General features: G+C 36.9%; 39 protein-coding genes and 1 tRNA gene. 23 read left to right on the top strand and 17 right to left on the bottom strand.

Annotation, left to right across the window (positions count from 1 at the left end; genetic code table 11):
- Nucleotides 1–411: 411 nt before the first annotated feature.
- Both ABIZ51_04525 and ABIZ51_04530 read right to left on the bottom strand, forming a co-directional pair.
- Complete coding sequence (locus ABIZ51_04525) at nt 412–2679, bottom strand: PBP1A family penicillin-binding protein (protein MEO7088041.1); 2268 nt, start codon at nt 2677–2679, stop codon at nt 412–414.
- Between the two features lie 137 nt (nt 2680–2816).
- Nucleotides 2817–3152, bottom strand: a complete 336-nt coding sequence (locus ABIZ51_04530; protein MEO7088042.1) for a hypothetical protein — start codon at nt 3150–3152, stop codon at nt 2817–2819.
- Nucleotides 3153–3276: 124 nt separating this feature from the next.
- Here ABIZ51_04530 and ABIZ51_04535 point away from each other — a divergent pair, with 124 nt between their 5' ends.
- From ABIZ51_04535 to ABIZ51_04555, 5 genes are all read left to right on the top strand, one after another.
- Complete coding sequence (locus ABIZ51_04535) at nt 3277–3774, top strand: CvpA family protein (GenBank protein MEO7088043.1); 498 nt, start codon at nt 3277–3279, stop codon at nt 3772–3774.
- Between the two features lie 208 nt (nt 3775–3982).
- Complete coding sequence (locus ABIZ51_04540; GenBank protein ID MEO7088044.1) at nt 3983–7255, top strand: SusC/RagA family TonB-linked outer membrane protein; 3273 nt, start codon at nt 3983–3985, stop codon at nt 7253–7255.
- A 24-nt stretch (nt 7256–7279) separates the two neighbouring features.
- Complete coding sequence (locus ABIZ51_04545) at nt 7280–8644, top strand: SusD/RagB family nutrient-binding outer membrane lipoprotein (GenBank protein MEO7088045.1); 1365 nt, start codon at nt 7280–7282, stop codon at nt 8642–8644.
- Nucleotides 8645–8792: 148 nt separating this feature from the next.
- Nucleotides 8793–10685: a T9SS type A sorting domain-containing protein gene (locus ABIZ51_04550; protein MEO7088046.1), complete on the top strand. Its 1893-nt coding sequence runs from the start codon at nt 8793–8795 to the stop codon at nt 10683–10685.
- Between the two features lies 1 nt (nt 10686).
- Nucleotides 10687–11058, top strand: a complete 372-nt coding sequence (locus tag ABIZ51_04555; GenBank protein MEO7088047.1) for a hypothetical protein — start codon at nt 10687–10689, stop codon at nt 11056–11058.
- A 32-nt stretch (nt 11059–11090) separates the two neighbouring features.
- Here ABIZ51_04555 and ABIZ51_04560 read toward each other — a convergent pair whose 3' ends face one another.
- The 10 genes from ABIZ51_04560 to ABIZ51_04605 form a co-directional block, all read right to left on the bottom strand.
- Entirely contained in the window at nt 11091–11654 is a 564-nt protein-coding gene (locus tag ABIZ51_04560; GenBank protein ID MEO7088048.1) for a DUF1697 domain-containing protein, read from the bottom strand.
- Between the two features lie 25 nt (nt 11655–11679).
- Nucleotides 11680–12768: a GDP-mannose 4,6-dehydratase gene (gene gmd, locus ABIZ51_04565; GenBank protein ID MEO7088049.1), complete on the bottom strand. Its 1089-nt coding sequence runs from the start codon at nt 12766–12768 to the stop codon at nt 11680–11682.
- Between the two features lie 457 nt (nt 12769–13225).
- Nucleotides 13226–13447, bottom strand: coding sequence for an AtpZ/AtpI family protein (locus ABIZ51_04570; protein MEO7088050.1), 222 nt, complete (start codon nt 13445–13447; stop codon nt 13226–13228).
- A complete protein-coding gene (locus ABIZ51_04575; GenBank protein MEO7088051.1) occupies nt 13404–13970 on the bottom strand; it encodes a polymer-forming cytoskeletal protein in 567 nt (188 codons plus the stop codon). Before ABIZ51_04575 ends, ABIZ51_04570 begins: the two co-directional genes overlap by 44 nt.
- A tRNA-Ile gene (locus tag ABIZ51_04580) sits at nt 13943–14016 on the bottom strand. The genes ABIZ51_04575 and ABIZ51_04580 overlap by 28 nt, the downstream gene beginning before the upstream one ends.
- A 93-nt stretch (nt 14017–14109) precedes the next feature.
- On the bottom strand, nt 14110–15480 hold the full coding sequence (gene radA / locus ABIZ51_04585; protein ID MEO7088052.1) for a DNA repair protein RadA: 1371 nt from the start codon (nt 15478–15480) through the stop codon (nt 14110–14112).
- Between the two features lie 56 nt (nt 15481–15536).
- Nucleotides 15537–16703 carry a serine hydrolase gene (locus ABIZ51_04590; GenBank protein ID MEO7088053.1) on the bottom strand — a complete coding sequence of 389 codons (1167 nt, stop codon included), beginning with the start codon at nt 16701–16703 and terminating at the stop codon, nt 15537–15539.
- A gap of 18 nt (nt 16704–16721) precedes the next feature.
- Nucleotides 16722–17450: a lipoyl(octanoyl) transferase LipB gene (gene lipB / locus ABIZ51_04595; protein MEO7088054.1), complete on the bottom strand. Its 729-nt coding sequence runs from the start codon at nt 17448–17450 to the stop codon at nt 16722–16724.
- Between the two features lie 7 nt (nt 17451–17457).
- Complete coding sequence (locus ABIZ51_04600; GenBank protein ID MEO7088055.1) at nt 17458–18441, bottom strand: bifunctional phosphoglucose/phosphomannose isomerase; 984 nt, start codon at nt 18439–18441, stop codon at nt 17458–17460.
- Between the two features lie 58 nt (nt 18442–18499).
- Entirely contained in the window at nt 18500–19183 is a 684-nt protein-coding gene (locus ABIZ51_04605; protein ID MEO7088056.1) for a ComF family protein, read from the bottom strand.
- 108 nt (nt 19184–19291) lie between these two features.
- Here ABIZ51_04605 and ABIZ51_04610 point away from each other — a divergent pair, with 108 nt between their 5' ends.
- On the top strand, nt 19292–20230 hold the full coding sequence (locus tag ABIZ51_04610) for a hypothetical protein (protein MEO7088057.1): 939 nt from the start codon (nt 19292–19294) through the stop codon (nt 20228–20230).
- A 33-nt stretch (nt 20231–20263) separates the two neighbouring features.
- On the opposite strand, the gene ABIZ51_04615 is transcribed toward ABIZ51_04610, so the two are convergent.
- Nucleotides 20264–21466 carry an amidohydrolase family protein gene (locus ABIZ51_04615; GenBank protein MEO7088058.1) on the bottom strand — a complete coding sequence of 401 codons (1203 nt, stop codon included), beginning with the start codon at nt 21464–21466 and terminating at the stop codon, nt 20264–20266.
- A gap of 63 nt (nt 21467–21529) precedes the next feature.
- On the opposite strand from ABIZ51_04615, the gene rlmN reads away from it, so the two are divergent.
- The 11 genes from rlmN to ABIZ51_04670 all read left to right on the top strand — a co-directional run bounded on the left by rlmN (nt 21530) and on the right by ABIZ51_04670 (nt 37459).
- On the top strand, nt 21530–22582 hold the full coding sequence (rlmN, locus tag ABIZ51_04620; protein ID MEO7088059.1) for a 23S rRNA (adenine(2503)-C(2))-methyltransferase RlmN: 1053 nt from the start codon (nt 21530–21532) through the stop codon (nt 22580–22582).
- Between the two features lie 122 nt (nt 22583–22704).
- Complete coding sequence (locus ABIZ51_04625; GenBank protein ID MEO7088060.1) at nt 22705–23844, top strand: cystathionine gamma-synthase; 1140 nt, start codon at nt 22705–22707, stop codon at nt 23842–23844.
- A 107-nt stretch (nt 23845–23951) separates the two neighbouring features.
- Nucleotides 23952–25760: an ABC transporter ATP-binding protein gene (locus ABIZ51_04630; protein ID MEO7088061.1), complete on the top strand. Its 1809-nt coding sequence runs from the start codon at nt 23952–23954 to the stop codon at nt 25758–25760.
- 350 nt (nt 25761–26110) lie between these two features.
- Nucleotides 26111–27379, top strand: coding sequence for a c-type cytochrome (locus ABIZ51_04635; GenBank protein MEO7088062.1), 1269 nt, complete (start codon nt 26111–26113; stop codon nt 27377–27379).
- Between the two features lie 52 nt (nt 27380–27431).
- Nucleotides 27432–30626, top strand: coding sequence for a TAT-variant-translocated molybdopterin oxidoreductase (locus tag ABIZ51_04640; GenBank protein MEO7088063.1), 3195 nt, complete (start codon nt 27432–27434; stop codon nt 30624–30626).
- Nucleotides 30627–30692: 66 nt separating this feature from the next.
- A complete protein-coding gene (gene nrfD / locus ABIZ51_04645) occupies nt 30693–32075 on the top strand; it encodes an NrfD/PsrC family molybdoenzyme membrane anchor subunit (protein ID MEO7088064.1) in 1383 nt (460 codons plus the stop codon).
- 28 nt (nt 32076–32103) lie between these two features.
- Nucleotides 32104–32628 carry a DUF3341 domain-containing protein gene (locus ABIZ51_04650; protein ID MEO7088065.1) on the top strand — a complete coding sequence of 175 codons (525 nt, stop codon included), beginning with the start codon at nt 32104–32106 and terminating at the stop codon, nt 32626–32628.
- 14 nt (nt 32629–32642) lie between these two features.
- Complete coding sequence (locus ABIZ51_04655; protein ID MEO7088066.1) at nt 32643–33302, top strand: cytochrome c; 660 nt, start codon at nt 32643–32645, stop codon at nt 33300–33302.
- A 50-nt stretch (nt 33303–33352) separates the two neighbouring features.
- Nucleotides 33353–34549: a quinol:cytochrome C oxidoreductase gene (locus tag ABIZ51_04660; GenBank protein ID MEO7088067.1), complete on the top strand. Its 1197-nt coding sequence runs from the start codon at nt 33353–33355 to the stop codon at nt 34547–34549.
- A gap of 39 nt (nt 34550–34588) precedes the next feature.
- On the top strand, nt 34589–35620 hold the full coding sequence (locus ABIZ51_04665; GenBank protein ID MEO7088068.1) for a cytochrome c oxidase subunit II: 1032 nt from the start codon (nt 34589–34591) through the stop codon (nt 35618–35620).
- A 36-nt stretch (nt 35621–35656) separates the two neighbouring features.
- A complete protein-coding gene (locus tag ABIZ51_04670; protein ID MEO7088069.1) occupies nt 35657–37459 on the top strand; it encodes a cbb3-type cytochrome c oxidase subunit I in 1803 nt (600 codons plus the stop codon).
- An 87-nt stretch (nt 37460–37546) separates the two neighbouring features.
- Here the strand turns inward: ABIZ51_04670 and ABIZ51_04675 are convergent, their stop codons facing one another.
- Nucleotides 37547–37909, bottom strand: a complete 363-nt coding sequence (locus tag ABIZ51_04675) for a nuclear transport factor 2 family protein (GenBank protein MEO7088070.1) — start codon at nt 37907–37909, stop codon at nt 37547–37549.
- Between the two features lie 79 nt (nt 37910–37988).
- On the bottom strand, nt 37989–38462 hold the full coding sequence (locus ABIZ51_04680) for a hypothetical protein (protein MEO7088071.1): 474 nt from the start codon (nt 38460–38462) through the stop codon (nt 37989–37991).
- A 228-nt stretch (nt 38463–38690) separates the two neighbouring features.
- Here ABIZ51_04680 and ABIZ51_04685 point away from each other — a divergent pair, with 228 nt between their 5' ends.
- From ABIZ51_04685 to ABIZ51_04710, 6 genes are all read left to right on the top strand, one after another.
- Nucleotides 38691–38933: a DUF6364 family protein gene (locus ABIZ51_04685; GenBank protein MEO7088072.1), complete on the top strand. Its 243-nt coding sequence runs from the start codon at nt 38691–38693 to the stop codon at nt 38931–38933.
- The gene (locus ABIZ51_04690; protein MEO7088073.1) at nt 38930–39343 is read left to right on the top strand and encodes a PIN domain-containing protein; all 414 of its coding nucleotides are present in this window, start codon (nt 38930–38932) and stop codon (nt 39341–39343) included. Before ABIZ51_04685 ends, ABIZ51_04690 begins: the two co-directional genes overlap by 4 nt.
- Nucleotides 39344–39514: 171 nt before the next feature.
- Nucleotides 39515–40090 (top strand): peptide-methionine (S)-S-oxide reductase MsrA, encoded by a 576-nt coding sequence (gene msrA, locus ABIZ51_04695; GenBank protein MEO7088074.1) that lies wholly within the window; start codon nt 39515–39517, stop codon nt 40088–40090.
- 1 nt (nt 40091) lies between these two features.
- Nucleotides 40092–40532, top strand: coding sequence for a DinB superfamily protein (locus tag ABIZ51_04700; GenBank protein MEO7088075.1), 441 nt, complete (start codon nt 40092–40094; stop codon nt 40530–40532).
- A gap of 79 nt (nt 40533–40611) precedes the next feature.
- Nucleotides 40612–41328 carry a polyprenol monophosphomannose synthase gene (locus ABIZ51_04705; protein ID MEO7088076.1) on the top strand — a complete coding sequence of 239 codons (717 nt, stop codon included), beginning with the start codon at nt 40612–40614 and terminating at the stop codon, nt 41326–41328.
- A 1-nt stretch (nt 41329) separates the two neighbouring features.
- Complete coding sequence (locus ABIZ51_04710) at nt 41330–42667, top strand: dihydroorotase (GenBank protein MEO7088077.1); 1338 nt, start codon at nt 41330–41332, stop codon at nt 42665–42667.
- A gap of 47 nt (nt 42668–42714) precedes the next feature.
- Here the strand turns inward: ABIZ51_04710 and ABIZ51_04715 are convergent, their stop codons facing one another.
- Both ABIZ51_04715 and ABIZ51_04720 read right to left on the bottom strand, forming a co-directional pair.
- On the bottom strand, nt 42715–43233 hold the full coding sequence (locus ABIZ51_04715) for a gamma carbonic anhydrase family protein (protein MEO7088078.1): 519 nt from the start codon (nt 43231–43233) through the stop codon (nt 42715–42717).
- Nucleotides 43234–43355: 122 nt separating this feature from the next.
- A partial coding sequence (locus tag ABIZ51_04720; protein MEO7088079.1) for a T9SS type A sorting domain-containing protein occupies nt 43356–44342 on the bottom strand: 987 nt, incomplete at its 5' end.

A 44342-nucleotide genomic window follows, 5' to 3' on the forward strand; every position in this document is an offset into this window, starting at 1 on the left:
GAGCGTATGCGAGGAAATCACCCGATGAATAGCTTTCGGGAAGCTAAAATGAAATGAGAAATCCAAGCCTTGAATTTTTCTTTGCTTCTTTCTTTTGTTTGTAAGACAAAAGTAAAGAAGGAGTAAAAATAATACTAAGTGATATTTCCTTTTACGTTCTTTTTTCAAATCAAAAGAACATAAGAGAAATTTATGTTTTATTATCTTTTTGGCTTAACCCAAAAAGAAACAAAAAACTCAAAAAAAAGTTATCGGCTCACGCACAAGCTGGCTCAGCCCCCGCTACTTTTTCTGGCTTACGCTCCGCTTTGAAGTTTCTTTTTCCTTGAAAACTAAAGAAACCAATAAAATGTCATTTTACAATTCTAAATTCTTAATTTCTAATTCTTCATTTTTTTATGGCATTCGAAATCAATTGCCAGCTGGATCGTTCGAATCGAAATTAGCAGGATTATCGCTTCGATGTTGTTTTTCGTATTGATCGCAATCCAAATCCACGCTTATTTTTTTAGCAGGCTTCGCAAAATCCCCTTGCGACAGATGGATGGTTTTATCGGCATATACATTTTGCATGTAATACGCCCAAATCGGAAGTGCTTCGCTGGCACCTTGTCCCCATTGCATAGAGCTGAAATGTACACCACGGTCTTCCCAACCTACCCAACATCCAGAAACTAAATCGGGAGTGATACCCATAAACCAACCGTCGGAATTATTTTGTGTGGTTCCTGTTTTTCCGGCAATCGGATTCATCAATTTATATTTATAACGCAAACGTACTCCTGTTCCGTATTGTACCACGCCTTTCAATAAATCCAACATAATGTAGGCTTTTTCTTCGCTCATGACTTCTTGTGTTTTTGGAGCAAAATCTTGCAACACCTTTCCGTTTTTATCTTCGATGCGTGTAACAAAAATAGGCTCTGTCCAAGTGCCTTTGTTCGCAAACGTGCTGTACGCGCCAACCATATCGTAAACGGATATTTCGGGCGTTCCCAGACAAATGGAAGGTACGGCGTCCATCTCACTGGTGATTCCCATTCGTTTGGCTAAATCTACCACAGCTTGCGGACCAAATTGTTTGATAAGAAAAGCAGCAATTCTGTTGACGGATTTTGCGAGCGCTTCTTTCAAGGTCATCATTTTTCCGTCGTCATCGTTATCAGCATTCTCTGGCGACCAATCTTTTCCGTCGTAATGAATGGTTATAGGCACATTCGGAACTTCGTAGCAAGGCGAATATCCTTCTTGAATCGCCAACGCATACACAAAAGATTTAAACGTAGAACCGACCTGACGTTTTCCTTCTTTTACGTGATCGTATTTAAAATATTTATGATTGATACCGCCCACCCAAGCTTTGATATAACCCGTTTGTGGATCCATCGACATAAAACCAGCTTGCTGAAAACATTTACTATAACGGATGGAATCCATAGGACTCAGCGTGGTATCAATATCGCCATTCCACGAAAAAACAGTCATGTCAATAGGCGTATTAAAATTCTGGCGAATGGAATCATCCGAAACGCCCGCTTCCTTTAGCGAACGATACCGGTCGCTGCGCCTCATGGCATCGTTCATAATGTTTTCAATTTCTGTTTTGCTTACACGATAATCGAAAGGTGCATTGCGTTTGTGTTTGCATTCTTCAAAAAATCGCGCTTGTAAATCTTTGCAATTTTTTTCAACCGCTTCTTCCCCGTAAAGCTGCATACGCGAATCAATCGTAGTATAAATTTTTAATCCATCTTTGTAAATATCGTATTTCGTGCCGTCTGGTTTCGGATGTTCTTCGCACCATTTCCGTAAAAAATTATCGCGTAAATATTCTCTGAAATAAGTCGCCAACCCTTCGTTGTGATTTTCTGGTTGAAAGTGCAATTCCAAAGGTATTGCAGCGGTCGAATCCTTTTGCGCTTTGCGAATGTATTTGTATTTAAACATTTGTTCAAGCACCACATCTCTGCGGCCTTGCGTGGCTTTTGGTCGGCGCACAGGATTAAACAAAGCCGGATTTTTTTCCATGCCTACGAGCATTGCGGATTCGCCGAGGGTGAGCTGATCTGGACTGGTATTAAAATAAATTTTAGCAGCAGATTTAATGCCCACCGCGTTATTCATAAAATCAAATTTATTGAGATACATGGTTAGGATTTCATCCTTCGTGTATTGTCTTTCTAAGCGCGTAGCGATCACCCATTCTTTTATTTTACGAATGGCGAGGTGTAACTTGGAAGAATGTTCTTCGCGTGGAAAAAGCATTTTTGCCAATTGTTGCGTCAGCGTACTGCCGCCGCCTGAACTTTCTTTTCCGCCCAAAATGGTTTTAAACATCACACGAAAAAGTCCACGTACATCCACGCCGGAATGTTCGTAAAAACGAGCATCTTCAGTGGCAACCAAGGCGTGTACCAAATTCGGATTGAGTTCTTTAAATTGTACATCCGAACGATTTTCTACATAATATTTGCCGAGCACTTGCATATCACTGGAATATACTTCGGTGGCTAAATTATTTTTAGGATTTTCGAGTTGCTCGAAAGTGGGTAATTTTCCCATCCAACCCATTGAAACAATGGTTACCAATAAAGTCAAAAAAACAATGGGAGCAATAACGATAATCCAAAATATACGAATGTATTTTCGGAAAGAATCGGGTTTTTCTGCGCCTGTCATAAAGGAATGATGAAATTTCTTCGTAAAAGTAAGAAAATTAATTTCACGGAAAGGAGAGGAATGTCGTCTTCAAAAAAATAATTTTTCAAAAGCAAAAAGAGGAGAAAATCTTTTACTGATTTTCTCCTCTTCCAAAATTAATTTTCTGTATTGAAATAATCAATAACGGCGCGCTTAATCAATGCTAATTGTTCGCCGGGTTTTAGTGGAGGCAATTGCTCATTAAATTTCCAATGTGGCCAATCGTCGGCATCTCTGCCTTCAAATTCATAATATCCGTAAGGCGCTAAAAGTGTACAAATAGCGATGTGTAACAGGTCCAATTTCTTGTCTTTCGAAAAAGTTTTTTTGCCTTTGCCGAGTTCTTGTACACCAATTAAAAATAAAATTCCCTGCATGTCCAAATCCTCTCCGAAAGCGGGCGACAGCAATTTCACAACTTTTTTCCATTCAATTTCCAAGTCCTTGTCCATGCGCCAAAGATACTGATTCTTCCAGTTCACATTTTGAGAAATTCACAATGGATTCTGAATATCTTCTCGAAAAAATATTTTTTTGAAGGAGCAAAAAGAGTAGTTTCAAAAAATATTTTTTCAGATGAATACGCTCGACATTATTATAGTGATTCTCATTTTGTGGGGATTTTACAAAGGTTTCCGCAAAGGATTGATTATCGAATTAGCTTCGTTGATGGCACTTTGGGCTGGCGTTTATGGTGGAATTAAATTTTCGGATTTCGCAGCTCGTTTTCTGGAAAAAACATTTTCATGGCATTCTTCCCATGTTCGAATTATTGCTTTCGCAATTTTATTTTTAGGGATTTTGGCATTCGTATTTTTTATCGCAAAAATAACGGAACGTTTTGTAAAAATAATTTTATTGAATTGGATGAATCGTTTATTAGGCGCACTTTTCGGCGGATTAAAATTTGCTTTATTTATTAGTGTACTCTTCTTTATTTTACATTCCTTCGAACAAAAATTGAATTTCGTTCCGCAAAACACAAAAACGAGTTCCGTCTTGTATTCGCCAGTTTCTAAATTGGCGCCTGCTATAATTCCTGTGTTAAAACCGCTTGTGATCCATCGCTCATAAAGAGTCTTCGAAAAAATAATTTTTCAAACGACAAAAAATGATTCTATTTAGGATTACACTATTTTTAGAAAAAGAATTTGTTTTTTTAATAAAAATGAATTAATGTTGCACTGCTTTAATTTAGATTTTTAATAGATATAAAAAGCTAAGTCATCAGCAAAATTGCACGATTCGTATATTTATTTAACTAAAATTTAACACAATTTCTATGAAAAAGATGCTACGCGCTTCCGCCATTTTACTTTTTGTGATGTGTTGCGGATTTTTGAACGCTCAAACCCGTATTGTTTCGGGAACGGTAAAAGGAACGGACGGAAAACCTATTCCTTACGTAGTGGTACAAGTAAAGGGGACTACCATTGCTACCAGCACGGATACATCCGGAAAATTTTCTTTAGGTGTGAATACAGGCGAAACAACTTTGGTTTTTTCTTCCATTGGAGTAAAAAAGCAAGAAGTTGCTATTAGCGATAATATGAATGTAACCATGCAATCGGATTTATTCGGATTGGATGAATTTGTAGTTACTGCAATCGGTATTAGTGCCGAGAAAAAAAGTTTGGGATATGCTACACAGGTTGTTAATGGCGATGAGTTAAATAACTCTGGTACTGGCAACATGATGTCTGAATTGGACGGAAAAGTAGCTGGTTTAACTGTAATTAATAGTGCAGGAGACCCAGGTGCAGGAACGTATATGACTTTAAGAGGTGTAACTTCCTTAACTGGAAATAATCAACCGCTAATGGTGGTGGATGGTATCCCAATTGATAATTCAATTAACAATTATGACCCAACCAATGCAGGATTTGCAGCAGGTGGTGCTAGTGGAGGTTTAACAGGAGGCGCGCAACCCACCAACCGTGGTTTGGACATTAATCCAAGTGATATAGAATCCATTACTGTTTTGAAAGGACCAGCAGCAGCAGCTTTGTACGGTATTCAAGCAGCCAGTGGTGCGATTGTTATTACTACTAAAAAAGGAAGTGCTGTAGGCGGACCGAAAATTGAGTTTAACTCCTCCGAATCTTGGAGCTCACCGGATAAATTACCAGAGCTTCAGAACCAATGGGCACAGGGAAATAACGGGATTTATCAAGGACCTGATTCCAGTGGATCGGATAAAAAATTCTCTTGGGGTCCTGCAATCAGCACACTTAAACGTACAGGGGTAGCTAATCAATGGGATCGTAACGGAGATATTTCTCCTACAGGTACTGTTCCTGTTACGCCTTACAATCAATACAATTTCTTTCAAACAGGAGTTACAGCGGATAACAACATCGCTTTTTCAGGTGGAAACAGTAAATCCAATTACCGAATTTCTTTGGGAAATCTTCACCAAACAGGAATTATCCCTGGCACCAAATACAATAAAACTAATTTTAGTATAAACGGAGAAACCGCACTTTCAAAAAAATTAAGTATTACAGCGGGCGTTAATTACATTAACTCATTTAACAATAAAGCACAACAAGGTTCTCAAGTTTCGGGCGTGATGTTAGGTTTATTAAGAACTCCGGCAACTTTCGATAATTCTTATGGACAAAAAAATCCGGTAGATTCCAGTGCATACGTATTGCCAAATGGCAATCAAAGAAGCTACCGAGGCGGTGGTGGATACGACAACCCTTATTGGACTGTAAATCGGGATCCTTATACAGAAGGCTTGAACCGCGTTTTTGGTACTACGCAATTAAATTATCAGGCATTAAGTTGGATGATGGTTACTTACCGTATAGGCGGAGATGTTTATTTTCAAAGTGATAAAGACGCGTATGACATTGGATCGAATCAATTCCCAGCTGGATATTTATATACCTCGGATTATTTTAATAGCCAATTCAATTCCGATTTTATCGTAAATATGAATCATAAATTTTCCGACGATTTATCGGGTAATTTAATTCTCGGACAAAACTTTTTTGATTTAAGAAGTCAAAACCGTTTTGCTACTGGCAGTAATTTTTCCTTACCTAACTTTTTAGATTTATCGAATGCTCAAAATTATCAAGCCAGCGAGAGTGAAGCAGGAAAACGTACTTCGGCATGGTATGGAGAAGGTCAATTGAATTGGAAAAGTCAATTGTTTTTAACCCTTACCGGACGTGATGAAACGACTTCTACTTTAGCTCCAGGACACAATAATTTTTTCTATCCTTCCGTAAGTGCCGCATGGGTATTTACAGATGCGTTGAAACTAACGACCAACAAAATTTTCCCTTACGGGAAATTACGTATGTCGTATGCACAAGTAGGACAAGATGCACCGATAGAAGCACTTCAAACGTATTACAGTCAAGCAAGTATTAAGGATGGTTATACAACAGGAGTTACTTTCCCTTTCAACGGACAAGCTGGATACCAAATTAGCAGCCCTACTTCTGTCATTGGAAATTCAGGATTACTTCCTGAAAACACAAACAGTTATGAAATAGGTACTGATTTAATTTTCTTTCAAAACAGAGTGAGCTTGAGTGCAACGTATTATTATGAGAATACAACGGATGAGATTTTTACTGTTCCCATTCCTTATTCTACCGGATTTGCATCTGCTTTGTTTAACTTAGGTCAGGTAACTAACAAAGGTATTGAGCTTACTTTAAACACGACTCCTGTAAAGTTGAAAAACGGTTTTACTTGGGATTTAGGGTTTAACTGGAGCAAAAACGTGAACGAAGTAGTTGCCTTAGCACCGGGTGTAAATAGCTTATTTTTAGGTGGATTTACTGGTGGTGGCGTATATGCTTTGCCTGGACAACCTTATGGTGTTATTTATGGAACAGATTATGTTCGTGATGGCAGTGGAAACATGATAATTGACGACATCAAAACAGATCCAGGTTATGGTATGCCGATTGTGGGTACTCAAAGCGTTCCGCTCGGAAACATTCAACCAAAATGGATAGGTGGCATCAACAATGCCTTTACTTTCAAAAACATTACATTGGGAATTATATTGAATGTTCGCGAAGGTGGAAGTATGTGGGACGGAACATTGGGAGCCCTCGAATATTTTGGAACGGCTCAGCAAACTGCTAACCGTGGGCAAAATGTTGTATTTTCGGGTAATGCAGGACACTTAGACGCCAACGGAAATATTGCTCACAATAATTCATCAGGGACAGAAGTAACAGGAGAAGGAGCTGCCAATAATGTTACAGCACAATACAACGAATACTACTGGCAAAATATCGGAAGTAGTTTTGGAGGTCCAACTTCTGCAAACGTTTACGATGTTTCTTTTGTACGCGTAGGACAAATGAGTTTAACGTATTCGTTTCCTGAAAAATGGATTAAAAAAGCACATTTCACTAAATTATCGCTTACTGCTTTTGCCAACAACCCATTCCTTTGGACAAAATATCCTGGTGTTGATCCAGAAACAAGTCTTGGTGGACCTGCTAACGGACAAGGCTTGGACTATTTTAACAATCCTGGCATAAAAAGTTATGGTGTTCGTTTAAATGTTGGCTTATAATTTTTAACTGTTAAAAATCTACCTATGAAAACTATAAAAATATCCGTATCCGCAGTAGCTGTAACAGTGTTGTTACTTTCTGCAGCTTCTTGTAAAAAGGATTTCTATACGAAAGTGAATAAAAATCCGAATGCTCCGGCTTCGGTTGTTCCCAGTGTGTTATTGCCAACAGCAGAAACCGCCATTGGTTATTATGTAGGCGGCGAAATGTCGCAATATACCTCGATGTTTACGCAACAAACTTTTGGGCAAAGTCGTCAATCACAAATTTATTATCAATACGTAATGAATACATCGGATTTCGATGATTTGTGGGGCAATATGTACTCTTCTGCAATGGAAAATGACTATACGCTGATGCAACAAGCAACAAGCGGAGGAAACAACGAATACAAAGGAATTTCCGAAGTGTTGATGGCTTATTCTTTACAAACTATGGTAGATTGTTGGGGAAGTATTCCTTATTCCCAATCATTTAAAGGGGTAAGCAATTTACATCCTGCGTATGATAATGATCAAACATTGTATGGAACCATTACCACTTTATTAAATCAAGCCATTGTGGATTTGAACAATCCAAATTCTGGACTTTTAACTCCTTCAACCGATGATTTTATGTATGGCGGAAATGCGGCAAACTGGATTAAATTTGCTCATGCGATTAAAGCACGTTTATTCATCCATCAAACCAAACACAACAATATCGCTATGGCGGATAGCGCTTTAGTAGAAGTGGGAGAATCTTTCCAAAGCAATGCCGACAATGCAACAATTACTTACGGTACTGCTGCAACTGCTGCCGGCGAATGGTATCAATTCAACACTCAAAGAGGCGATATTAGTTTCGCATATTCAAAAATGGATACTGTCCTCAACATGTTAAATGACCCACGTAAAAACATTTTGATTGATAGTACTGCCGAATTAACCCAAGGTCCTGGGTTTGGGGGTTTTTATGGTGGTATCCCAAATGCTCCAGTTGATTTCATTACTTATTCAGAAATGCAATTTGTAGCAGCCGAAGCCACTTTGAGAGCAGGAGGATCTGTTGTTGCTGCACAAACATTTTATATCAACGGAATTACTCAAAATATGGCACGTTTAGGTGTTACTTCCACTAATACAACGGCTTATTTAGCAGGTACACAAGGGCTTTTGCCGGGTACTACTAATGCAGCCATCGCTCAAATAGCGTATCAGGAGTGGATTGCTTTGTACTTGAATCCAGAAGCATGGACATTGTGGAGACGTACCGCCAGCCCAACTTTAATTCCAGTTGCTGGAAGTAATGGAGTAGCGCGTCGGTTTATTTATCCGCAAAGCGAGGTTAATTTAAACAATGCACCTCCTTGTACCATGTGGTCTCCGACTCTTTTTTGGGATAACTAAAATACCTTTCAAAAAAATAATTTTTCAAGTCCTGCTTTTGCAGGACTTTTTTTATGCTTCAAAAAAATAATTTTTCGAAGGTGTTTTTTAATGCAAAATATTTTGAATATTAAAAAGAATAATTTATATTCGTCAAAAAATAATTCACATGAAAAACACTCTACTACTCAGCGCTGCATCTTTGATAGCAGGCTCTTTGTTTTCGCAAACCGTTATTCGCCATCCAGATGGATCGTATTACAAGCAATGTACGAGTTTTTCCATCAGCAGACCTTTGCGCGAAATAGCGAAAGAATATCCGGTTACCGGAAGAAAAGACGGCGTATATAAACAAGCTGCGGACAATGATGCACATAGAAGATTTCCGTATCAAATTCTGAAACACCGCGACGGCGCTGAAAAAACAATCACCGATTCTATTGTACAAAAAGCACAAGGAACAACCGCTACGGAAGGTACCATTGTGAGTGTAGATGGGCAATCCAGTTCGCAAGGGTACGTTCCTTATGATCCAAACGGAATGGTAGGTCCGAATAATTATGTACAAGCCATTAACAGCGATTATCAGGTATTCGACAAAAGTGGAACTGCACTTACTCCTTCCTTTGCTTTGAGCCATCTTTTTCCAGGAAGTACTGATGATGGCGATCCCGTTGTGATGTACGATAAATTTGCAGACCGTTGGGTAATAGAAGAATTTCAATCAGATAATAACGGAAACGAAACTGAAATGCAGTTTGCCGTTTCTACAACACCCGATCCAACTGGAACATATTATATTTATGATTTTACTCCAGATGCAAATGATTTTGCCGATTACCCAAAATTTTCTATTTGGTCAGACGGTTATTATGAAACATGTAATTGCCAAAATCAAAAAGTAGTTGTTTATCAACGTGCAAAAATGATTACAGGCGACCCTACTGCAGGTTTCATCGTTATTCCTTCTATTTATATGCCTGCCGGAAGTGGTGGTGGATTTTGGTGCCCGCAAACGCTTTATGCGGACGGAACATTGCCTCCTTATGGCTCACCGGAATATTTATTTGATTTTACCAGCGCCAGTTGGGGAGGAAATTTCACTGATAAAATCAGGATTTACAAAATAACTACCGATTGGACGAATAAAACAGGAGCCATTGCTCTTTCGGATTCCTTAACCACGCAACCTTCCAATTGTATTTTTACAGGTGGACAACAAGATATTGATCAGCCTGGGAACCCAAACAGTTTAGATGCACTTGATGGATTTTTCTCTTACCGTATTCCTTATTTAAGATGGGGAACTTACAATGCTGCAGTGATGTGTAACCCAGTAAACGTAGGAACTGGAAGTACAATTGTTTCTGGACTTAGATGGTATGAATTGCGCCAAGATGCTACGAGTAACGTTTGGAGTATTTATCAACAAGGTACGTATGCACCAAACGATGGCGTGAGTCGTTGGAATCCTTCCATTGCGATGGATCAGAATGGCAGTATTGGTTTAGCTTATTCTGTTTCCGATCCCACTTCTGTATATCCGGGAATTCGGTATACTGGTAGAAGAAAATGTGATCCTTTAGGAACAATGTCTTTAACAGAAGGAATTGGTGTTGCTGGGTCTTCTGCCTTTACACAGGCAAGCCGTTGGGGCGATTATGCTAACACAACGGTTGATCCATCTGATGGAGTTACGTTTTGGCATACGAATATGTATGTTGCAGCAGGTGGATATTTGAGTACGCGCATTTTTTCTTTTAAAGTGCCCATTTGCACCAGCGGAACAGGAATTGCTACGTTAACAAACAATCAGGTTACATTGAACGCTTTTCAATCTGGAGATGAATTAAGTATCAAAGCAAAAAATCTTCCAACGAATAGTACAATGATTTTAACCTTGTATGATGTACAAGGAAAATACATCAGCGGAAAAACGGTAATGCCAACTGCGAATGCACTTCAAACAACTATCAGCACCAGCGGTATAGCAAAAGGACTTTATTTTGTGAGATTAGGAAACAACGATTTTCAACGCGTTTTAAAAGTAATAATTCAATAATATGCTGAGAAGTAGGATTGGTAAGAGTTTTGCAGCATCGCTTATGATGATGTTATTGTGTTTGTTTGTTTGCGCCGCTTGTAAATCGAAGAAAGCGGTTGCCTCTATGAATGCAACGATTCAAAGCTCTTCCGCTCCGATAGCCAGCGGAAAAGTTTCTCATCAATACAGCGCAAGTGGTTGCGGAACGGTTATCGTGTGTGATTCTGTATCAGGAAAAAAAAGACTTATTTATATTCCGATTACTGGACTAACTACTTTTGATGTGGATGGATTGGAAATTTCTTTCAATTACCGAATTTTAAAAATCCATAATCCGAAAGGTTGTGTAACAGGAATTCCGATACAGATTTCGAACATTTCCAAAAAATAATTTTTCAGTATCCTCAAAACAGCTTCAAAAAATTATTTTTTTGAAGCTGTTTTTTTGTTCGCCAATTCAACTAGTTTCATTACGGTTTTCCAATTTCTGGTGGTAGCAATTATATTTAACTTTTTTTCAAAAAACGGATTGGATAATTTTGTATTTCCGTAACCATTCGAACAACAAATAAAAATTTCTTTGTTGTTCAGAATAAATTTATCGGGCGAATAATCCAATTTTAAAATTTCCTGAACTTCTGATTTGGCGGGTATTTCCGAAAGGAAAGTAACGTGTAATCTTTCTACATCACTATTTTCTTCATTCAAAAAAGGGTTCTCAAAAATTATTTTTTCGATTTCAGAAACCGTTCTAATAATTACCGGAACTTGAAAATTATATGTTTCAAAAATTATTTTTTCAATCGCTTTTGAAAGCGCTGAATTATTATTTTTCGCGTCTGTTTTAAAAATAACATTTCCGCTTTGTATGTAAGTTACAACGTCTTTGAAATTTAATTTTTCGTACAGCTTTTTTAAATCCAACATCAAAATTTTTCGATGTCCGCCCACATTAATTCCGCGTAAAATGGAAATATAGGTTTGCATTTTACTAATTTTTTGCTCGAAAAAATTATTCGTGGAAATTCATCACATCGTGTCCACCTTCCAGCAAATACTTGTCTTTTCGAAATAATTTCAAATCAGATTCCATCATTTCTTTTACCAATTGTTCTAATTTATATTTGGGTTTCCAACCTAAATTTTTGTGCGCTTTCGAAGCATCTCCCACCAATAAATCTACTTCAGTCGGACGAAAATATTCAGCATCAATTTCGATGAGCGTTTTGCCATTCGCCGTGTTGATGCCTTTTTCTTCGATTCCTTTTCCTTTCCATTCCAATTTAATTTCTACTTCTGCAAAAGCCATTTCTACAAATTTCCGTACGGAAACTTTTTTTCCTGTTGCCAATACATAATCGTCTGCTACTTTTTGTTGAAGCATCATCCACATGCCTTCCACATAATCTTTTGCATGTCCCCAATCGCGCTCTGCATCAAGGTTTCCGAGAAATAATTTTTTCTGTAATCCTAAACTTATTTTTGCGGCAGCGCGCGTAATTTTTCGCGTTACAAAAGTTTCACCTCTCACTGGACTTTCATGATTAAATAAAATTCCGTTGCAAGCGTACAAATTATACGCTTCGCGATAATTTTTTGTAATCCAAAATCCATATAATTTAGCCACTCCGTAAGGGCTGCGTGGATAAAAGGGAGTGGTTTCGCGTTGCGGAATTTCCTGAACCTCGCCATACATCTCGGATGTAGAGGCTTGGTAAAATTTTGTTTTCTTTTCTAATTTTAAAATGCGAATGGCTTCGAGCAAACGCAATGTGCCGATAGCATCCGAATTAGCAGTATATTCAGGTGTTTCGAAAGAAACTTTTACGTGCGATTGTGCTGCCAAATTATATATTTCATCTGGCTGAACTTCTTGCACAATACGAATCAAATTGGTAGAATCCGTTAAATCGCCATAATGCAGAAAAAAATTTACTTTTTGCTCGTGGGTATCTTTGTAAAGATGGTCAATTCTGTCTGTATTAAACGACGAACTTCTACGTTTGATGCCGTGAACAGTGTATCCTTTTTTCAAAAGAAATTCGGCTAAATACGATCCATCCTGACCGGTAATTCCGGTAATCAATGCTACTTTACTCATTTTTTCGATTTCAAATTTATATACAATAATACTAAAACGATTACAATTAATTCCACTTAAACACTTCGCTTTTTGAAAAATTTCAACAAAGAAACGGTTTCAAAAACAGTGTAAAAAATATAAAGGATTAAAAAGAAAATAATAAAAGGTTGCGCATTTTGTTTTCTAAAAAAAAGATAGAAAAAAATCACCATCAGATAAATAAGTAATTTACTTGTAGTGGCTTCCATGAAATAAGAAACGAAGTTTCGAAAATTATTTTCTGAAGATTTTTTTACGACAATAAAATGGGTGAGAATCGTTACAATAAAAAATAAAATATTAAGCAGAAAAAATATTTTTCGAGAGTAGTTTTCTGGCAAAAAAGGAAAAAGGAAAAATCCGGTGGATAGGATAAATAAAGTAAAAATCGACAACTTTATCAAAAATAAACGGAAGTGTGCGTTGTACATTTTAATTACAAAAGATCTCGAATAAAATAATAAATGGCTAAAAAAGCACCAAATAACGCAAATGTTGCAGTAAAAACAGGATAATGAAGTGCAAAATGTTTATCCAACCAAATACCCGAAAAAAGAAATGCGAGCATAATGGCAATCATTTGAAATGCCATGCCCGAATAGCGGGCGTAGTCGTTAAGCCGTTTTTTCTTCTTTTCTAACTCCGGTATTTCCGCCATGCTTGATGTCTTTTATCACGCCACCCATGGTGCAAGAGCCGGAAAAATTGGCGCCCGGTTCAATGGCTAATTTATTGGTAATAATATCTCCGTTTATTTTGGCGGTTGATTTCAGCGAAAGCAATTCGGCAACAGTTAATTTACCAGTAATGGTTCCAAGTATTTCCGCATTTTGACAAATTACATCACCTGAAATATTTCCAGTAGGACCTACTACTAATTTTCCTTTTGCATCAATGGTTCCAGTTAAAAGTCCGTCTATTCTTAAATCTCCGTTTGATTTAATATCTCCATCAATAACCGTTCCTGGTCTGATTTGATTCACCAAAGGTGATTCATCTTGATTGTTTCTTGCCATTTCAGATGTATTTTTAGTAAACATAATTCGTAAAGGTATAAATTTAATTTTCAAAAAAGCAAATTGACTTGATTTCAAATCAAAAACAAAGGCGTTCAAAAAAATATTTTTTTGAACGCCTTTGTTTAGAAGTGCGGTGGGCCCACTTGGAATCGAACCAAGCACCCACAGATTATGAGTCTGTTGCTCTAACCGAATGAGCTATGGGCCCCTTTAAAATTTCTTTTAAAGCGTTGCAAAATTAGATAAATACACCTAACAAGCAATAGCTAAGAAAAAATCGTTTGAAAAATTATTTTTTTGGCTATCCAAATAACAAACTAAATACCTCTTCTATCTTGCCAACAAAGGTGAGTTGGATGTTAAATTTTTTTACGTCCAAGCCTTTTTTATTGTATTTGGAAATGAAAATTTGATCGAAGCCTAATTTTTCGGCTTCCGAAATTCGTTGTTCAATACGATTTACCGGACGAATTTCTCCAGAAAGTCCTACTTCTCCAGCAAAACAAATTTTTGGCGAAATCGGAATGTCTTCATTAGACGAAAGCACTGCGCAAACCAAGGCCAAATCAATTCCCGGATCTTCTACTTTTATGCCACCAGCAATATTTAAAAAAACATCTTTCGCACCCAAGCGAAATCCGCAGCGTTTTTCTAAAACAGCCAATAACATTGCTAATCTGCGTAAATCAAATCCGGTAGAAGAGCGTTGCGGAGTTCCGTACGCAGCGCTACTTACAAGTGCTTGCGTTTCAATTAACATCGGTCGTAATCCTTCCATTGTTGCAGAAATGGCAACTCCACTCACAGGCTCTTCGCGGTTTGTAATCAGTATTTCAGAAGGATTGCTCACTTGTCGCAAACCACTTCCTTGCATTTCGTAAATGCCTAATTCGTTGGTAGAACCAAATCTATTTTTTGCTGTTCGCAACAAACGATACACATGATTTCTGTCGCCTTCAAATTGCAAAACCGTATCCACCATGTGTTCCAACACTTTTGGTCCAGCAATGGAACCATCTTTTGTGATGTGTCCAATAATAAAAACAGGCGTTCCGCTTTCTTTTGCGTAGCGCATTAATTCGGCTGCGCTTTCGCGGATTTGTGAAATACTTCCTGGCGATGATTCAATTCTCGCTGTGTGCAAGGTTTGTATGGAATCCACAATTACTAATTGCGGCTCCAATAATTCAATTTGTTTGAAAATATTTTGGGTAGATGTTTCAGATAAAATATAACACTCCGGATTTGTCATCCCAATTCTGTCGGCACGCATTTTAATTTGTTGTTCGCTTTCTTCGCCGGATACATAAAGCGTTCGGAGGTTTTTTAATTTTACAGCAAGTTGAAGCATCAAAGTAGATTTTCCAATGCCAGGTTCTCCGCCAAATAAAACCAATGAGCCGGGAACAATGCCTCCGCCCAAAACACGACTCAATTCTTCGTCTTCAATAGGAATGCGATGTTGCTCGGAAAGTTCAATTTCAGAAATAAGCAAAGGTTTTGATGCACGTTGCGTACTTTGCGCGATACCAGGCGTTTTTACTTCATCGCCTTTCGAAATAATTTCTTCTACAAACGTATTCCATTCTCCACACGAAACGCATTTACCAACCCATTTAGGGGATTGTGCTCCGCAATTTTGACAGAAAAAAGTACTTTTTGTTTTTGCCATTTCAGTTTAAAATTCGCATTCGAAAAATTATTTTTTGAGAAGGAAAAAAATCGTTTTTAATTTGTTCCGTACATACTTAAAGCAGCATCCAAATATTCATACACATCGTCCGGATGCCCATCTGTTTGTCCTTTGGCACGTGTTTTTCCGAGTCGAACTACCACCATTTTTTCATCTGGAATTGCCAAAATATATTGTCCTAAAATACCGCGTGCATAAAAAACAGCGTGTCCTTTATAGTTTAACAACCACCAATTATAGCCGTATTTTTTATTTGGATTTCCAAAGTCATCTAAAATATTTGCAGGAGCTACAGAAGCTTTTACGTAAGCTTCCGAAACCAATTGCTTGCCGTTCCAATTTCCATTTTGCAAATACAATTCTCCGAAACGCGCGAAATCACGAGCGTTAGAGTTAAAACAACAATAAGCTTTTTCCACTCCATTCGGATGATCCAAACTCCAATACGCTGGATTTTCAGCTCCCATCGGTTGCCATAACTTAACTGATGCGTAAACGGAAAGCGGCATTCCTGTTGACTTTTCAACAATAAAAGAAAGTAAAGAACTATTCCCGCTAAGGTATTTAAAAGCTTTTCCAGGCGTTTCGGTAACTTTATATCCATACGTTAATTTTTGCAAATCCGTTCCGTAATAGGCTTGCGCAGGATAGGCAAACGGACTAACATAATTCTCATCAAAATTAATTCCGGAACTCATAGTCAATAAATCTTTAATAGTTAATTGTGCATTTTCTCCGTCTTTAAATTGTGATAAAAAATCTCCGACAGGCTCGTCCACACTTTTAATTTTTCCTCCGTCAATCGCAATTCCGACTAAAATACTGACAAATGTTTTTGCCATCGAAAAAGAATTGGTTACCGAATTTCTTCCGAAACCATCCCAATATTGCTCGTAACAAATCGAATCATTTTTCACAATAACATACGCGATGGTTTTGTATTTTTCCATGTCTGCCAAATCATTTGCAGGAATAGTTGCTTTGTTGTAATTTACTGCAACAGCCCAAGGTTGCGGCGTTCCAACGTTTACTTCTCGGTTCGAGAAAATTTTATATTCCGTAATCGAAGGACCTTTTCTGCCTTTCAAATACGTGTTAGCAATGCCTTTGTACAAATACGTTCGTCCCGAAATCAAAATCAAAAGATTCAACACAACAAGAATAATCACAATCCATTTTAAAATACTTTTTAGTGTTTTCATGAAATTGGTTTTGAAAAATTATTTTTTTGAGACGAGTTTTCCTACCTCAATAAATGTGGCTTGAAACAGCGTTGAAAAATGTTTTTTTACTTTTCCTTTTACTTCGTTGATGTCTACCTTTTTGCCCAATTCTTTTTCCAGCGAAGTTACAGCCTTGTCGGAAATCCCGCAAGGAATGATGTGATTAAAATACGTTAAATCCGTATTTACGTTAAACGCCAAACCGTGCATTGTAACCCAACGACTGCTGCGAACGCCCATGGCACATATCTTTCGGGCTTTTGCTAAATTATCCACATCCAGCCAAACGCCGGTTAAACCAGAAATTCTTCCAGCAGCAATTCCATATTCTGCGAGCGTCAAAATAATTACATCTTCCAAAAAACGCAGATACTTATGGATGTCCGTAAAAAAAGTATCTAAATCTAAAATCGGATACGCCACCAATTGTCCGGGACCGTGATACGTAATATCTCCGCCACGATTTATTTTATAATACGTTGCATTTTTTTGTTTTAAACTTTCTGCATTCAGCAAAAAATTATTTTCCGAACCACTTTTTCCGAGCGTATAAACATGCGGATGTTCGCAAAACAATAAATAATTTTTAGTCGGAATTTGTTCTGATTCAGGAGGTGTTCGATTTGCAATTTTTTGATTAATCGTTTCCGAAAATAATTTTTCTTGATAGTCCCAACAGACTTTATAGTCTATCAAATCCAAGTCCTGAAAAATAATTTTTTGCATGGGTATTTTACAATTTTCCCAATTCTGATTTTAAGTGATTAATCACATTTACTTCCACCGCGTCCACGCCATTTTGTTCGGCAACGAAATACGAAATCCAATCGCTGAGATGAATTAAATAAACAGCTTTTTCAATCAAAGAATTTCCTTTCGAATAAATTTCGACAATCGTAGAAGTATATTTTTCAAACACTTTTTTATTGATTTCGATGCGAGCTTGGTTGCGCGAAAAATCATCTTTATCTCTAAAAATAATGACTGCTAAATTTTCGTTTTTATGTGTCCAGCCCACCAATTCGTTGTGATTCATTTCGGGAATTACGTGGTGCCAACATAATATTTTTGCATTTTCATTTAATTGCTGGCGCAAGCGAATGGCAATGCCCTCGTTATAGGTGGTGCTGTATATTACTGGTAATTTATTTTTTAATTTCTCTGCGATTTTTTTTGCCTCTTCCAGAATTATTTTTTCATCTACATCAATTAATTTAATGGCATTTTCTAAGTCGTTCAAAAAATTATTTTTCAGAAGCCCGAAAAAATTCAGAATAAAAAATTGTTGTGTAAACGAGTAACCTAAACAAGTGCGTGGCGGCATTCCTCCAGGAATTAGAATACAATCCAATTGTTTTTCTTTCGCGATAGCAGCTATTTTACCGCCAGAAGTAATGCACACAATTTTTGCATTTCGTTGAATAGCCATTTCCAAACAATTCACCGTTTCTTCGGTATTTCCTGAATAAGAAGAGATAATTACAAGCGTATTTTTATTGACGTAAGCCGGAATAAAATAACCTTTGATTACTTCAACTGGGACTTTTATTTCTATCGCTACCAATTCCGAAACAATTGTTCCGCCAATGCCGGAGCCGCCTAAGCCAGAAATTAACACGTTTTTTATTTCGTGCGTGGACGCGCTTAATTTTATTTTTTTCCCAATATTCAGCGCTTCTTGCAATTGTTTTGAGAAGCCCGCAATCATATTTTTCATTCGCTCTTTTTATTTAAGGAAGGTAAAAGTAATAAAAAATCAGAAACCGATTGATTTTCTAAAGCGCCGCAAATGCGATGGCGGCAATGCTCACTGTTGTATTCGGAATTTTAAGCAGCGTTTGTGCGCAGGCTTCTAATGTAGAACCAGTAGTTACCACGTCATCCACAATTAAAATATGCTTCCCTTTTGCCAAAAAATTATTTTTTGTTTCGAAAATAGTTTCCACATTTTGCCAACGTTTATAACGCGATTTACGTGTTTGTGTTTCTGAAAAGGTATTTCGAAAAATTATTTTTTCGGAGCACTCAATTTGCATTGATTTGGCGATGCCTTCCGCGAAAAGCGAACTTTGATTGTAACCTCTTTTTTTTATTTTTTCGAGATGCAAAGGAACGGGAACCACCATATTTATATCTTTAAATAGATCAGTTTGTTTTAATTCATTTCCATAAAAATGGCCGAGTATTTTTCCAATTTCTTTCTGATTTCGATATTTTAATTGATGAATTAAATGTTGAATTTTTCCGCCTTTGCTAAAGGTAAACATCGCGGCTGCAGCAGCAATATCAGCTCTTCCCCAAAAAAGTCGCGCTACGGGATTATCTTGCAAATAATGATAATTTGTTTTTGGTAAACGATACAAACAATGTGTGCAAATTAAATTTTCGTTGTGCATTAAAATACCTTCGCAAGAAGCGCAAACAGGAGGATAAATCAAGGATAAAAAGTCTTTTAACATTTTTTAAGAAATCAGTAAAAAGATGATGGAACTAAAAAATTGTACTTTTGTAATCGCAAACGAAATAAACATCCTAAAAAGTATATTATCTTTTTTTAATTTAAAATTATGGAGAATACGCAAAGTCCAATTGACAAAAAAACGGAAGAACAAAAATCGAAAGACCGTGTTTTTATCATTATTATTATTATTCTCTTATTTCTTTGCGGAATACTTGGATGGCAATATTGGGTGCAAAAAAACAGAGCGGAACAAGAAATTGTTGTTACAAAAACAATAACTGTTGAACGCGATAATGTGAAAGATGATTTGCTGGCTTTGCAATCGCAGTACGGATCTTTAAAAACAAACAATACTGCGTTACAAGCGCAATTGGATAACAAACGAGATACTATTGCAGCTTTGCTGGTACAAGCTGAAAAATACAAAGACGATGCTTATATTATGTCGCGATTACGCAAGGAAACCAATACGTTGCGTGAGATTATGAAAGGATATGTGGTTACGATTGATTCCTTGAACACATTAAATCAACATCTTACGGTGGAACGCGATCAGGCAAAACACGATTTGAAATCTGAGCAAGGAAAAACGGAAACGTTGAACAAGCAAAACGAGGATTTACAAAGTGTAGTTAATACTGGCTCTATCCTCCAAGCCAATCATATTATAGTGGAAGGTGTTCATTTAAAATCTGGCGGAAAACGCGAATCAGAGACAACGCATGCCAAACGTGTGGATAAAATAAAAGTAAGTTTTACCATCGCGCAAAATAATATTTCTCGCACCGGGAACAGAGATATTTATCTTCGGATTATTTCTCCGGATGGAAAGGAATTATCCCAAACAGGTGATGAATCCAGCATGTTTGATTTTCAAGGCGGAAAAGGTTTTTTTGCAGGAAAACAATCCTTTAATTATCAAGATCAGGAAATCAGTTTAACGATGTATGGTTCCAGCAAAGATCCTTTTGTGTCTGGAAAATATATTATTAATATTTATTCTGACAAAGCGGAAATAGGGCAAACGACGCTTACGCTGAAATAAAAATTAAGTTGTGTTTTAAAAATCCGGTAATTATTACCGGATTTTTTTATGCGCTTTTACCAACACTTTTACTTCTGTATTTTTACTAAGCGAGCCATTATTTTTATTGATATTATTGAGAAGTAGCAATCCTGGGAATTTATTTTTTTCGATAGTTCCGAAAAAATCGCTGCAATTTAAAAAATCAGATCCATTTTTTGTTGCCCACGTAAGCAACGTATTTAAAGGAATTTCAGGACGAGCCACAGAAATTATTTTCAATTCTTCCAAAATGCTTAATTGATGATTAGACGCTAAACTGTCCGTCCCGATTGTGATACGTGCATTTTCGGAAATAAAATTTTCAAAATCAGGCAATTTATTTTCTATATACAAATTCGCATTCGGACAAAAACACCAATAAAGATGAGGATGAAAGGCGTTTGCCCATTTAATATCTTCACGCGAAGTAAATGTATTGTGAACCAATAAAAAATTATTTTTTTGTGCGAGTTGTGGCAAGGTAGCGCGCAAAGAATTTTTTTCGGGAGCTTTCCAAAAGTCTGTGTCAATGCCAAAAAGCTGCAATCGCGCTAAAATTTTTCCTTGTTTTTTTTCAAAAAATAAATTTTCATCTTCACATTCTTGGTTGTGAATGGTGGAAATAGAATTATTTTTTTCAGTTTCAAAAAATAATTTTTTCAAGAGGGTTTCTGAAGCCGAATAAGGTGCGTGTGGCGAAATAGAAACGTGATTAGAAACGTGTGAAATATATTTTTCTTTCAACGCCATACTTCGCGCAAAAGCATTTTCCGCTTTATCAGGATGAAATCCAAATACTTCAATAAACGTGTGGTAAAAAATATTTTTTCTACTTTTTTGTGCAAAACTTTTATCTCCATTTGAAATATCGCCAACAGCCACAATTCCGTTTAAAATCATTTCGTTTTCGGCATTTTCAATGGCTTGTGAAATTTCTTCTTCGTCGGCTTTGCGTTGTTTTTCAATTTCGCGAATAAACACATCCAATCCCGTTTTTTCGGGTAATTTATTTTTCAGATGTGAGAGTTCGAGATGGCAATGTGTGTTCACAAAACCCGGACAAATAATTCCTACGTGATTTTCTAATTCTTCTTTATTGACAGTATTTTCAGGAAGTACATCCAAAATTTTTCCGTCATCGGTTACGATGATAATTCCGTTTTTAATCGGAGGATTTTTTATCGAAAAAATAATATCGGCTGTAATTTTACGCATTGCTTATCATTTGATTTTGCAAAAATAGACGATTTTTCTCAGACTAATTTTTACCTTTGCCGCATGTCTGAAACACTTGACAAAAAGGATATTCGCACTTTATCGTTGGAAGAAATCGAAAAATATTTTCTCGAAAACGGAGAAAAAAAATTTCGTGCCAAGCAAGTGTATGAATGGCTTTGGCAAAAATCGGTACACCATTTTTCGGAAATGACCAACCTCTCGAAAACCACACGCGAATGGCTCGAAAATAATTTTTGTATTAACGCCGTGGAAATAGATTCCTCACAAATTAGTCGTGATAGAACCATTAAAAATGCATTTCGTTTATACGATGGAAATATCGTTGAAGGTGTTTTAATTCCTACTAAAACTCGTATGACGGCTTGCATTTCATCGCAAGTAGGTTGCAGCTTAACGTGTAAATTTTGCGCCACCGGACGTATGGAACGTTTGCGAAATTTAAACGCCGATGAAATTTATGATCAGGTAGTTTTGATACGAAACGAAGCACTCGAAAAATACAAAACGCCACTCACCAACATCGTGTACATGGGCATGGGCGAGCCTTTGCTGAATTATAAAAGCGTACTCGAATCGATTGAAAAAATAACTTCGCCGCAAGGCTTAAATATTTCATACCAACGCATTACTGTTTCCACAGCGGGTATCGCTAAAATGATAAAAAAATTAGGCGATGATGGCGTAAAATTTAATTTAGCACTTTCGCTGCACGCCGCGAACGACGAGAAACGCAGCAAAATAATGCCCATCAACGAACAAAATTCTTTGGATGCTTTAACAGAAGCCTTGAATTATTTTTACGAAAAAACCGAAACGCGCATTACTTACGAATACATTATTTTCAAGGATTTTAACGATACTTTGGAAGATGCGCGCGAGTTGGTAGATTTTTGCAAACGTACGCCTTGCAAGGTAAATGTGATTGAATACAATCCGATTGAAAATGGCGAATTTGAACAAACCTCTAACGAACGTTTAGAAGCGTTTACCAATTATTTGGAAAATAATAATGTGATTGTAAATGTGCGCAGAAGTCGCGGAAAAGATATTGATGCGGCTTGCGGACAGCTTGCCAATAAACAGAAAAAATAAATCGCATCAAAAATAACGCTTCGAAAAATTAATTTTTCAAACACTAAAATTCGTAAAATAATTATTTCCGGAAATAGCTAAACGTTTAGTAATTTTGCTTCCGAAAAAATAATTTTTTAACGATGAAATTCGGAACAAAAGCCATCCATGCCGGACAAGAGCCGGATCCAGCTACAGGAGCCATTATGACTCCCATTTATCAAACTTCTACTTACGTGCAAACCTCGCCGGGAAACCACAAAGGCTACGAGTATTCGCGTACGCACAATCCCACGCGCAGAGCCTTAGAAAAAAATTTAGCGGCGCTCGAGAACGGGAAACATGGTTTGTGTTTTGGCAGCGGAATGGCGGCTATTGATACGGTTGCGAAACTTTTAAAACCGGGTGACGAAGTCATTTCTACGAACGATTTATATGGAGGAACGTACCGAATTTTTACAAAAATATTTGCACAATACGGCATCAAATTTCATTTTATCGGAATGCAAAATGTATCCGAAATTGAAAAATACATCACCAAAAATACCAAATTGATTTGGGTGGAAACGCCCACCAATCCGATGCTGAACATCATCGACATCAAAGCGGTTGCGGCGCTTTCGCAGAAAAATAATATTTTGTTAGCGGTGGATAATACCTTCGCTTCGCCGTATTTACAAACGCCTTTGGATTTGGGCGCGGACATTGTGATGCATTCCGTTACAAAATATTTGGGTGGACATTCTGATGTGGTGATGGGTGCTTTGATTTGTAAAGACGACGCTTTGGCGGAACGTTTGGCTTTCATACAAAATAGTTGCGGCGGAGTTCCGGGTCCGCAAGATTGTTTTTTGGTTTTGCGTGGAATAAAAACACTTCATGTTCGGATGGAAAGACATTCCGAGAACGGGAAAAAAATTGCCCATTATTTGAAGAAACATCCGAAAGTAGAAAATGTGTATTGGCCAGGATTTGAAAGTCATCCAAACCATTTGGTTGCTAAAAATCAAATGCGTGATTTTGGCGGAATGATGTCGTTTACACTGAAAGGAAATAAATTGGAAGAGGCGCATAAAATATTATCCAAATTGCATTTGTTTTCCTTGGCAGAATCGCTTGGTGGTGTAGAATCTTTGTGCGGACATCCCGCTACAATGACGCACGCGTCCATTCCGAAAGAAGAACGCGAAAAAACGGGTGTGGTAGATTCCTTAATTCGTTTGAGCGTCGGAATCGAGGATGCAGACGATTTGATAAAAGATTTAGAACAAGCAATTGGATAAAATTATTTTTTCAGCTTCCAAAAAAATAATTTTTCGAAGGCTTTTTAAACATCGTTTGTAAAATAAAAATATATGCTGTACTTTTAGCTCCCTTTTGAAAGGAAAAAATGGAAAAAGAAGCATTATTAGAAGTCCGAAATTTAGTAACGGAATTTAGGACAGAAGACGAGACCGTGAAAGCCGTAAACGACATTACTTTCACACTCAATAAAGGGGAAACCATTGGTATTGTTGGAGAATCTGGTTCTGGAAAATCGGTTACGGCACTTTCCGTGATGCGCTTAATTCCAAATCCGCCCGGACGAATTACCGGCGGAGAAATCATTTTTCACTCGAGGCACAAAGGCACAGTTGATTTAACAAAACTGAGCGAAAAAGAGATGCGCTCTTTCCGTGGAAACGAAATTGCCATGATTTTTCAGGAGCCGATGACTTCCTTGAATCCTGTTTATACTTGTGGAGATCAAGTAATGGAAGCCATTATGCTGCATCAAAAAGTATCGAAGCATGAAGCGAAAGAACGGACAATTGCTTTGTTTAAAGAAGTGCAATTGCCACGTCCAGAAAATATATTTAGCACGTATCCGCATCAAATATCGGGCGGACAAAAACAACGTGTAATGATTGCGATGGCGATGTCTTGCAAACCTTCCATTTTGATTGCAGATGAGCCAACAACCGCCTTAGATGTTACGGTGCAACATACCATTCTTGATTTGATGGAAAAATTGCAGTACGAACACGAAATGGGAATTATGTTTATTACGCACGATTTGGGCGTAATTGCGGAATTGGCGGATAAAGTAGTAGTGATGTACAAAGGAAAAATTGTGGAACAAGGAAAAGTGTGGGATATTTTTTCAAACCCTCAACATCCTTATACCAAAGGACTTTTAGCTTGCCGTCCACCACTTAATAAACGTTTACATCGCTTGCCAACGGTTTCTGATTTTATGAAAATTGGCAACGATGGCTCCATGATAGAAAGCAATCAAAGTGTAACAGAAGTTACTGAAAAATTTCTTATTACGAGAGATGAGCGAGATAAACATCATGCAAAATTATATGCGAAAGAACCTATTCTTCAAATAAAAAATCTCAAAACATATTTTCCGATTAAAAAAGGACTTTTCGGAAAAACAGAAGAATACGTAAAAGCGGTGGACGATGTAAGTTTTGATGTATATCCTGGTGAAACACTCGGATTAGTGGGCGAATCTGGTTGTGGGAAAACAACTTTAGGAAGAACCATTTTGCGATTGATTGAACCAACGGAAGGGCAAATTATTTTTAAAGGGCAAGATATTACACATTTGGGAAGCAAAGAATTGCGCGACCTTCGGAAATACATACAAATTATTTTTCAAGATCCTTATTCTTCGCTAAACCCTCGTATCACTATTGGAGAGGCGATTTTAGAGCCAATGAAAGTACACGGTATTTTAGCCGATGACAAAGCGCGAAAAGCAAAAGTGATTGAATTATTGAATCGGGTAAATATGAATGAAACACATTTTTACCGCTATCCACACGAGTTTTCGGGAGGGCAACGCCAGCGGATTTGCATCGCTCGCGCTTTAGCACTCAATCCTCAATTTATTATTTGTGATGAGTCGGTTTCTGCTTTGGACGTTTCTGTTCAAGCGCAAGTATTGAATTTGCTGAACGAATTACGTGAAGAATTTGATTTTACGTATATTTTTATTTCACATGATTTATCTGTTGTAAAATTTATGTCGGACAGAATGGTGGTGATGAACAAAGGAAAAATAGAAGAAATGGGAGATGCCGATGCGATTTCTTTAAATCCTCAACAAGAATATACTCGGAATTTAATTAATTCAATTCCCAAAGGGCAATTGTCTGATATTCAAGCATCCATTGACCGCAAAAATAAAAAAATGCAATTCGTATAAAGTTAAGAGATAAAACAAGCAAAAAAAGGGTTTGAAAAATTTTTTTTTCAAACCCTTTTTTTAATATCGTAAAAAAGCCTTTCCGAAAATTTTTTTTTCAAAAAAAAGTCTCAAAAAAAGGTGATGAAAAATTATCTTTTGACGGATAGAAACTCGTATTTGCAAGATAAAACGGGCAAAAGAGGAGGACAAATAACAACCAACTTCAGAGTTGCTTATTTAGAATCTATATAAATTACAAAAAAAAACCTGTTTTTTATTTTTATAAATAATGTTTCTTATAATTTTGCCGCTCAAGTTTTAAAAACTAACTATCATTTATTGCGTGCAATTTTAAAGTAGAATCTACTATGGATACAATGTGTACCAAGCTAAAGAAGCCTTATTCGACGCTTTTTTTACTCTTCATTATTACCTTCTTTTTCAACATTAATAAAATTTCAGCAGCAGATATTGACGGAGCAAAGTTGTTCCGCCAAAATTGTGCGGTGTGCCACAGTCTTGGTACAGATAAAATTACTGGTCCAGGATTAGCGGGCGTTACTTCACGTGTTCCGCAACCGTACGAAGACTGGATGTTGAAATGGATTAAAAATAATGCTGCTGTGAGAGCGAGTGGAGATGCTTACGCAACTAAGCTTTTCGCAGATAACAACCAAGCAGCAATGACGGTTTTCGCTTCCCAATTGAGCGATGATCAAATAAAAGGAATTATTGCTTTTTTGAAAAATCCTCCAAAAGTGGAAGATGCAACAACTCCTGTGGTAGCGACAACTTCGAATGCTGCTCCGCAAGAAAGTGGTGTAAATCCTTTATATGTATTAATAGCGATTTTAATATTCCTTATTATCATCGTATCTGTATTAAGAGGCGTAAAACGCTCGCTTAAAAATGTGATCAATCAGAAAAAAGGTCGCCCTGAAGCGCCAGATACATCCTTTGTGCAAGAAACAAGCAAATGGATGCTTTCTCATAAATTAGCGGTAGCACTTATGTGTATTTTCTTGTTAGGTTGGGGTTGTACAGATGCTTGGGAATATCTTTGGAACATTCACGTTTATCCAGGATATGAGCCAACACAACCCATTAAATTTTCTCATAAAATTCACGCTGGAGATAATAACATCAATTGCATTTATTGCCATTCAGGTGCTGAAAAAGGAAAAACTGCTGGAATCCCTTCTGTGAATGTGTGTATGAATTGTCATAAAGGAATTACGAAAGGACCAACTACAGGAACAACCGAAATTGCTAAAATTTATTACGCAGCAGGTTGGGATGTAAAAACGCAGTTGTATGATTTGCCGCAACATCCGATTCATTGGAACAGAGTTCACAATTTACCAGATTTCTCTTATTTCAATCACTCACAACACGTAGTGGTAGGACAGCAAAAATGTCAAACTTGCCACGGCGAAGTACAAACGTTTACCGTAGATCATCAATTTGCGCCACTTACAATGGGCTGGTGCGTTAACTGTCACCGGACAACAGAAGTGAAAATGGCAGGAAATCCTTATTACGATGAATTGCACAAAAAATTAGAAGAAAAATACAAAGGACAAAAAATTACGGTGGATAAAATGGGTGGAATTGAGTGCGGAAAATGCCACTACTAAGTTGAAATTTAAAAAAGATACAAGAACCGAAAATATTAACGGAAAAAAATAAATGGGAACGTCAAAAAAATACTGGAAAGGATTAGATCAACTCAGTGAAAATCCTGAATTTGTTCGTAAAAGTAAAGATGAGTTTGCCGAACCAATCCCTGTAGAGCAATTTCTCGGGAATGAAGGCTTAGCGAATTCATCCACCAGCAGAAGAGATTTTTTGAAATATGTTGGATTTAGTTTAACGGCTGCAACACTTGCTGCTTGCGAAGCTCCAGTCATAAAAACAATTCCGTATGTAATTAAACCGGAAGAAGTAACACCGGGTATTCCTGATTGGTATGCTTCTACTTATTACGATGGAAGCGATTATTGCAGCGTTTTAGTAAAAACCCGCGAAGGTCGTCCGATAAAAATTGAAGGAAATAAATTATCTTCTATTACAAAAGGTGGCACAAATGCAAGAGTTCAAGCATCTGTACTTTCTTTATATGATACTGCTCGAATTACAGCACCTTATAAATCAAAAGCGGCTACTACTTGGGAAAGCGCAGACAAAGAAATTTCATCTAAATTAGCTGATATCGTTGCAAAAGGAGGAAATATTCGCATACTTTCTGCTACCATTATTAGTCCTTCTACGAAACAAGTTATTGCAGATTTTATTACCAAATATCCAACAGCAAAACACGTTACGTACGATGCCGTTTCGTATTCTGGTATTATCAATGCAAATGACACTTCATTTGGTCAGGCAATTATTCCTACCTATAATTTTGACAAAGCACTAACGATTGTGAGTATTGGTGCGGATTTCTTGGCAAATTGGATTTCTCCGATTGAATTTTCTACACAATATGTGAAAAATAGAAAAGTAAGCAAGGAAAAGAAAACCATGTCGAAACACATCCACTTTGAAACAATTATGTCTTTAACTGGGGCAAATGCGGATAAGCGTGTTCCTGTAAAAATATCTCAACAGGGTATTGTTGTGGTAAATTTATACAATGCGGTTGCTAAATTAGCAGGTCAACCAACCTTGAGCTCTTCTTCTTTGCCGTGTGATGATCAAATAACGGCTGCTGCGAAAAAACTTTTTGACACAGCAGGACAATCATTAGTTGTTTGCGGATCGAATGATACCGATGTTCAATTTATTGTGAATGGAATTAATTCCATGCTAAAAAGCTATGGTAATACAATTGATATATCAACTCCATGTTATTTGAGACAAGGTAGTGATGCGGATTTTATGGCACTTGTTAGTGACATGAAATCAGGAAAGGTTGGCGCATTAATTACTTATAATACGAATCCTGTTTATACAGCTCCTGCTTCTATTGGATTTGCAGATGCTTACAAAAAAGTAGATTTAAAAATATCAATGGCAGATCGTTTGGACGAAACAGCGCAATTAGCTGATTATGTTTGTCCAGATAACCATTATTTGGAATCATGGAACGATGCATCTCCAAGAGAAGGTGTTTACAGTTTAGCGCAACCAACTATTGCACCTTTATTTTCAAAACCAAGAAACGAAGGAACAAGATGTGCGCAAGAAAGTTTATTGATGTGGGCAGGAACTACCACTGATTACCACACGTATATTCAAGCTTATTGGGAGAAGAATATTTTTCCAACACAGAAAAAATATACCGATTTCGAATTATTTTGGATTCCAACTTTAAGAGATGGTATTTATGAAGCGACAGGTGTAGCAGATGAATCGAAAAATGCAATGGGGGACCCTGTACTAACTATTACTAATACTAAAACAGGAAAAACAGATAAAGTTACTATTGATTATTCAAAATCAGCGCAAACCATTGCATCTGCTGCTAAAGGTGGAGCTTTTGAAGCGGTATTATATGAAAAAGTAGGAATTGGAAACGGAAATCAAGCGAACAATCCTTGGTTACAAGAATTACCAGATCCTATTTCAAAAGTAACTTGGGACAATTACATTACAATGAATCCATCCGATATGAAGGATGCGAAATACAATTTATTAGAAGAAGATGATCGCCAAGGAAGTGTGGCTACTGTTTCTGCAAATGGTATAACTGTTGAATTGCCGGTGTATCCTCAACCAGGTCAGGCAAAAGGAACCATTGGAATGGCAGTAGGTTACGGAAGAACAGATATTGGTAGAGTAGCAGAAGGAGTGGGGGCAAATGTGTTCCCTTTTTCACAAGTGATAAACGGAACAATACAATATTCTGTTCAAGACGTAGCGATTGCTTCTGTTGCAGGTAAATCACATCTTTTTGCAACTACACAAACGCACAGTACGCTTGTTGGCAGACCGATTGTAAAAGAAACAACATTAGAAGATTATATCAAAGACCCAGCTTCTGGAAACGAAGTGGAAATGGTTTATACGAAAGAAGGCAAAAAAATGCCGACAGAAGTAAACCTTTGGACTAATTTCGAAAGATTGGATCATAAATGGGGCTTATCAATTGATTTGAATTCATGTATCGGTTGTGGAGCTTGCGTAGTAAGTTGTAATGCTGAAAATAATGTGCCTGTTGTAGGAAAAGACGAAGTAAGCAGAAGTCGTGAAATGCACTGGTTACGTATTGATCGTTATTACAGTAGCGATATGACTCAGGAGCGTGCTGAAAAAGAAAATGTAGGAGCATCCAATATGGTGTATGCGATGGAAGTTCCAACTACGGATAATCCAGAAGTTGTTTTCCAACCGATGATGTGTCAGCATTGTAATCACGCACCTTGCGAAACCGTTTGTCCGGTAATGGCTACTAATCACAGTTCTGAAGGCTTAAACCAAATGATTTATAACCGTTGTGTAGGAACTCGTTACTGTGCAAATAACTGTCCTTATAAAGTAAGAAGATTTAACTGGTTTAATTTCAGTGAAAATCCTAAATTCAAAGATGTTAATCCATCACAAGATGAATTGGGAAGAATGGTATTAAATCCAGAAGTAGTAGTACGTTCAAGAGGGGTTATGGAAAAATGTAGCATGTGTATTCAACGTATACAAGGCGGCAAATTAAAAGCTAAAATTGAAAGACGTCCAATAAAAGATGGCGAAATTCAAACAGCTTGTTCGCAATCTTGTCCTACAAATGCAATCAGTTTCGGAAATATGAATGACGATAACAGTGAAGTTGCCAATTTAGGAAAAGATGAGAGAATGTATCACGTATTGGAAGAATTAGGCGTATTGCCCTCTGTATTTTATCTCACAAAAGTGAGAAACGTAGACGCTGTAAAAGAAGGAGCTTAAAAAAATAATTTTCAGAACAGGAATAAGAACAATCGGGCTTAACCCGAAAAATAAAAACAAAAAGATATGCAACACGAGTCTTCTATCAGAGAACCGTTAATACTTGGAGATAAAACATTTCATCAGATTTCTGAGGACATTGCTCGACCTGTTGAAGGGAAAGCAAACAAGTATTGGTACATTGTATTTTGGATTGCTTCCTTGGCTTGGACTTGGGGCTTTTGCTGTATCGCTTATACAATAGGTACTGGTATTGGTGCTTGGGGTTTGAATAAAACCATTGGATGGGCTTGGGATATTACGAATTTCGTTTGGTGGATTGGTATTGGACATGCTGGGACGCTTATTTCTGCGGTACTTTTATTGTTCCGCCAAAAATGGAGAATGTCTATTAATCGTTCTGCGGAAGCAATGACGATTTTTGCCGTATTATGCGCAGCCATATTTCCGGTTATCCACATGGGTCGTCCTTGGTTAGCATATTTCGTGTTACCACTTCCAAACCAATTTGGTTCTTTATGGGTAAATTTTAACTCTCCATTGTTGTGGGATGTATTCGCGATTAGTACGTATTTCTCCGTATCTGTTGTGTTTTGGTACATCGGTTTGATTCCCGATTTTGCGATGATTCGCGATAGAGCAAACACCCCGCTTCGCAGAAAAATTTATTCCATTCTTAGTTTTGGATGGAGCGGACGTGCAAAAGATTGGAACCGTTACGAAGAAGTATCACTTGTGTTAGCTGGTATTGCCACTCCACTTGTGTTTTCGGTTCACTCTATTGTAAGTATGGACTTTGCCACATCTTTGGTAAGAGGGTGGCATTCCACTATTTATCCGCCTTACTTTGTGGCTGGAGCTGTTTTTTCAGGATTTGCGATGGTATTAACGCTCTTAATTATTGTGCGTAAAGTATTTAGTTTAGAAGAATACATTACCCTTCAACACATTGAAATGATGAATAAAGTAATGCTTTTAACAGGTTCTATTGTTGCCATTGCTTATTTTACAGAATTTTTTATGGCTTGGTATTCTGGTGATCCAAACGAAAGTTTTATTTACCTTTCGGTAGATGTGGCACGAGGTCCTTATTGGTGGGCATTTACATCCTTGATTCTGTGTAACACCGTGCTTCCGCAAATTATGTGGTTCAAAAAGGCGAGAAGAAATCTATACATAACCTTTATCATTTCCATTATAGTGAATATTGGAATGTGGTTCGAGCGTTTTATGATTATCGTAACGGATTTATACAGAGATTACCTTCCTTCCAGTTGGACGATATTTCATCCAACATTTATCGAAGTTGGTATTTTTGTCGGAACAATCGGAATGTTTTTTACCTTATTTCTTTTATTTGCAAGAGTTTTCCCGGTTATCAATCAAACAGAATTGAAGACTGTTTTGAAATCATCTGGATCTTTAAGCAGAAAAGAGAATCACAAATAGAAAAAAAGTTTTTAAAACATAAAAGAAAATGAGTCAGACGATTATACACGGTATTTATGATGACGATGAACTCCTTTTAAACGGAGCAAAAGCACTTCGAGCCATCGGAATAAAAGTGAAAGAAGTTTTTTCGCCTATCCCTGTTCACGGACTTGACGAAGTAATTGGCGTGAAAAAAACGCGCTTGGCAATTTGTTCTTTTATCTACGGTTGCACTGGAACATCTCTTGCATTGTTGATGATGTGGTACATGTTAATCCACGATTGGCCTGTTGATATTGGGGGAAAGCCGAACCAATTTTTGTATCGCAATATTCCAGCATTTATCCCAATTACGTTTGAGATAACCGTTTTATGCGCTGCACACGGCATGGCACTTACTTTCTTATTTAGAAGTTGGATATTTCCTGGCGTATCTCCAAAAAATCCAGACAGAAGAACAACAGATGATAAATTTTTAATGTTAATAGAAGCTCGTAGCGAAGACGTAACAAAAATTGTTTCCGTTTTGAGAGAGACAGGTGCTTCGGAAGTAAATCAAAAAACAGCATAAGTAATTTTACGGATATGAAACAACGTATAAAAAATATTTTTTCAATCGGCAGAAATGTAACCGGCTTGAGTTTGGCTTTGTTGGCTTGCTCCACCGTTTTAATGACTTCCTGCTGGAAACACGATCCAAACAGTCCGGGAGTAGAATACATGCCAGATATGTACCGTTCACCGGATTATGAAACCAATTCTTACAATCCATTTTTTGCGGATAGCATGAGTGATAGAGTTCCGGTAGTAGGAACTATTCCAAGAGGCTTTCAACCAGATCCATATCCAAATACACCACAAGGTTGGTTGGATGCTGCGAAAAACATGGAAGATCCATTTCCTGCAGATACAGCAATACAAGGAGAAGGAAAAGGAATTTTTGTAATTTATTGCAGACATTGCCATGGAGACCAAGGAATGGGAGATGGACCAGTGGCGATGAAGTTACCTGGACCTCCGCCGCCATATTCTGGTCCAGCATTGAAAAACATTACAGTAGGAGAAATGTACCAAACACTTGAATATGGAAAAGGCTTGATGGGATCACACGCTTCTCAACTTACGGTAGATCAGCGTTGGAAAGTAATTCGCTATGTACAAGTATTGCAAAAGATAGGAGCAGATACAACAAAAGCAGCTACTGCTTCTGTAGCGAAAGATTCAACGGCAGCGAAAACAAATTAATTAACGACAGAAAAATAATTTTTTCAGCATAAAAATATAAGCGTAAAAAAATGAACTTAAATTATACCTTCTCCGACAAATCAAAAAAACTAACCTATGTACTGATAGGCATTGGTGTATTGGCATTTGCGTTTGCATTGATAAGCAAAGAAGTTTCAGGAACCAGATTGTGGGCTAATTTATTGATAGACTCGTTTTTCTTTTTCGGTATTTCTTTAGGAGCTGTCTTTTTTATGTCGCTGCAATATGCGGCACAAGCTGGCTGGCCAGTTGTGGTGAAAAGAGTTTTTGAAGCAGTTGGTACTTATTTACCAGTTGGTGCTATTTTCATTTTAATTGTAATGGTTGGTAGCGCGATAGTTGGAATGTCAGGAGGACACCCGCTTTATTCTTGGATGGCAAAAGGCGTGATGGTTGGAGATAAAATTTTAAAGGGTAAATCAGCCTACTTAAACATTCCATTTTTCCTCATTCGCACAATTATTTATTTAGGAGTGTTTGTTTATCTCGCCGGTTTGCTCAGAAAAAATTCATTGGCAGCAGATTTAACAGATAATTATTTGCCGATTCATTACAAAAACGTAACAATAGCTGGTATTTTTATTGTATTTTTTGGATTAGCAGAATCAATGGCATCTTGGGATTGGATTATGTCATTAGATTCGCATTGGCTCAGCACTTTGTTCGGCTGGTATGTGCTATCAGGAATTTGGGTAACGGCAATTATTGTAATTATTGCGATAACTGTTCATTTGAAAAGTAGAGGATATTTAGAAAATGTGAACGAAAGTCATTTGCAAAATTTAGCATTATGGATGTTCGCGATAAGCATTTTATGGAGTTACTTGTGGTTTGCTCAATTTATGTTGATTTGGTATGCAAATATTCCTGACGAGGTAGTCTATTTTAAAATTCGTATTGATCATTACACTGTTTTATTGTGGGTAGTATTTCTGATGAATTTACTTTTGCCCTTGATATTATTAATTTCGAGAGATGCAAAGCGCAACACAAAATTGCTTATCACCATTGCTGCTATTGTTTTTTGCACGCATTGGTTAGATGTATTTATTATGGTAATGCCGAGTACAGTTGGCGAAATATGGCACATTGGATTTGCAGAAATAGGAATGTTCCTTGGATTTTTAGGATTGTTTATTTACGTAGTACTTAGTTCGCTTGCGAAGGTTCCGCTACAAGTAAAAAATCATCCTTATCTTGAAGAGAGTATTCATCATCATATATAAATTGAAAATTAGTCAGGTATAAATTTAAAAAGTATTGATATGATTAAGTTATTAGTAGAAGTTGTTATTATTCTCACCATAATTGCCATTACACAATTGGTACGGGTTTTTGAATTAACTTCTGAATTGAAAGCAGATCGTTCGAACGATGTAACCGAGAAAGACAACAGAATGAATGCTCGTTTGATGTTGACTTTTTTGCCAATTTTTTTCATTTTCTGTTTGTATTGGTTTGTTAAATACAAAAAATATTTTTTACCAGTATCTGCTTCGGAAAGTGGCGTTTTAACCGACGAATTGTTTAATTTTAACATGCTTATTATCACCATCGTTTTTGTTATAACACAATTTCTATTGTTCTGGTTTGCGTTTAAATATTATGCGCGCAAAGGCACAAAAGCATATTACTATCCACATAACAATAAATTAGAATTTGCGTGGACAGTTATTCCTGCGCTCGCTTTGTCGGTAATTATTATTTTTGGATTAAGAGTTTGGGATAAAATTATGACTCCTGCCGATGACGCACACTCTGTAGTAATTGAATTATACGGACAACAATTTCAGTGGACAGCTCGCTATGCTGGAAAAGACAATGTGTTGGGTAGAACCAATTATCGTTTAACAGATGACGCAACAAATCCACTTGCGATGGACTCGACAGATGAAAAAGGTTGGGACGATATTATTGTAAGACATGAATTTCATATCCCTGTGAATAGAGAAATTTCTTTTAAATTCCGCTCACGCGATGTGATACACAGTGCTTATATGCCACATTTCAGAGCACAAATGAACGTTGTGCCAGGTATGGAAACGATGTTCCATTTTAAGCCAACAATTACAACGGATCAAATGCGCAAAATCACTAATAATCCCGCTTTCGATTATATTTTGCTTTGCAATAAAGTTTGCGGAGCCAGTCATTACAATATGCAAATGAACATTGTAGTTGATACAGAAGCAGATTATGAAAAATGGTTGAGTCAGCAAAAACCTTTTTATGCCGCTAAATTGGCTGCTTTTGAGCAATCAAAATTAAATGCTTCAACAAGCATCGCGAAAAAATAATTTTTAAAAAGAGAATAACACATTACACTAAAGAATATGTCAATGGAGAATCACGATCATCATTCAGTTGCTCATCACGAAGAGCATCATCACGAAGAATCTTTTTGGAGAAAATATGTTTTCAGTATGGATCATAAAACCATATCGAGACAGTTTTTAGTTACGGCAATTATCATGGCTGTTGTTGCGATGATGTTGTCCATCTTTTTTAGATTGCAATTGGCTTGGCCTGGGCATCCGTTTGGGATTTTACATTATTTTTTAGGCGACAGATGGGCAAAAGGTGGAGTGTTAGATCCGGATATGTATCTTGCATTGGTTACTATTCACGGAACAATAATGGTGTTTTTTGTATTGACGGGCGGATTGAGCGGAACATTTGCTAATTTATTAATTCCATATCAAATTGGTGCTAGAGATATGGCTTCTGGATTTTTAAATATGCTTTCCTATTGGTTTTTCTTAGTTTCCAGTATTGTGATGCTTTCTTCGTTCTTTATTGTAACGGGTCCTGCTTCAGGCGGTTGGACAATTTATCCTCCGTTAAGTGCTTTGCCTCAGGCAATGCCAGGCTCAGGACTTGGAATGACGCTTTGGTTAGTGAGTATAGCTCTTTTTATCGTTTCTTCTTTATTGGGCGGTTTAAATTACATTGTAACCATTCTTAACTTAAGAACAAAGGGAATGACAATGACACGTTTGCCACTTACAATATGGGCATTGTTTGTTACAGCTATCCTCGGAGTACTTTCTTTCCCAGTTCTATTTGCAGCGGTTCTATTACTAATTTTTGATAGAAGTTTAGGTACTAGTTTTTATCTGTCCGATATATTTATTGGAGGTCAAGCCTTGGAACAAACAGGAGGAAGCCCGATTTTATTTGAACACTTATTTTGGTTTTTAGGTCATCCCGAAGTATACATCGTTATCATGCCCGCATTTGGTCTTGCTTCCGAAATTATTTCTGTGAATGCGCGTAAACCTATTTTTGGTTACAGAGCGATGATTGGATCCATGCTTTCCATCGGATTTTTATCCTTCTTAGTTTGGGGGCATCACATGTTCTTGACAGGAATGAATCCGTTTTTAGGTTCTGTATTCGTTTTTACAACCCTTTTAATTGCAATTCCTTCTGCCGTAAAAGTATTCAATTGGTTAGCTACTTTATGGAAAGGAAATATTCGTTTTACACCTGCAATGCTTTTTGCAATTGGAATGGTTTCTACTTTTATTTCTGGTGGATTAACAGGAATTATTTTGGCGGATTCAGCCTTGGATATTAACATTCACGATACGTATTTTGTTATTGCGCATTTTCACATTGTAATGGGCGTTTCCGCGATACTCGCCATGTTTGGAGGTATTTACCATTGGTTCCCGAAAATGTTTTTACGTATGATGAATAAAAAATTAGGTTACGTACATTTTTGGTTCACGTTTATAGCTGCTTACGGAGTGTTTTATCCAATGCACTTTTTAGGAATGGCAGGCGTTCCAAGAAGATACTACGCGAATACCGCTTTCCCGATGTTTGATCATTTGATAAACATCAATATATTTATTACTTGTTGTGCTATTATGGGAGCATTGGCGCAAGGCGTTTTCTTATTCAATTTCTTTTATAGCGCTTTCAGAGGTCCGAAAGCAACTCAAAATCCTTGGGATTCAAATACACTTGAGTGGACAACCCCGATGGCACATACACATGGAAATTGGCCTGGAGCATTGCCTGTTGTTCACCGTTGGCCTTATGATTACAGCAAACCTGGTAAAGAACATGATTTTGTTCCTCAAACCGTTCCTTTGGAAGAAGGAGAAATAGATGGTGGAGGACACTAACTAAAATTAAAAATCCCTGAAAATTTTCAGGGATTTTTTTTGCTTTGAAAAATTATTTTTTTGAACGTGTTTATTTCGATTGAAAAATTATTTTTTGTTTCCCGGAAACGATTCACCTAAACCAAAAAATACTTCCACCGATTTTATTTTTCCGACGGCGATGGTAAAAATATCCACGTTGCGAACAACCGTATTATCTGTGGTAATTATCTCCACCAGCAAAATCAGGTCATTGCCGCTTTCCGTCATTTTAAGATGATTCACCTTTTTAATAAATGTACTGGTGCCCCAGCATCTCTTTTTAAATTCGTCAACCGAAATATGATCATCGTTGTTGGCGCTGGTAAATGTAAAATCATCTGCAAGTAGTTCCGCTACTGCGTTCCACTCGTGTTTTTCGAAGCCTGAATAATAAGCTTTAACTATTTCTTCTTTGGTCAGTTGATTCATTTTATTTTATTTTTATATGTTAAAGTTCGGTATTAAGCAAATTTCTAAAAAGGTAAAGTACGCCCAATTTCAATTTGTACTAATTTTGAGGTAGATCAAATTTATACACAATTTTATATAGCTCTTGTAATGGGTATTCGCCTTCAAGTCCATAGTCAGTAATCGTAAATATTTTTTTAGTAGTATAAATTTTAGTTATAGATTTAGGTTGGTCAGATAAATTAACGGTATATTCCTTTTTCAATTTCACTATATCTTCTATCTTAAGCAATTTAAGAATCGACAACATTTCGTTTTTTGTCAATGAATATGTCGAACCTTTAATTGACGGATTGTAGTAAGACTTGACACAAATACTGGAGTCATGAATAAAGTCAAGTAAAACATGAATTGAAGGATAACTGTCAGACTCAACACCAAATGCACTCAAATTCATTTCGATTTTTACGATTGAGTCTGTCTGATGACTTTGTTTAGGTATATTTGTCTGATTGTTTGAACAGCCAAGAAGTCCAAAGAAAAAGATGGTCAACATGCTAACTTGTACTTTCATGTAATTTCTTTAATTATAACGTCCAAATCTACACAATCCTACAATAATCGAAAAACGTGTTTCGAAAAATTATTTTTTGAACGTCTTTTAATCCCTAAATCCACAAAAAATATTTTTCGTAAGTGAAGATGAAATTTAGTATTAAAACTCACTCGCCAAAGTAAAAATCTTTATTTGCAAGCTATTTTAATTTAAAAGATACGTATCTTTGTAAAAATTACACGTATTATGACAACTAAATTAACTTTGACTGTCGAAAAGTCAATTATAGAAAGAGCGAAATCTTACGCAAAAAATAGCGGCAGAAGTTTATCTGAACTTATTGAAAATTATCTTGAAACGATTACGCAAGATAGCGGAAACGAAAAGCTATCGCCTAAACTCAAAAAAATAGTAGGAGCCGTAAAACTTCCCAAAAATTTTGATGAAGAAAAAGAATTACGTTCTTATCTTGAAAAAAAGCATTTATGAAAAAAGCATTTATAGACACCAATATTATTGTTGACTTAATCGCAAACAGAAAGCCTTTCAGCAAATATGCTGTTGAAATTTTTAATAAGGCAGAAAATAAAAAGATTAAACTTTTCACTTCTTCGCACTCCATTGCAACGACACACTATTTGTTAAAAAAATATATGGATGAAAAAAGTTTACGCGAAGTGCTTTATAATTTGTTAGATTATTTGACTGTAATCCCTGTAAGCGTTGATATTTTAAAGAAAGGATTACGTTCAAAACACAAAGATTTTGAAGACGCAATTCAAATTTTATGTGCATCGTCCGAAGAGAAAATAGATTGTATTGTAACGCGCAATGTAAAAGACTTTAAGAATAGCGAAATACTTGTGTTGACTCCTGACGAGCTTTGTATTAGATTTTAATTGTGAAGCTTTGTAATTCCAATCCGCCAAAAATATTTTTTCGTAAGTGGAGGTAGAATTTATCTTTAACTTTGTATTATGAAAAAATCACTGAAAAATTTCCTAAAAAGTATTTTTTTATTTACCGTGCTTGCTTCTTGCGCGGAACCCAATCTAAAAAACAATATCGTTATGATACCGCACTCAGATAGCAGCATTACCGAGCCTCGCATAGATACCGTTACGTTTGGCGAAGGTTGTTTTTGGTGTACGGAAGCATTATTTCAAGAGCTTCAAGGCGTTGTTTCCGTAACTTCCGGCTATTCTGGCGGAACGGTTGCGAATCCTTCGTACGAGCAGGTTTGTACAGGATTAACCGGTCATGCGGAAGTGTGCCAAATTGTGTTTGATACTACTAAAATTTCGTTTGTGCAATTGTTGCAAGCCTTCTGGAAAACACATGATCCTACGACCTTGAACAGAGCCGGAAATGATGTAGGAACGCAATATCGCTCCGTTATTTTTTATCATAATTTACGTCAAAAAGAATTGGCGGAAGAATATAAAAAACAATTGAATACTTCCGGAGCCTGGACAAATCCGGTGGTTACAGAAATTGTACCGTATAAAATATTCTACAAAGCGGAGAATTATCATCAAGATTATTACCGTTTAAACGGACACGAACCGTATTGCCAATACGTGATTGCACCGAAAATGGAAAAATTTAAAAAAATATTTAAAGACGAATTAAAAAATAAAAAATAATATGTTGCCACAAAACTTAGCAAGCATCTACAAACGTGATTTAACAAAGCTGAAAGAAGAAATTCAGGCGTACCATTCGGAAAATGAAATGTGGAAAATTTCGGGAGAAATAAAAAATTCGGGTGGAAATTTAACCTTACACCTCATCGGAAATCTAAATCATTTTATTGGTTTTGCACTTGGAAATACGGGCTATATTCGTGAACGCGAAAAAGAATTTTCCGAAAAAAATATTCCTGTAACCAAAATTCTTGTAGATATTGACAACACGATTTTAATGATTGAAAAAACTTTTTTTTCAATGACAGAACATGATTTTCAGAAAAAATATCCTTTGTCAACACCTTTAAAAGAGCCTTCTGTGGAGGAATTTATGCTTCATTTGCACGTGCATTTGAATTATCATCTCGGACAAATAAATTACCATCGGAGATTAGTGTAACATTAGATTACTCCGTCTAAAAAAACTTTTTTTGCGGGCTCAGGATTTCGTTTTATCTTCGTTCGTTCAAATAAAAAACGTGTCCAGAAATATCGTCATCATACCTACTTTCAACGAGAAAGAAAACATCGAAAAAATGATTCGAAAAGTTTTCTCTTTGCCGACTGATTTCCATGTTTTGATTGTGGATGACGGTTCTCCGGATGGCACGGCAGGCATTGTAAAAACACTCGTTTCTGAATTTTCCGGAAAACTTTTTATCGAAGAACGTAAAGGCAAATTAGGCTTGGGAACCGCTTATATTCATGGTTTCCGTTGGGCGCTTAAAAATAATTACGATTTTATTTTTGAGATGGATGCGGATTTTTCTCATAACCCGGAAGATTTAATTCGGCTTTACAAAGCTTGTGCAGAGCAAGGTGCAGATGTTGCTATCGGTTCACGTTACGTCAAAGGCGGGCACATTGAAAATTGGCCCCGCAACCGCGAGCTGATGTCGTATTACGCCTCCATTTACGTGCGAATGATTTTGTGGATTAAGGTGCACGATACAACGGCCGGCTTCAAATGTTATCGCAGAAAAGTGCTGGAAACAATTGATTTGGATAACATCAAATTTGTGGGATATGCTTTTCAAATTGAAATGAAATACACGGCGTGGAAATTGGGATTTAAAATTGTGGAAGTGCCCATCACATTTACCGATCGTACCGAAGGATATTCAAAAATGAGTAAAGGAATTTTTAAAGAAGCATTCTGGGGCGTACTCCAAATGCGGTTCAAAAAAATAAACTGAAATGGCTGATTTTATTATAGAAAATGCCACGTTGGTGAATGAAAACAAACAAGAAATTGCACATGTTCTCATCAGCGAAGGCAAAATAAAAGCGATTCAAAAAAATAATTTTTCAAACCCGAATATTCGAACCATTGATGCACGCGGAAAATTTCTTTTTCCTGGCGTAATTGATGATCAAGTGCATTTTCGCGAACCTGGCTTAACGCACAAAGGTGATATTTATACAGAATCGAAAGCTGCGGTGGCAGGCGGAATTACATCTTTTATGGAAATGCCAAATACGATTCCGAATGCGCTAACGCAAGAGTTGTTAGAAGACAAATACAAAATTGGGGCAAAAAAATCCATCGCTAATTTTTCTTTTTACATGGGCGCTTCCAACGACAATGTGGAGGAAGTGTTGAAAACGAATGCTCGTGAGGTGTGTGGCGTAAAAATATTTATGGGATCTTCCACCGGAAATATGTTGGTGGACAATGTTAGCACTTTGGAAAAGATATTTTCGAGCTGTAAACTCTTGATAGCTGTGCATTGCGAAGATGAAGCTACAATTCGCGCGAACACGGAAATCTATAAAAATAAATTTGGAGAAAATGTTCCGATGGCTTGTCATCCGCAAATACGTAGCGAAGAAGCCTGTTACAAATCCTCTTCTTTAGCCGTTCGGTTGGCAAAAAAATACAATTCGCGCTTACATGTTTTACATATTTCTACAGCGAAAGAAACGGAATTATTTGACAATCAAATCCCATTGAAAGACAAGCGCATCACGGCGGAAGCTTGTATTCATCATTTGTGGTTTTCGGATGAAGATTATGAAAGAAAAGGAAGTTTGATAAAATGGAATCCGGCAATTAAAACGAAAAAAGATCGCGATGCCATTTTAAAAGCACTACTCGAAAATAAAATTGATGTGATTGCTACTGACCATGCTCCGCATACGTTTGAAGAAAAAAGTAATTCGTATTTTAAAGCGCCTTCTGGCGGACCATTGGTGCAACACGCTTTGGTTGCAATGTTGGAAATGTATCATCAGAAAAAAATTTCCTTGGAGAAAATTGTGGAGAAAATGTGTCATGCGCCTGCGGATTGTTTTCGCGTGGAAAAACGCGGATACATTCGCGAAGGTTATCAAGCAGATTTAGTTTTGGTGGATTTAAACGCACCTTGGAAAGTAGAAAAATCAACAATTTTAGCAAAATGTGGATGGTCTCCTTTTGAAGATCAAATTTTTCAGTCGAGCGTTACGCACACATTTGTAAACGGTCATTTAGCTTACGAAAATGGGCATTTTGATGAATCTCAAAAAGGGCAACGATTGTTATTCGAAAAATAATTCTCGCTAAAAAGGCGTTCAAAAAAATAATTTTTCGAAGCACTTTTTTATTCCTCTTTAAACCACGAAGAATATTTTACATAATTATCCGCGACGCGTTTTATTTCGCCGTTGATTAATTCCGGACTCGTATTTTTTACTTTTTTTGCAGGTACGCCAGCGTAAACAGAACCTTCTTCCACAATCGTATTTTCCAATACTACTGCGCCTGCTGCGATGATTGAATTGCTGCCGATCACGACATTGTCCATCACAATGGCGCCCATTCCAATCAGCACATTGTCGTGAATTTTGCAACCGTGCACCAAAGCATTGTGTCCGATGGAAACGTTGTTTCCTATGTCAGTCGTGGTTTTTAAATACGTACAATGAATGACGGCACCATCTTGCACGTTCACTTTATTTCCCATGCGAATGGAATTTACATCGCCGCGAACGACGGCATTAAACCAAACGCTGCATTGATTTCCCATTACTACATCGCCTACAATTGTTGCGTTTTCAGCTAAATAACAATCTGTTCCAAGCGTCGGAGAAATACCATTTACTTTTTTTATCAATGCCATTGGAAATTTTTTTTCGAGCTTAAAAGTACTTTTTTTAGAGAAGTTTCGAGAAACAAAAAAGGAGTTGAAAAATTATTTTTTCAACTCCTTTTTTAAAAGACAAAACTAATACGTTAACATATTTAGTATTTCACAATTTTATGAACAGATTTTACCATTTGAACCGTAGCTGACAAAGAGGGTTGCGAAAAAATAATTTTCATCGCATAAATACCCGGGGATACATTGCTTAGATTAGTGCTAAGGGTTGTTATTCCTTGAGCTACAGATTGCGTTTGATCAATTAAAATTTTTCCATACATATCCACTATTTGTATTTGAACTTGCCCATTTACAGGAGTTGAAACATCACAAGAAACATTGTCCTTAGTTGGATTTGGTCTTATATTACTGATATTTACGTCAGGTAGTTTACTTTGAATTGCAATAACATCTGAATTCGTAAAATGTCCATCGTAATCTGTTTGTTTTAATCGGTAATATGTAATTGGATTAAATGGATTGCGATCAATAGTGCTATAATCGTGCTCCTGTGTACTGTTTCCAGCACCACTTACTTGAGCAACCTGAGTAAATGAACTTCCATCCTCTGAGTGTTCAACAGTAAAAAAAGCATTGTTCGTTTCGCTGGCTGTTGCCCAGGAAAGCAAATTGCTACTTCCTTGATTTTGTCCAGTAAACGAAAGGAGTTCTATTGGAAGCGGAACAGTAGCTTGGGCTACCGCAAATTTTGAAAATCCGCTCATTAATTTTCTGACAACCATTGTTACGGTAGATGCTTGACAAACACCACTCAAAAACCAAGGTCCTCCATCATTTTTTATAACAGTCCATCCGCTTGCACCTGCACTGTTGCTATATGCTGTAGGATAAAGTGTGGTGGTATACGTTCCTGTTGTAGGATTGGAAGAGGCTGTAATCGTCCAATATCCATTATTTAAATCAGCCAAATTGTATGTTGTAGCACATTCTGTATTTCCCTGCGGACCAGCTGGAGCGGGTGTATCAAATCGCGCCAATAAATTTGGGATAGAAGTGGCTGCTGTAAAATTGATATTCGCTCTTTGGTAACTGGTAGTATTTCCAACAGGAAAATCATAAGAACCCAG

This window comes from Bacteroidia bacterium (genome assembly GCA_039924845.1).
In the GTDB taxonomy this organism is placed as follows: Bacteria; Bacteroidota; Bacteroidia; order DATLTG01; family DATLTG01; genus DATLTG01.

What these genes read in the sequence shown, in the direction of transcription:
- ABIZ51_04525 (MEO7088041.1), bottom strand. Translation starts at nt 2,679, where the DNA reads ATGACAGGCGCAGAAAAACCCGATTCTTTCCGAAAATACATTCGTATA.
- ABIZ51_04530 (MEO7088042.1), bottom strand. Translation starts at nt 3,152, where the DNA reads ATGGACAAGGACTTGGAAATTGAATGGAAAAAAGTTGTGAAATTGCTG.
- ABIZ51_04535 (MEO7088043.1), top strand. Translation starts at nt 3,277, where the DNA reads ATGAATACGCTCGACATTATTATAGTGATTCTCATTTTGTGGGGATTT.
- ABIZ51_04540 (MEO7088044.1), top strand. Translation starts at nt 3,983, where the DNA reads ATGAAAAAGATGCTACGCGCTTCCGCCATTTTACTTTTTGTGATGTGT.
- ABIZ51_04545 (MEO7088045.1), top strand. Translation starts at nt 7,280, where the DNA reads ATGAAAACTATAAAAATATCCGTATCCGCAGTAGCTGTAACAGTGTTG.
- ABIZ51_04550 (MEO7088046.1), top strand. Translation starts at nt 8,793, where the DNA reads ATGAAAAACACTCTACTACTCAGCGCTGCATCTTTGATAGCAGGCTCT.
- ABIZ51_04555 (MEO7088047.1), top strand. Translation starts at nt 10,687, where the DNA reads ATGCTGAGAAGTAGGATTGGTAAGAGTTTTGCAGCATCGCTTATGATG.
- ABIZ51_04560 (MEO7088048.1), bottom strand. Translation starts at nt 11,654, where the DNA reads ATGCAAACCTATATTTCCATTTTACGCGGAATTAATGTGGGCGGACAT.
- gmd (MEO7088049.1), bottom strand. Translation starts at nt 12,768, where the DNA reads ATGAGTAAAGTAGCATTGATTACCGGAATTACCGGTCAGGATGGATCG.
- ABIZ51_04570 (MEO7088050.1), bottom strand. Translation starts at nt 13,447, where the DNA reads ATGGCGGAAATACCGGAGTTAGAAAAGAAGAAAAAACGGCTTAACGAC.
- radA (MEO7088052.1), bottom strand. Translation starts at nt 15,480, where the DNA reads ATGGCAAAAACAAAAAGTACTTTTTTCTGTCAAAATTGCGGAGCACAA.
- ABIZ51_04590 (MEO7088053.1), bottom strand. Translation starts at nt 16,703, where the DNA reads ATGAAAACACTAAAAAGTATTTTAAAATGGATTGTGATTATTCTTGTT.
- lipB (MEO7088054.1), bottom strand. Translation starts at nt 17,450, where the DNA reads ATGCAAAAAATTATTTTTCAGGACTTGGATTTGATAGACTATAAAGTC.
- ABIZ51_04600 (MEO7088055.1), bottom strand. Translation starts at nt 18,441, where the DNA reads ATGAAAAATATGATTGCGGGCTTCTCAAAACAATTGCAAGAAGCGCTG.
- ABIZ51_04605 (MEO7088056.1), bottom strand. Translation starts at nt 19,183, where the DNA reads ATGTTAAAAGACTTTTTATCCTTGATTTATCCTCCTGTTTGCGCTTCT.
- ABIZ51_04610 (MEO7088057.1), top strand. Translation starts at nt 19,292, where the DNA reads ATGGAGAATACGCAAAGTCCAATTGACAAAAAAACGGAAGAACAAAAA.
- ABIZ51_04615 (MEO7088058.1), bottom strand. Translation starts at nt 21,466, where the DNA reads ATGCGTAAAATTACAGCCGATATTATTTTTTCGATAAAAAATCCTCCG.
- rlmN (MEO7088059.1), top strand. Translation starts at nt 21,530, where the DNA reads ATGTCTGAAACACTTGACAAAAAGGATATTCGCACTTTATCGTTGGAA.
- ABIZ51_04625 (MEO7088060.1), top strand. Translation starts at nt 22,705, where the DNA reads ATGAAATTCGGAACAAAAGCCATCCATGCCGGACAAGAGCCGGATCCA.
- ABIZ51_04630 (MEO7088061.1), top strand. Translation starts at nt 23,952, where the DNA reads ATGGAAAAAGAAGCATTATTAGAAGTCCGAAATTTAGTAACGGAATTT.
- ABIZ51_04635 (MEO7088062.1), top strand. Translation starts at nt 26,111, where the DNA reads ATGGATACAATGTGTACCAAGCTAAAGAAGCCTTATTCGACGCTTTTT.
- ABIZ51_04640 (MEO7088063.1), top strand. Translation starts at nt 27,432, where the DNA reads ATGGGAACGTCAAAAAAATACTGGAAAGGATTAGATCAACTCAGTGAA.
- nrfD (MEO7088064.1), top strand. Translation starts at nt 30,693, where the DNA reads ATGCAACACGAGTCTTCTATCAGAGAACCGTTAATACTTGGAGATAAA.
- ABIZ51_04650 (MEO7088065.1), top strand. Translation starts at nt 32,104, where the DNA reads ATGAGTCAGACGATTATACACGGTATTTATGATGACGATGAACTCCTT.
- ABIZ51_04655 (MEO7088066.1), top strand. Translation starts at nt 32,643, where the DNA reads ATGAAACAACGTATAAAAAATATTTTTTCAATCGGCAGAAATGTAACC.
- ABIZ51_04660 (MEO7088067.1), top strand. Translation starts at nt 33,353, where the DNA reads ATGAACTTAAATTATACCTTCTCCGACAAATCAAAAAAACTAACCTAT.
- ABIZ51_04665 (MEO7088068.1), top strand. Translation starts at nt 34,589, where the DNA reads ATGATTAAGTTATTAGTAGAAGTTGTTATTATTCTCACCATAATTGCC.
- ABIZ51_04670 (MEO7088069.1), top strand. Translation starts at nt 35,657, where the DNA reads ATGTCAATGGAGAATCACGATCATCATTCAGTTGCTCATCACGAAGAG.
- ABIZ51_04675 (MEO7088070.1), bottom strand. Translation starts at nt 37,909, where the DNA reads ATGAATCAACTGACCAAAGAAGAAATAGTTAAAGCTTATTATTCAGGC.
- ABIZ51_04680 (MEO7088071.1), bottom strand. Translation starts at nt 38,462, where the DNA reads ATGAAAGTACAAGTTAGCATGTTGACCATCTTTTTCTTTGGACTTCTT.
- ABIZ51_04685 (MEO7088072.1), top strand. Translation starts at nt 38,691, where the DNA reads ATGACAACTAAATTAACTTTGACTGTCGAAAAGTCAATTATAGAAAGA.
- ABIZ51_04690 (MEO7088073.1), top strand. Translation starts at nt 38,930, where the DNA reads ATGAAAAAAGCATTTATAGACACCAATATTATTGTTGACTTAATCGCA.
- msrA (MEO7088074.1), top strand. Translation starts at nt 39,515, where the DNA reads ATGATACCGCACTCAGATAGCAGCATTACCGAGCCTCGCATAGATACC.
- ABIZ51_04700 (MEO7088075.1), top strand. Translation starts at nt 40,092, where the DNA reads ATGTTGCCACAAAACTTAGCAAGCATCTACAAACGTGATTTAACAAAG.
- ABIZ51_04710 (MEO7088077.1), top strand. Translation starts at nt 41,330, where the DNA reads ATGGCTGATTTTATTATAGAAAATGCCACGTTGGTGAATGAAAACAAA.
- ABIZ51_04715 (MEO7088078.1), bottom strand. Translation starts at nt 43,233, where the DNA reads ATGGCATTGATAAAAAAAGTAAATGGTATTTCTCCGACGCTTGGAACA.